Raw genomic sequence first — 54236 nt, 5'->3', positions numbered from 1 at the left:
TCAATAGAAAGCATGGTTTTAACAAAGTTATGACTTTCAATATTCTCAGCAGATTCAGTAATAATAGTTTTGAATTTCTTTTGCCCAGTAGAGGTAATAACACCTTGAACTTCCTGGTTATATGCCACTGGGTTTTCATAATAAGCAAGAGCCATTTCTAATGGTTTCCAGTAACTTTCCCACAGAATCGGAAACTTCATTTCCTTTTCATTTTGATAATAAAACTCTTTTGCATGTTGCAGCCTGTTCTCATTTTTAGGATCTGAAAGAATGTCTCTAAATTCAGCCCATAGACCAGAATTAAACAATTCATCAATGTCATCTACAAGAATCCCTTTTTCTTTGCGAACCTTCCACGTAGCTAACTTTTGAAGCCTACTGTAGAAACACTCTGGATGCTGAATTGTTCCACATCCAATCATAATGCCACCTTGTCTAACCATTTTCCCATTTTCATCAAATTGTGGTTTTTGGAACGCAAAGTTAACATCTGAAGAAAAACGATTCCATTTTTTCTCTCTATTTGCATCCGTAGCACAATCGTCATTGTTTTGATAATCGTCTAAAATGGCTAACTCAATTCGAGTGTTTCCATACTTCCTACCCCTCATATCTGTTTTACTACTGATGCTTTCAACCATCGTTCCATTTGTAAACTCAAGTTGAGATGAATTACAGATATATTTTTTGTTTGTGGGATCTAAAAGCTTGCCATAGCAAGACTCAATATAAACGTTGCCTACAAAAACTTCTTTGATTTGCTTAATAAACTTTTCAGCAAGGTCACCAGTCGATGAGCATACTAATGTGAAAATTCTAAGCTTATTTGCAACAGAAAAAGAAACAGCTGGTAAGTTTGCGAAGGCACTTTTACCTGTTCCCCTCGGCAGAATATACGATTGCTTATCATGTGTATTACGCAAAAGCATTCCTTCAATGTCTTCCCATATCTCTCTATGAATAGGAGCTATTTCAGACGTATCAGGTGCTCTAAATGTATCTTGAAGGAAAAATAAACAGAAGAATTCAAGATTTTTCTGACCTAATTCCCAAGCCAATCCATGATAAGTGAATAAATCTTCTGAACGTTTCACCATCATATGAGATGCGAAGTCTTCTGCTTCTGTTTCAGTCATATTCTCTCTGATTGCCTGTTTGACTAAATATTCATATAAAAACATCCTATTGTCAGATGTGTTTATGTTGATTGATTTGGTTATTTTTATCACCTCGAAACTTTGAAAAATACTGCAAAAAATTTGTACCCTGCTATCGTTTAAGAGGGCATTTTCTCAAACAGAAAGGTGGGGGTTAAAGCCTGTCCGCTTCCTTTCTAAGCCACGTTATCTACTTCGAGATATATTTGTATCAACAGTTCTGTCGCTTCTGTATCGAGCTTTAAACACTCTTATAATCGGCCTACAATTATGTGATTCCATAATGAATTCAAGTAATATCGGTGTCATAACTTTTAAGTATTGACACCAATTAAGACACCCAGTATAATTAAGGTATCAAAAGGTGTCATAACTAAGTGTCATAAATACATACTTAAAAAGGGGTGCTCAATATGAAATATGGTTATGCTCGTGTAAGTACACAAGGTCAAGACTTAACAGGTCAAATCGAGCAATTAAAAGAGGAAGGTTGCGAAAAGATTTATCAGGAGAAATTCACAGGGACACGCCAAAAGGAAGTTGAACGCCCCCAATTTAATGCCTTACTATCACAATTACACAAAGGAGACACCTTAGTAGTAACTAAACTTGATCGGTTTGCAAGATCAGCTAAAGATGCAATTGATGTAATTGAAGATTTGTTTGATAAAGGGATTAAGGTTCACGTTTTGAATATGGGACTCGTTGAGGATACGCCTACAGGCCGCTTAATATTTAACATCTTGAGCTCTTTTGCTCAGTTTGAAAGGGATATGATTGTAGAACGTACACAAGAAGGAAAAGCACGTGCGAAGCAAAGCGAGGACTTTAGAGAAGGAAGACCAAATAAGTTCTCAAAGAAGCAAATACGGCACGCTCTTGAGTTATTAAATGATCATTCGTATAAACAAGTTGAACAGCTGACAGGCATAAGCAAGAGCACATTAATTAGAGCTAAAAAGAAACAACAAACCCTCTCTATGGTATAATATAGATGAGGGTTTTTATTGCTCTTCCTTAGATTTCTTCCACTTCTTAATCTCATCTTCGATTGTTTCTTTATCTACTTCATTAGACTTTGTTTCAGTGATTTCAACCTTAGATGTTGGAGTACCTTCTGAATATGCCAGCAGCGTTTTGAGAGCGTCTAGCTGATCCTTAGTCTTTTGACTATCATCCATGCCTATATTCTCCAATTTTTTAAACCAATTTTTAGCTCTTGCGCTTCTTTCTTGCTGTGCTAAAAGTTTGAAGTTTTGTATCTCATTGTCCAGCTCCAGTGAGTATTCTTTATCTTTTCTCCACAAGTATAATGCATTGCGACTGACTCCAATTTCATCAGCAATAGCTTGCATTGTCATCCTTGCTTCAGCTATTAATGAGATCGATTTAATCTTTCTTTCATCTAACATTTTTTGCTTTACACTCCTTTAGCAACTGAGAGGGAATTCAACATAGTTTTAACGTACAAAACAGCATTTACCCTCGTTTCGCAAAGTAAATCATCAACGAATTTATCTACGTATTTCCTTCCTTTTTCCATAGCTTCTTCATCCATTGATCGTAACTTTTGTCGCTCCTCTTCCGAATCAACTTTAATATAATATTTTGGTGATGTGTATACTTCCAATAATTCAGCTTTATATCTTTCAAGAATCTTATCTCTATGATGTATTGTGCCAATATTGTCAATCATCTCGACGAAAATATTTTTAAACTTATCCCAGTCAGGGTATCGTATTAAAATTTCACATCCACTCAATACTTAAACACTTCCTTTGGATTTTGTACAAACGATAATCTACCTAGACATTCAACGGTATCTTTACTCACCGACAAAACTTCTTTAATCTCATCTTTATATTCCTCAACAATGTGATCAACTGTTTCTTTTACTTCTTCACTTGGTTCATAAAACGGGTCTAACCTATGATTGGCCAATTGATCATTCTCAAACTCTAGCTTGGCAATATGATCTAGCATTTCTTTGGTAACTCTTTTGAATCCATCCATATCAACCAATTGCGTGTCGTTTTCTTTACAAGAATCACACCTTTGAGGTGAAAACTCGCCGCCTAAAGTACGGCATATATTAGTTACCATATTCAGGATTCCTTCTGGTGAGTTGCAACGCTCAACTAAACATTTATCACAATCCACAGCAATAAACTCTTTTTTGATCTTTTTAAACATTTTTGCTCACCTCTGGTAGAATAATACTCCCTGGTGGTACGTCAATAATAAGTTCTTTGTGTACCTCTTCAATATATTCATCTACTGACAAACGATTTTTTTCAGCAAAAACAGAAATTTCAATGTCATAGAATCCATCTAATGATTTTAAAGCATTTAAATCTGTTGTTAATTTATCAAATTTCCACTTTCTCTCTCTGTCTAGTTGACGGATTTCCCACTTCACTTCATTTACCTTTCTAACGATACCGTCGGCAATTTCTTGAACATTAATGTCACTTTTCTTTTCCATTCTTAAATCAATCCTCTCTAATTTTGATTCCATTGTATTTAACGTGCCTTACAGCTCATCTAACGCTTTAATAACCCGCTCCGTCTTATTATCCAAATCGCTGTCAACAAGCTGATCTACAGCATCCTCAACACTCTTGATATGATCTAGCACCTTCTGAATACTTTCTTCGGGAAATGACATCATAATCTTTCCCATCAACCCACTATCGACTAAGTTGATATAAGCACTCATTTTAGATTTCAGACTATTTGGGATTTTAAGGTTTGTAAACTTCTTAATGATTAAGAAATACAACCAATCTGTCATAGCAACTTCATCAATCTTCAAACCTTTTTTATCTCCGTTGAAGTAATCGGTATTTAACTCTTTTAAGACTTCCGCAATTTTACTGGGTGCAAACTCTGGATAAATATAAAGGTGGAACTCGTCATTCAGTTGAACCTTCTTCTTCTCATCATATTTCTTAGTGAGTTCACCTAATGTCGTTAAATTAACTGCTTTTGTTGTCATTCAGATTCACCCGCTAACTTAGCCTTTTCTTCATTTACAGCATGGCGCAATGTATGTTTAAAATCCTCAACCGCCACATCAAACATCGCTTCATTCTCTAACAAAGCCTTAATTTCAAATTTAATATTGATAAATCTCATATTCTCGTTACTTTTAATTTCATTTTTCATCATTTTTCATTCTCCTTTTTGTGTGAATTATTAAGGGGTGTGCAACCTTTAATCGCACACCCAAGTAAATTAATCTCCTAAGTCTCCACCATCGTCAGGCGTTGAGTTGCCAGGTGTTGAAGGCGCTGCTCCTTTTGAGCCATCTTCATTACGTTTAACTCTTGCAAAACGTCCGATTTTCCCATCGTCATCTGCAAGCGCTCTATAACCTATCTCTGGTGTAAATGCCTGTCCAGCTTCAAGTGACATATCAAACTCGCCTGAGAAGTTAACTTTAGGCAACTGAATATAAAGGTCGCTGTAAGTTTTGTTAGTAACTGGGTCATACTCAAGCGTATGAAGTTCTAGGTAATAGTTCTCCGAGAATTTATTACCATTGATTTCAACAGTTTCAGCATCAACTTCAATTAAGTAATGAACTGTAACTTGTTCACCTTTTTTAGCAAAAGTGTCTGAAAGCGTGTAACTCATTCCAGAAACGACAGTCTGATACACTTCACCATTGGCTTTATTTGTGAATGTAACTTCTGAATCTTCTAATGGTGTTTTTGTCAAGGTAACACCATTTGAATCATTAACTGTTAGAACTTCATCTTCGTAAACGGAAATAGTTTCATTCTCAATGGAAACTCCTTGCTGCATTGCCATGAAATCAAGGTCGAAGAAAGCGTTCCTAATGTTACCTGAGACTTCTTTGCTTGAGTTGATAACATATAAATCTTTGTTTCCCCAGCCACCTTTTAAAAAGTCCTGCTGAACTTGCTGTGCGAGGGATGTTAATTGTGTTACGGCCGATCCAATCACTTTCCCTGTACTAATTTGTTTCATTGTCACCTTACCGACCTCGTGGATAACTGTCTGCTTTGCCATTTCTAAATAAACAACTCCTTAAATAATAAAAAGACTGAATTTATCAGCCTAGTAATTTTTTGATTGATTCTGAATCTTTGTGTGACAAGTGGTGTTTCTCCTCAGCGTATAAATCAATATGATCGTCCCATCTATCAATCTTCACTTCTGAACTGACAGTAGCAAAAATAACAGACGCATCATGATTTACTTTTTTTTGTATGCGGTGATATGTAAGGTAAAGCTGGTAAAGTGACCACTCATTAATAGTGGAATAATCTATGCCAGTCATTGCTACAACCGCACTAATCATGTCTGATAGATCAGCACCGTCATCACTTGATTTTAATTCCTTTGAAATCTGATTAAGCTCGTCTATCTCTGAATTTGGTGACTTCTTGTCTTCGTTAATTAGATGCATCTTCAAGACAAGACTTCTCAACTCCATGAAGTTTTCTTCCGATATTTTTGACATGATCCCTTCATCATTGAAAACCTTGATAAGTATAGATTGATAAGCATCTAAATACAGCGGATGCATCAAAATTAGTTGAAATAAATTACGACCACTAACCATCTCTTCAATGTCCTGGGCATCAAGTTTATCTTTCAAGACCTGTCGCATAGATTCAGCTATTTTATCTTTGTGATCTGCCATCAATTGAAGATCACTTGAGAAATCAACATACTCTTTAATCTTAATGAAGTGACAATCCCCTATTGGTGTTTTTACAGGCTGCCCAGTGCCGAAAAGCTGCATAAAATCATTTGATTTCATTTACTTGTACCAAAAGTGAAAATAAGCTTATAACCGATATATCCATTTGGGGAATTAGGAATTAGCATTCGCTTATAATTCACAATTTTTCCGAAGCCAGTTGCTCTGCTATCAAAAAGCAGCTGCGCAAGATTGTCTTGAATCTTTAAGTTTCTTAATTCAATTTGTTCCACTTCATCAATACTGGTATAGATGTCAATCATGATATCTTGGGATTGAATTTGTAGGTTATTTGTGGGAGTACCGTTCGCTAAATACATACACATTCTAGCAATCGGTTTTTCATGTTCCAGATCATCTGTTTTGGGTGATCTGTAGATTAACAAGGGGATTTGATCATCATTTGTTACATCTGGATGATCTGAAGATAGTGGGGATTCTTTATAGAATAAGAACCTATTATTCTTTTCATTAGATGAAATCAGTCTGTAAATATCCAAAAAGTTTTTCTCAATGTTACTCATTTAAACGTGTCACCTCCTTTATCCAATGAGGGACTAAACTTGTCATAGAAATCTCTTTCTTTATATTCTGTTCAACTCGTTCCAGTAAGGCTGGATCAATTTTGCTATAGATTTTTTGAAAATCTGTATTGGGATTTGGGTTTCCCCATTTTGGTTTAAACATGGCTTACACCATCCATTTATATGAAATATTATCGTTTGAATTTTTTTAGTTGTACGAATACAGGAGCGCATATAGCGCCCCAACACTCATACAAAAAGGAGAAATAAAAATGTTTGTAACTTTCGGGGGCAGTGGGCTGTATCTTACAAACCTCACCTAATCATTCGTTTTTCTGGAGGCGAAATGAAATGATTACAAAACTACAAAACGTGAACGCAAATTCATTTGTTTTTGGTAAGGTCGCTGAAATTGCTAGGTACAACCCTTATTCGCTGTTTCCGCAACAAACGGTATTGTAGTGACGACCAAAAAATTTGCTACTTTTTCTTCCATACGAGTTCAGGGCGAGAATAAACAAATTCGACAAGTCGATTTAATTTTTCTTTTGAAATTTCGCACTCGAAAGTGAAGTATTTACTTAAATGAGACTGAGTACAACCACAATGCTTGGCTGCTTCCACTTGGGTTATTCTTCTTTTTTGCATGGCTTGTCTTAATTCAAATCGTTCGATATTCATTTATTCTAGTCCCGACTCCTTTCGCAAGATTTATTTAATCATTGCGTTATCATTCATTTTTATGTTATGTTTTAAATGGGAAATTATTTATTCCCTAGTATACGGTTATAGAAATTCATATGAACATAAAAAACCCTTGTTGTATCAAGGGTTTTTCGTGTATCCATTAATCTGTTATCAAATTCAAGCGGACATTTTTCTGTTTTTTCTCGCAATTGCTTTTCTATCCGCATCCAACTGTTTCCGATGATCTTTATAACAATCCTCACATAAGTAATGTCTTCTGGCATTCAGATCACTCAACTTGTTTTCACAATGATGGTTTTTACATTCAGCAATCACATTTAAATTTGTCTTCAGATTCCACAGGAGATCATTTCCAAAGCATCCCCATAATGTATCCTTGAATTTTGTCTTCTTAATGAAGAATAGATATTCAACTAAGATATCGACCACTTCAGTTTTTGTCACATTTAGATTCAATAGTTCGTTAGTGAATACCTTATACACAAACCATTTTTTATCAGATCTCTTTTCTTCCTTTTTCTCTTGATTGCTTAACCTGTATTTATTCGTATCCATCATTTTGTACACTTTGATCACTTCAACCATCTTTAATAAATCTGAATCCCCATGATTTATCTTCAATTCACGCATTACACATTCGTTTAATCTTCTAATCCTTTCTAGCAATCTAGGGCTACGATCAGGTGCGCTTAAACTCTCATAATATTTCGCTTTGTATAATTCTTTATACTCTTTAAGGAGTTGATCTAATTTATAAATATTTTCTTTTGTTAATGGTTTTTTCTTATGTAATTTCGGACTCATGAACAGTCTGCAATTAAACTCTAATGGATCCAACGCCTTATCAAAACTTCTTTTCGTTTCTCTTGCAGTCGGCATAATTATATCTATCTTATCAACAGTCATAGCACCATTAGGCATTTCAACGTTTTTCTCGTCCTTGTCTTTCGCATATTTGAAGAAGTATGGCAGCTTTCGCCTTCTTGTTTTATCACCTTCTTCAACTTTCAAGAACTTTTCAATCTCATTACTAGCATGTGTAGCCCTCGTTGGCTGGTATAGCGTTTTTGCGTAGTCTATTCCAAAGTTGTTCTCCATCGTTAACCATTTGATTACATCAAGGTTTACATCTTTGCTATTCCAAACTTTTGATATGTTATTAGAAAACTCTCCGATGTTGACCTTGAAAGAACTTCTCAGATTGTCATATATTTTGCCATTTTCAATGATATCTTTCTGAGCAGATTCCATTTCATAATAAAGAGGAAGAATTTCATCATGTTGGCCAACCTTCATATTTCTTTTAGCAATACTGACAAATTCCTTATCGCTTACAACAAGAGCCTTATCACCATCAAAATCAAACTGCAGTAACCTAAATAGAGAGTCTTTGTTTGATGTATAGATTCCTTTTGTGATGAACCATTTCTTCGTTTTTTCGTTTATAACATTGGATCTGATGCCATGCTCTCTATAAAGGTGAGGAGAACGAAGCACGTCAATTTCTAAGCTGTCTTCATATAATTTACAGCTAACCTCTCCATCTTCAATTAATCCGTTTGGATTTTTCTCACCATTGAACCAAAATTCACAAGCTGCGTACAGGTCGGGTATTAAGAAAGTATGATGTGATCCTTTTAACTTTATTTTTCCTGCTTTAGCTTCCTTGATCATCCTCGCTTTAATTTCTTTGATCGTTTCTTTCACATGATTATCTTTTAATAAGCCAGGATATACAAACAGAGCTTCCTGGAGACTGCTTCTTTTCTCATTTTCTTCAACGGCTCCCATAACATCTAACATGGCATCAGTGCTCTGATAAAGTGTTTTGATCTCATTAATCGTAAGTTTTGTTAATCTTGTCATTTCGCTGTCTGTGATGTCCGTTAAGGTTTGAAGCATTTGATAGTTAAGCTTACTTGTCTTTAAGTTCTCCTCTTCCTCATTTAGTTTGGATGCTTCACAATTATATTCCTTGAAACAGCGTTTGTAGTGATCCCACTTACTTTCACTTTCGTTGCCATAATAGCTCCACATTTTAAATTGAGACTTTGTAAGGATCATGTGAATATCGTCTACCAGCACATCCCATTCACGACCATCAATGTCTTTTATAATTGATTTACCATGCTCTTTTGCAAACTGTTTGAAATCGAAAGGTACTAGCATCCCCTTCATAAATGGTGCTCTGAATTGAAATGGTTTATCTGCAACAGTTGGCAATATCATTCCGCAGCCATCAGTCTGATCGACTGGGATAGTCATCTTCTTCCGAGTTATTTCATATGTATTACGATCAATATAGTCAAAGCTTCCTTCAATTTCATTCTCAAAATCTGGAACAACTATAGCTTTATCAATATCGAAGCCTTCCCATACAGAACTAGCACTATTACTTAGGGCGAGATAAGCATTCCATTTATTGATATTCATGCCGCCTTTAGAGTTGATCAACTTTTCATCGAGTCCGCACATTAAGGTTGTTTTGTGCTTATTTAGCGATGACCTCTTGATGAATACACCTTTCTTATCACGAATCTGACCAGCAGATGAGGCATAATAGTCGTACTGCTTTTTATTGAACTTAAATCCTTTTTTGATCAGACTGCCGAAAACTTCTTCATAAAAACTTTCAACAATAATAATTTCATTTGAAGGTTGTTCGTTTTCTGTTTCAATCCCTAATGTTCTAGTTAAGGTTGATTCAAAAATTCCAATAACCTTGTTAATATTGATATCTCCAGTATTCTTGTATCTGATTGCATCAAGATTGAGTTCCCTTGTCTTTTTAAAGTCCGACATCAATTCTTTTATTTTCTTCTTATTCTGGTTTTTAATAAGATTAGCAACCCCACACAATTTTACAATTTTTCTTCTGGTAAGCCCTTCATCCTCCAACACTTCTATATTCTTCAGCTGCTTTTCTTCTGAACCTTCCAGCTCCTTTTTGGCAACTATCTTCAAAGAATTAACATAATCAGTAATTATATTTTTGGCAGGCCGATGTTTTTTCATTTCTCCTTCTTGCTTCTCTGTTAGTTCAATTCTATCCATTACGCTTAGACTAACATTGCTACTTTTGATTTCTTTCAAAAATTCAACAAAGTAAGTCAAACTAAGATTTTCATTATTGATGACCTGTTCCTCTGGTGTAAAAAATGCTGACGTGTCTAATGAGTAAATGTATACTTGCTTTGATAAGTTTGATTTCAATGAATCTCCTCCAAATTGTTATTTGAATTTAAATATGGTAATTGCAAAACTTGTTTTTGCGATTCCTAGATACTGTATCTTCTATGTATCTTCTATGTATATTTATATTAGAATACTCTTCTATATACACACCTCACAGTGCGACAATAATAGACCTACACCCCTGCGTTTTAAAATTTTACATCTGCATTTATGAACCTTAGATATGCAGGTTCAGGATGTAGGTGAAAACCCTAATATAGCGGTGCTAGAATATGGTAGTGATTATTCCATCTGTCAAACACCAAAGCGTCATCTTCGTCATAATCATAAGACGTTTCTAACTTATGTGATTTTATTTTCACGAGCTTTGCCTTTTTTAAAGAATCGTTAGCGTTAGATATGGTTGTGCTACCTATTTTCAATCTCTCTTTCAGTGTTTCAAATCCTACAAAGCAATAATCTCTTGAGGCCAATTCTTTTTCATTTATATGACTCTTGTAATAAAAAGCCAGCCTGATACCATTCGAGTCTATTTGATCATTCTTAAAATATGTAAATATGTTTGGGTTCATCTTGCAGAACATTTCATCCTTTTTGACATCTCCATTAAACATAATTTTCAAAGTCCCCTTCGTAGGAAGCTTTTCAATTTTATTTCTAATAAGGTTATGCTTGTATAGGGCATCCAAACGCTTCTTCAATGTTCTTGCATCACTGATTTTCAGAAAATTTTTAAGCTTAAGGTGATCAAGCTCTAGCTCTTCTTCGCTAAAGTTTCTGAAATATAAAAAACATAGATAAGCGTATAAATGAAACTCCTGATTCGATATGTAAAATTTCTCATTTCTTATGATATGTGTCGGAACTTCAACGTGTAACTTATTTTTACTCAATAGGCATTCTCCTAACTAGGTCAATTTTTTAATTGGCTAATAATATCTATGTAATATCTCGCTGTCTCTCTGCAGCTGCTGTCGCTATGTTCATCTGTTGCGATCTCGTTCATGTACTTTATGTATTCCTCATCTAACCCTAGCTCCGCTATAAAATCCGTAAGCATTGCTATTTGATTCTCAAAGTGTTTTAACGCTTTGTTAGTGTTGTCCAAACCAATTTCCAGCGCATATTGATTATTCTGAAGAAACTGTATCTCTACGTCCTTCTCATCCTCAAATACTTGATCAGTGTAATAGTGGTTATTATTTTGCATGTAGGACAACAACTCTCCTTTCTTCATCACAATCCAATTTGCATAAAAGAGTTGTTTTACCCACTTCTAATTCCCTTATGTATTTCAACTTGCTGCTTTCAATTAAATCAATATGTATTGTCGCTTCAGGACAGTATTCACTTGCAACGATTAATGAATCGCCTTCTTCATTCCATTTAATTATGTTCATTCTGTGATATCCATCAGAAGTGAATGAGTTCATACTTCTGATCATTACACCTATGTCTTTTCTTAGATTAGTCGTTGATTCTCTGTAGAGAATTTTTTTACATATACCTTTATTCATCCTATAAGGCATTTTGATGATCGCTGACTCGAAATAGTTTAATTTCACTAAATCAGCTACAAATCCATTAGTGATCAGCAGCGCATTCAAGTCAGGGTTATAATATGTACCGTTGTTTTTTAATTCTGTTTTAAACCCAAGATCCTCTGCCATGCTTGAGATAGCCATACTTCTGAATTTACCCAATCGCTTCCTCCTTCCTCCATTAAGATTTCTTGATAGTTAAAGACGAATTGCATCGGTTACAAGTTAAGACCAAACTTTCATCATTCACATAAAGATCACTAACTGCGAAATGCTCTCCACCTATTTCATCAGTACCGTAAATCTCAGAATCGAATGATAGATGTATCTCATGGTGGCCAAATTCATTATCAGAAATTTCACTATGTAAAAATTGTTCTTTATTAAACTCCACTTCGTTTCCACACGTACAAGTTAGACTTAAAATCATTTCAATTTCTCCTTCTTCTGTTTTATTTAAAATCTTTTGATGATGCACCTTCACCTTGCTGAGATAACATACGAAGGCTTTTATCATATTGTCTGTTTATGTATTTTGAAGCTTTCTTGATACGTTCCTTTTTGTTTAATTCAACCGATGATTTTTCATTATCGTTTGGTTTCATTGAATCCTCCCTCACCCTTATTTTATCAACTTCGACCAAAATCAGCAGTGTACGTGTCAATTAATTTTCCTTTTGTTTTAAGAACAAATGGGTCGACGTCGACCCATATATCAAAAAGGCAGGGATTCAATCTCCCCACCTTTCTAATATGTAGATCATCCACCGTTGCCCATTGCTGCAGTTTTGATGAATTCGATAGCTTGCTCTGATGTTTGGCCTGAAGCAAATCCAACACTGAAAATTGCGACAGCTACGATTAAAAATAATGCTGTTTTCTTCATTTAATCACCTCCTTTCAATTGATAAGGTTTCTAGTGAGCAATAAGTTCCACTAGACTCTTGTCTGCACCCAGCCTTTCGATATTTCTTAGGGGTAGTTGGAGCGTGTACTTGTCTCCAGTGTCCTTAAAAAGTTTCACCGATTGACAATAACAATTAAAATCATTCATCAACAACCCTCTTAAAAAGGTATTGTAAGCTAATTCGTGATTGCTTGAATCCCTTTCGTCAAGCTGATTTAAAATTGATCTAGCTTGATCATTACGCTTATTAACAATATGATGGAAAGCCACCTCTTGCATGTCTGTAGTATCTATTGAATCTAAATCTAACCACTCGTTTTCTTCTTTGTTCCATACATTTTCAAGCATCGCTAAACTTCTTTTGATTTCCCTTTTGTATTCTGAATTAGCATTTGCGTATCCTAACCCTTTGAAGAAGTTTTCTTTTGCTTTCTCGTAGCTTGTATAGATATATGAGTTACCAAGATGTAGACAGGCGAAAACAGCGAATCTATCAATCTTAGTTTCTGATAAAGCCATTCCTGCATTGAATCGTGCTCTTTTAAGCTTGTTCTGACTTACTGCTGCACTAGCACTCATAATCAACAGCCTACATCTATAGGAATCGTTAACGTAACCAGTTATATGAAGTGAATCCACATCGATTAAGTCAGCAATTTCACTCATCAATCCGAACTCACCTTTTGAACACAGTGGATATAAAAGCAAAATATTCTTAAATACATTCATTTCAGGTGTCTTCGTGTTGACCGATCCTACTTTATTCATCGCTTCAAGATACGTTAAATTACCGTCCTGAACCTCACTATGAATTGAATAGATTTTATACCATTCTTGAGATTTTCCGTTGTGAGCATCCTTCATTTTATCCAGTAATGCATTACGTTCAATGTAATATTTATTTACATCTAAATATTCAAGAGCCTGTCTTGCTGCAGACTTATTTGGATCAAGCGTCATTATGTATTCTCCCATAATAACTCTTTCATTTGCTGGATCGATTTCTTTGACAATATTTATGATACTTTGAATATCAGTTGTTTCTTTTCTACCGTCATTTAGAAATCGGTAAAATCCACTTCTGTCTGTATACCCTGCTAACTTTGCCAATTTCATAGCCAATGAAGAATCGTCTTCACACTTGCTTTTGATGAATGCTTTTAATTTGCTCAATCCAATATCCCCCTAGTTATCACTATATGAATTGCAATTCTTTATCTATCTCAACATCAGCTGCAGGATCAAATAGCTTGATCATCTTGTTGATTTCACTCTTTGGGAGCAAGTCAAATTCTTTGATATGCCTGTTGTGCTGAAGCCATAATGGAAATCGGTCTATTAGATCGTCATTCTGCGCTATGAACTCATGCATCATTATGTTTTGTGCTAGTTGCCAAGATGAGAAGTTTTGCATATCTCTCATTATAAATCACCTCGCTTCCAATTAGATGTAAATTTTTAATTGTGGGTTATTCAGTTGTCAAAGAACGTGAGTTGATCTAGGTTGAGTTGGAGTAGTGCCAGTCTATTTTTCTATTAGATATGTAGAAACTGTTCATTTGGATCACTCCGATTATGTTATAGGGTGTTGCTTATGTATGTATTCGTTTATTAAGCATAATGGCCTTCACCATACCACCATCTCTTAAAGCTTTCTGTAGGTACTTTAATTCTGTTCTTACCGACTCTCACCACATGAAACTTTCCACTTTTGCATAATGCATATGCAGTGTCTCTTCCTGCTCCTGTGATACGTCTAATATCTTGCACATCAAGTGCAACTTTCTCTAAAAGCGTGTTTAGTTCTTCTTGCGTCATACATTCACCTCCTTCAGTTTTCTGATTCATCCTATTTTGTAGGTATGAACCAATCATATAATTAAATAATTAATAAATCAATAGTTATTTAATATTTTTTATTTAATTACCTGTTATTTAATTGTGTTATAATGAGGATAAGAAATTTGGAGGTTTTATGATATGAATGAAAAAATAGCTGCATTATTTAAATCCTACAGAACATCTGAGAGCATAAGCTCTGCAGAGTTAGCTGAAAGGGCAGGTGTTTCACAAGGTACAATCTCAAATATTGAGAACGGAAAATTCGGCAAAAGAAAAAATAGTCTTGAGACTATCAGAAAAATCATTCTTGCTGTTAGAATGCCTATATCAGATGATGTTGCAGAGTATATAGAAATTAATGCAGATGGGGATAATTTCAAAGAAAGCACTGTGTATAAAGCTGGTGCACACACCCATATACCTGCTACAAAAAACACCTTTTTAAAAATAAAGGCAGAAACTTTTTTAAACAGTGAAGGATTAGATAAAGAAGATGAGGATGCTGTAGAATTACGCAAACAAAGTCATTACTTCGAAAGTGATATCATTTTATCTACTTATTTAAAATTTATAGAAGATCACCAGGGAGAAATCAATCAGATAGTGATGCGAAAATTACAGGAAAGAGGGGCAAAGCTGTACAAACAGTATTATCAGGAGGAAAAAAATAATGGCAAGCGTTAAAAAAGATAAACGCAACGGAAATTGGTATTATGTTTTCGACATGGGAAAAGATGAAAATGGAAAAAGAAAACAAAGAAAACGTGGTGGCTTTAAATTAAAGAAAGACGCAGAAGAGGCACTTAGAAATGATATTCAAATGTTTCATGCTGGTGATTTAAACAATTCAAAAAATATCGTTTTTTCTGAGGTCGTCAATCGATGGTTAAATATAAAAACTCCTGATGTGAGTAATCAAACTTTGAAAGTGTACCATTATAATTTAAAAAATCACATACTCCCTGCACTCGGGAGTATCAAGTTGGCAGATGTAACCACTCAGACTGTTCAGCTTTTCATCAATAGATTAGTTAAATCAGGCTTATCAGCTGCAACTGTTAAAAAGATATACCATATGATTAACAACATAATGAGGACGGCTGTTGAAGATGAACTAATTAATAAAAATCCTGTCGAAAAGGTTCGCAAGCCGTCTGTAAAACGAAAAGAAGTAGAGGTGTGGACACCTGAACAAATGTCTTTGTTTCTTGATCACACTAGAAATAGTCGATATTACATTGCGTTTTGGCTTGCTATTTCGTTCGGCTTAAGACAAGGCGAAATTTTGGGACTCAGATTTAAAGATATTGATTTTAATAATGGAGTATTAAGGATTGTTCAGACGTTAGAACATTCAGGCGGTCAATTGAAATATGGGGGGAAATCATCATCAAGTATAAGGTCGATTGATTTGTCAGACCACGATATCCACATCTTAACAAAACAAAAAGAAAGAGTACGAAAAGAACAGAAATTAAGCGGAAAACTTTATACAAATAGAGACTTAGTTGTATGCTCAGAAACAGGAAACCCGATTAATCCTAGAAATTTATTAAGACAATTCAAAGCATATTTAAAACAATTAGAATTACCTGATATCCCTTTCCACAATCTCAGACATTCACACGCTTCTTTGCTATTAACTAAGTTTCATCCTAAAGTTGTTCAAGAAAGACTAGGCCATAAAGATATACAGATTACACTTAACACCTACTCACATTTAATGCCAAACATGCAAAGGGACGCTTCCACGTTTATCAGCGACATGTTACAAGGCAAACAAAAAGAGGAATCACAATAAAATGTGACTCCTCTTTTTTGTGACTCCAACGTGACACAAGAATGTGCTCGGAACGCTGAAACCCTTGATGATTCCGACTGGGCTCGAACCAGCGACCTCTACCCTGTCAAGGTAGCGCTCTCCCAGCTGAGCTACGGAATCGGGTTATGTATCAGTTCTGGGGTTTCTGTTACTGACAGTCTCTATTATATAACCATCATGATCAATCGTCAATGGTTTTGTTCAAAAAAGGTCAAAAAGCCGGCAGCTGTGCCGGCTTTTTCTCACCTTCATGATTGGTTGACAAGAACGGGCTTTAATTGATCGAGTGCTTGTTTGAAGTCGCGTTTGAGGTCTTCTCCGTTTTCTACTCCTACACTTAATCGAAGCAGGCCATCCGTAATCCCTCTTTTTTTTCTTTCTTCTTTTGGCATAGCCGCATGTGACATTTTGGCTGGGTATGACAGGATCGATTCGACGGCGCCAAGGCTGACGGCGAATACAGGTAATGTGACAGCGTCCACTAATTCTTTGACTGCTGCTTCGTTTTCTAATTCAAATGAGAGAACGGCTCCAGCTCCGCTTGCTTGCTTTCGCTGAATGTCTGCTCCTGGATGGTCATCTAAGCCTGGATAGTATACTTTTTTCACCGCAGGATGTTCTTTCAGGAATGAAGCGAGTTCAAATGCCGTTTGGCTGGCTTTTTCCAATCTCACCTGAAGGGTTTTTAACCCCCTTAACACAAGCCAGCAATCCTGCACGCCAAGGACCGCACCGAAGGAGTTTTGCAGCGAATAGAGTTCCTCTCCCAGCTTCTCATCTTTCACCACCGCTAAGCCTGACAGTACATCACTGTGGCCGCTCAAAAATTTCGTTGCGCTGTGCAGGACAACGTCAACGCCAAGGTCGAGCGGACGCTGAAGAGCCGGTGTTAAAAATGTATTATCTAAAAATGTCAGACAGTCATGTTCTTTCGCAAGCTGGACGACGCCCTCTATATCCGTAATTCCTAGCGTCGGGTTTGACGGTGTTTCCATGTAAATGACCTTCGTATTCGATTGAATGCCTTTTTTGACTTCATTCAAATCCGTCATGTCCACAAAGGTATGCTCAATGCCGAATCTTGAAAGGACTTGGGTGATCATACGAAATGTACCACCATACACATCTCTTGTGACAAGGACGTGATCTCCTTTTGATAATAGAAGAAAAGCAGTGGAGATGGCTGCCATGCCAGATGCAAAAGCAAGCCCTCTCGTTCCTCCTTCTAGCGCCGCAATCGTATCCTCTAACGCTTGACGTGTGGGAGTCCCCGATCTTGAGTAGTCATATTGACCAAAATCATCAAAGCTGCTTTGATGAAAGGTGGACGCATGCTGAATCGGCACACTGACTGCACCTGTTGAACGGTCTGTTTTGAATGCGTTATGAACGAGTTGGGTTTCGAATGTCCAATCATGTGTGGTCATTTGGCATGTACCTCCTCTTTTACTTGTGATAGTGCCTGCTTTAGGTCTGCCTTCAGGTCATCTACGTGCTCAATACCAACGGAGAAACGGAGCAGTTTGTTACACACACCGTTTGCAATGCGAATTTCCTCAGGAATATCCATGTGCGTTTGCGTCGCAGGATACGTGATAAAACTTTCAATTCCGCCAAGACTTTCAGCAAAACAAATCGTTTTCAGCTGCTTTAAAAATGGATTGACCCAGTCTTCTTCGGCTACACGGAATGACAGCATTCCTCCCTTGCCTGGGTAAAGGACATCTTGAATTTCTGGCTGTTTCTTTAAAAACTCGGCTAGCTCCTGCGCATTTGCCTCGTGCTGGCGCATTCTAAGAGCCAGTGTTTTCATCCCTCTCATTAATAGCCATGAGTCAAATGGTGATAGAACCGCTCCTATCGCATTTTGATGCTGGAACATGTCTTCAGACAGCTGCTCTCCTTTTGTGACCACAAGCCCGGCAAGAACGTCATTATGTCCGCCTAAATATTTGGTTGCGCTATGAATGACAATGTCCGCTCCAAGCGTAATCGGCTTTTGCAAGACTGGTGTGTAAAAGGTGTTATCGACAATGACCAAAGCGCCATGTTCTTTTGCAATCTTCGCTATTTTTTGAATATCCGCTTCTTGCATAAGTGGATTTGTCGGCGTCTCAATAAAGACTGCTTTTGTGTTTGGCGTGATTTTAGAGCGTAAACAGTCTTCATCTGAAAAATCATCGTAAAGAAAACGTAAGCCGTACTTTTTCCATTCGTTTTCAAACAAACGGTATGTACCGCCATATAGGTCTGATGAGACGATGAGTTCATCACCGCTTTCAAATAGCGCCATGATCGTTTGGATCGCAGCCATTCCCGAACTGAAGGCAAATCCGGCCGTCCCTTCTTCGAGTGAAGCAATCGCATCCTCTACAAGCTGCCTTGTTGGATTTTTCGTTCGAATGTAATCAAATCCGGTTGATTCCCCTATGCCTCTATGTCTGTATGCTGTTGAAAGATAAACGGGGGGACTGACCGTACCAGTCGCCTCTTCGCTACGGTTTCCAATTTGCGCTAATGTCGTTTCCACATGTTCTGTCATTTGACACCATCCTAAGTAAAAATCTGATTTCAAAACAGAAAACCCCTTCTTCATAAGAAGAAGGGGTTTTAATCGCTTCCTCTTATCTTCCAAGCAAAAAAGCTGCTTGCTGGATTTAGCACCTTGGTACATCACATGAAGTGATGCATACCGGTTGCTGAGGTTTCAAAGGGCCAGTCCCTCCACCTCTCACGATAAGAATGTGTTGTCTGTCTGTTCTAATTCTTAATACTGTAACGCATTAAATCTCATTTTTCAAGAGGAATCTGAATAATTAATTGAAATTTTCTGTATTTTATAACAGATTCGGTGTTAACTGAATTGAATGCATGTTAGCATATAGGAACAACGCTATTTTTCATGTTACAATGAATGGAAACGTTTCACTTTGTGATGAAATCGGTTAGCTGGAGGAATGGATTATGGTGAAGAAAACAGGCATTATTCAAGAAGAAACCTTACATTCAAAAGAACTTGGGGCGGATATGACCCTTTTGATCTATTTGCCAGTCAATTACTCCCCCCTTTATACATATCATGTCATCATTGCCCAAGATGGTCATGATTATTTCCGTTTAGGCAAAATAGGCAGACAGGCAGAAGAATTGATGCAAAACAAAGAAATGGAACGCTCCATTATCATTGGCGTCCCTTATGAAAATGTCACAGAAAGAAGGAATATGTATCATCCAGATGGCACAAAATTTGAAGCGTATAAACGCTTTTTAGCAAATGAACTTGTCCCTTATATTGATACGCACTATCCAACCTATCAAATTGGCTCAGGACGCACATTTATTGGTGATTCTCTGGGTGCTACGATTTCTCTTATGACAGCGATTGATTATCCTTCTTTATTTGGCGGACTCATTTTGCAGTCACCTTACGTTGATGAGTCAGTCTTAGAAGCTGTTAAACAGTCGACAGCCCTTTCTCATTATGCGATTATCCATCAAATTGGACTGGAAGAAACGGCTGTGAAAACGACAGATGGTCAAGTGCTCGATTTTATTCAACCGAACGACGATTTAAAGGCACTTCTTGAACAGTCAGGTGCAGATTATTTATTTGAGACATTCGAAGGGGATCATAAATGGACGTTTTGGCAACCGCTCATTGCGCCTTCGTTAAAAAGAATGCTCCCATATTCGTTAATCAACTGAATTTTGTTATAATAAACAATAATAAATACTTTCTTAATCAGGAGGGAACAAGATGAAATACGGAGTTGTTTTATTTCCATCAAAAAAATTGCAAGATATTGCGAACTCTTACCGAAAGCGTTATGATCCGAACTATGCACTCATACCGCCTCATTTAACACTTAGAACACCTTTTGAACTAACGGATCTAGAAGCAGCTGAGGTCGTCTCAACGCTAAGAGAATATGCAAAAAATGCTTCTCCTATTACATTACGTATTAAAAAATTCAGTTCATTCGCTCCTGTAAACAATGTTATTTATATGAAAGTAGAACCGAACGAAGAAATCATGGCACTCAATGAAAGATTGTATGCAGATCCACTTGAAGGTACACCTGAATATGCCTTTGTTCCTCATGTGACAGTGGCTCAAAAACTCTCAGATGATGAGCATTCAGACGTTCTTGGTACATTAAAGCTCAGAAAGATTGACCATGAAGAAACAGTGGATCGCTTCCACCTTTTATATCAACTAGAGAACGGATCTTGGACCGTCTATGAAACATTTATTTTAGGAGAAGAGGGTTAAGGAGATTTGAAAACAGTCATCGCAACAGCACAAACACAACGAGAAGATGCATATTACGTTCGAAAAGAAGTATTCGTCAAAGAACAAGAAGTCCCATTAGAGATTGAAATAGATGAATTAGAAGACGAGGCCATTCATTTTGTCATTTATAATGATGAAATGAAGCCTCAAGCAGCCGCTAGATTGCGGATCATTGAAGGACCAAAGGCAAAGCTAGAACGAATTTGTGTGTTAAAAGAGGCACGCGCTTTCGGCCTTGGCCACAAACTATTAGAAGCGCTAGAAACAGAAGCCATTGCGAATGGAGCGAAGGAAGCGGTTATGCACGCACAAGTCCAAGCCCTTCCTTTCTACGAAAAGAAAGGTTACAAAGCCATTTCTGAACCGTTTGAAGAAGCAGGAATCACACATGTCAAAATGACAAAAACTCTGTCTGTTTGACCATTAGAAAAAGCCAGCGCATCCATGATGCCCTGGCTTTTTCTTTATCATCGTTCGTCAATGGAAGAAAGCGCAATCATTTATATATACGTATTAATATGAACGCCTTTGCCTTCCTCCATAAACATATCTCGTACAAAGCGTTCCCGCTTTTTTTGCTGTACTTTCGTTTCTGCTTCTGTCACTAAATCCTCTTTTTTCTCCAGCTCTCTGTATACCTTGTCATGAAAGGTGCGCGTAACCTTAGTTACTTTCGCGTAGTCTTCTTTATCCTGAGGAGCAGGACGATTGATATATTGAAAATACAGATCCGGCTGAATCGGGGCTATATATCCCATCAAGAACGCCTCCTTTGCTTCTCTTCTACTCTACTATTCCCTAATTATGACTGTTTGAAACACGTCTCATTTGATATGATTAGATGTGTTTCTTTTTAAGATTGATTAACTATTGGAGGACTAGCTTTGAAATGCGCACGACGACATGATCGAACGATCTCATTACATACGTATTCGAGAGAACATTATCAATTCCTCCATGACGAGGGAAAAAAAGGGCATTTATTCTGCCCATATTGCGGCCAACCCATCTTTTTCAGATTAAATATACATGAAAAACCTGCCTTTATTCATAAACATATGTCTCAGCAAGAGATATGTGAACAAGCAGAAGAACAAGAAGTTCAGAAAAAACACGCAGAACAAAAGGAAAGTGCTTCTTATAAAGAACGTGGGGGCTTCCGTTTTCCAACAGGCAAACAAATCATCTCGCAAACGAATGATTCATATGAGTGGCAGGAACCAAGGTCGATTCAATTTAGCGATGCATTACATTTAGAAGAGAATGAACAAGCACATACCATCGATCTCTTTCCACATATCACCTTTAGCACACCGCAGCTTCAAGCTGTCACACATAAAGACGGTCCAATGCTTGTACTGGCTGGCGCTGGTAGCGGGAAAACAAGAGTCCTGACAGCAAGAGCGGCTTATCTCATGTCACATCATCACATTCCTGCTCACCACATCTTACTCGTGACGTTCACCACAAAAGCCAGTAGTGAAATGAAAGAAAGACTGCGCAAGCAATATCAGCTGCACCCATCACAAGCAAGCCAAGTGGTGACAGGCACCTTCCACAGTCTTTTTTATAAAATGCTGCTTCACGATGACGCAAACAAATGGAACGGCCAGCACCTGATCAAGTTTGATTGGCAGAAAGAGCAGTACATTCGGAAAGCCATCATGAATGAAGGACTTGATGAAAAAGACTACCCTACCGATCAAGTCCTGCAATCAATCGGCTATTGGAAAAATGCTTTCTTACCAGGCGACCTTCCTGATTTGAAGGATGAAAAGGAAAAACACATGTGGACGATCTATCAATCTTATGAACAGCAAAAACGAGACAATCAGCAATTTGACTTTGATGACATGGCGATTGCCTGCTTGCACATGCTGACAGAACAGCCTGAACTGCTGAAACGGTATCAAGACCGGTTCCAATATATATTGGTGGATGAATTTCAGGATATAAATCCAGTTCAATATCAATTGATTCAGCTATTAGCTGGAGAATCTGAGCAGCTATTTTGTGTTGGTGATGATGATCAAGCCATTTATGCCTTTAGGGGCAGTAATCCTGCTTTCATTCTTGAATTCAAACGGGACTACCCTTCGGCTCAGATTGTCCATTTACATGCCAATTACCGCTCGCATCATACGATTGTCGCAAGTGCCGATGCCATTATTAAGAAAAATCAGCATCGTTATGAGAAAACATTAAAAGCCGTCCGATCGGAGACAATCCCTCCTACGCTATTTTATCCATATGACGAGGAAGAGGAAGCGACCATGATCGTGGCAGATATTCAGGAGAAAATTAAAAACGGCGCAAAGCCGAATGATATCTGCGTGCTCTTTCGCACCAATACGGGAGGCCGTGCAATTTATGAGCGTCTGCATCAATCTGCGATTCCGTATGAGACGGAGGCTGGTGTCAAAGCCTTTTACAGCAGACGAATTGTTCGAGTTCTTCTCGCCTTTCTCTCTTTAAGTCAGGATGCTGATGATGTGGCCGCTATGAAACAGCTGCTTCCGGTATTCTTTTTAAAGCAGCAGACCTTAAACACAATGAAGGCGTTGACCATTACGGAAGATTGTTCAATGGTCGACGCACTCGGAAAACTAACAGATATTCAGCCGTTTCAACAGAAAAAGTTACAATCCATTGTCCCTCTGTTCCGCACGTTACGAAATTTAAAGCCGTCTGACGCTGTGGCGTTTATTGAACAAAAGATGGGACTAGGTGATTACTTAAAAAAACGAGTGAATGATACGAATGTGCTTGAAAAAGGGACGGATGACGTACGAGATGTGAAAACTGCTGCCAAACGCTTTGAAACGATAGAAGCCTTTCTCGCACATGCCGAACATATGAAGTCTGCCGAAAAGGAAAAAACAGACGAACCAGGTGTTCAGCTCATGACGATCCACCGTGCAAAAGGACTGGAATTCCAAACGGTGTACATCACTTGTGTGGTCGACGGAGCACTTCCACATGATTTCTCACTCGATGAACTCAGAAACGGTTCTGAAGAAGCCTTGGAAGAAGAGCGCCGTTTATTATACGTGGCTATGACAAGAGCTGAACAATCTCTTTATCTATCGGTTCCATCGTTTAGACGAGAGAAAACCGCTCATCGCTCGCGTTTTTTATATCCCCTTCTAAAGAAAAATCGAGCATTATTCATAGAAAAACAACAGGCCCCCCTTTAAGCGGAGAGCCTGTTGTTTATTTTTTGTTATTCATCATTTTAGCGATGGTATTGAAATCAAGCTTTTCTTTTCCACTTGTAATCGATTGAACGATTTTGTCTTCCATTTCTTTCGGTACACGTTTGTTTGCAAGCTGTGCTACTTTTTTAATGACGCCTCGAACCGTTGCTTCGTCTTTAAAGTTCGCATTTTGCAAAGAACCTGCCAGTTTAAAGACATCGTTCATATTCACACCCGTTTTATTTTCAACGCTTTTAAAGAATTTATTATCCATTCATTTGCCTCCTCTTTATGGAGTAATCACCTTACTATATGAAAATAGGCGAGATATGTGCCTATCCTAAAGCCTTGTTTGCCCAAAGAGAAAGGAAAGCAAAAGGCTCCCCCATTGCTTCCCTCACCTTCTTACTGTTTAGTTAAAGAAAGAAGCACCAACGATAATTAGAAGGATGAAAAGCACAACGACAAGAACAAATGTTGATCCATATCCGCCGCCGTAACCTCCGCCGTAGCCGCCGCAAGAACCGCCACCGTAACCGTAACAACTCATATATAAGCACCTCCTCTTCTCCCTTACAAAATATGAAAAATACAACAAATGGTTTGGACGATCACATAAAAAAGTGCGGAATTTTTATTTCTGCTGTTTAAAGACGTAATCTGCCTCTCCATGACGCACCATGAATGCTTCTGTTTCTTTCGCAAAAGCATCCATCTTCACGCCAAATGCTTTTAAATGCTCTTCAAGATCCTGCGCTTTATCCGCTAGATCCATTTCAACCTTTTCGTGCGCTTGCTCTTTCCCATCATGGGGTTTAGTGAACAAGGAACCGATTAATTGTTCGAATGCATCCATTCTGGTCACCCCTTCTCTCTTACATATGCATCACTCAAAAAAAGGGCAACAAAAAAACCGGATAAATCCGGCTTTTGTTTTCTCTTCTATTGAGGTTTCTTTTTCTTTCCACAGCCGCAGCCTGCTTTTTTGATTTTCTTCGTATAAACAGATTGTTGATTTGACTGCGCTGGATAACCTTGAAGCATATGTGACGGCGTTTCAGTTGGTTTCATCGCAACCCTTCCTTTCCTATTCCATGATAGTATATGCATGTTTTGAAAGCGTGTCTGATCAGAATGCCTGTTTATTTCACCAGTTTTGAGACAATTGCTTCAATAATGCCTGCTGCTGCGGCAATGGCTAATAGTAAATTAAGCCACATGCTGATGACAGGAAATAGTATGTATATCAGAAGTAATGCAGCAGTGCACCACATACCAGTACACCAATAACAGCTTAACAGCTCCCCTATCCAAGACCGCAGCCCTTTCCCTTTAATGATGATATATGTCTCTACTTCACCTTGTTCATTGACCTCTTCTTGTTCTTCATGAAATAAACGGCGGAAAGGCGCAGTAATGGTATCAAACACAACGAGCCTCGTCAGTCTAAAGGATGCGAGGGCAAACACGAGAAATGACAAAGTACCGCTCAGGAGCCTCCACCTCCTTCTTTCTTCTTTTTTGCGTCCTTTCTTTATATATGCAAAAAGAAAGACCGCCATGATGAATCGAGCGGAAATAAAATTGGGTTGTACTTTTTCACACTTTCCGATTCCACCTTGAGCCTCTGCTGCATTAAATAATGTATAGATAAGAAAGGAGTGAAAGTATTGTCTATTGAAGAAAGTGCTGATTTATTATACACACAACTGTTAAACGAATTAATCAGCAATTATGATGATTTCATTGAGATCAAAGATTCCGAAAATGTCACGATTCATAAAACAGATGTAACAGCCGCACTCTCCCTTCAAGCGACCGTAACGACAATCATTACTCTTTTAATCCAACTTCTTGTACCTGACGATGAACTGGCTACAGAAATCACAGATCAGCTTTTAGCCACACAACAAGTGACCGTCCAAAAGAAGACTGTGATCCAAATCATCAATTGCTATAACGTCACGATTACATTATCAGACGCATCTATTATGAACTCTGTCCAAATCCTCACTCAAACATTGAATGTGCTATTAGTTGAAGCCGGCATTCTTTGACCCTTTCTTTTTCTAACATTATGTATGAAAGAGGTGAAATAATCGTGGCTGAAGAGAACGAAAAAAAGGAATTTCAAATCAATACTGAGGTTGATCCATTAACGAGTCTTCTTGTGAGTGATATTTTAAACAAAAACAATATCACAGATGATCAGAAAGCAAACATTTCAGATGATCAAAGAAGAATGATTTTGAAATTAGTTGAGGACTTACAAAAGAAAGCAGATGACTTCGTACAGCAGCAGCAGGAGAAAAAAAGGCAGGCTGAGGCAGCAAAACATGTCGAAGAAGTAGCGCCTGAACCGCAAGTACGTCCAAAACGAAATTCACTTCGAGATCGTATTCAGCAGCGCCGTGATGCGCAGCGAAACAACGATTAAATAAAAATGGGTTGCGTGATAGGGTAAATGCCCGAGACAAAACGACGCATGCCAGCATTTAATAAAGTAAACGGAAGGAGGAATAGAAATGGATTCTAAACCATATTCTTGGGTCGCTCTAGATCGTAACTGTACACACCACGGCGATTACAACTATGAAAGAAAAGCTGTTTGTGACGGCAACTATTATGATGATGAAGACGTCTTGCAAGATTTTGATCAAGTGAGTGTGACAAAGCAGACATCTGAGGAAGTCATTATTGTTAGAGACTCTTGTGACATTAATGTCTCTTCTGTTGATGCACAGGTTGCAGCATCTATCCAAGTAGCAGTTCAAACAGCGATCATTACCATTACAAATATCTCAATCGCAGACGGTGATTTAGCTGACCGCGTCACTCAAGATCTCTTACAAGCCGCTACTCACAAACAAACAAACCGCCAGAAACTTGTCATCGAAAACTCTAGAAACGTTACAGTATCAACTATCGATGCGGATATCTCGATCGCGATTCAAACACTTACTCAAACACTTGTTGCGACAATCGTTGCAATCGGTATCCTCTAATGTCCAAAAGCAGAGCGAAAAGCTCTGCTTTTCCTTTTATAAAAATACAACAAATATAAATGGTCATTTACCCACACCAACTAGAGGGCGCATACATATGTTGTTAAGGACTAAAGTCAAATACCTTGTTAAAGGAGCTGAAATCCATGAGCTGCGGAAAACACCATGGCCGACATGATGAAAACTGTGTATGCGATGCGGTTGATAAGATTTTAGCAGAGCAGGAAGCTGTAGAAGATAAATGTCCTACAAGCTGCTACAGTAATTTATTAAGCCCGACAGTTTCTGGAAAAGATACCATTCCGTTTTTACTTTTTGATAAAAAGGGCGGATTGTTTTCTACTTTCGGAAACATTGGAGGATTTGTTGACGATTGCCAATGCTTCGAATCCATTTTCTTCCGGGTTGAAAAATTAAACGACTGCTGTGCTACGTTATCTGTATTAAGACCTGTTGATGTACACGGACATACGCTGAGCGTTTGTCACCCTTGTGACCCTGACTTCTTTGGTTTAGAGAAAACAGACTTTTGTATCGAGGTTGATCTAAACTGCTTCTGCGCAATCCAATGTTTAAACCCAGAACTAGTAGACAGAGTCATGCCAACGAAAGATAAAAAGCATCATCACCACGGCTAAACCGATCGTCCGTTGACCTAACTTGTCATGAGTCAAAGCATCCCCTTCCTTACGAATGACAGTCAATCGTGCGGAGCAGTCAGCATAAGAGCTGCCGCTTCCGCATTGATTGAAAGTAGAAGTATCAACCGGCAAAACAAAAAGCTTGTAGATGATGACAGTGCTCAAACACTCAAACAAATTTCCTAGTATAGGAGGGTTGAATATGAGCCGCAAACATTCATGGAATTGTGTAGCAGAGGCTGTTGAAAATATTAACGACTTGCAAAATGCCGTTGAAGAAGAATGCCCGACCAGCTGTTACAGCAATCTCCTTTCTCCATCTCATTCATTAGGTGACACTGTCCCGTTTGTTCTCTTTACATCTAAATCAAAACCATTCGTCGCATTCGGTAACGTCGGAGAAGTAGATGCAGGTCCTTGCTTCAGCACTACATTTTTCAGAGTCGAACACATCTCTGACCACTGCGCAACACTCAGCTTGCTTATCGCATTTGACAAAGACCGTCATATTTTAGATTTTACAGATAAAGACTCCGTATGTGATGTGTTCCGATTAGAAAAATCGAAGTATTGCATTGAAGTAGATCTAGACTGCTTCTGCGCAATCGAGTGCTTAAATCCACGACTCATCAACCGTAACTGCTAACAAAAAAAGTCCCTCTATGGGACTTTTTTTATTTGTTAAAAACCAAGCGGATGAATCGAGGAAATGTCATCTATTGCTAATTCAACTGGATTTCCCCCGCCCGCTGTTCGAATGACCACTGTATCTTCTTTTCGATCCATAATAATCCCTCTATATGTTTTACCATCAGCTTCAATCAGGCAAAGGGCTCTTGGCATATTATGAGGCAGGCTTGTGAGAAAATCGACTTTTTCGTCAATACTCATCTGACTTAAAGGCTTTTTCACTCGTTTTCTTCTAGGTTCTTCTTTTGTTTCATGAAATACACCTTCTGGCGGCTTTTCCTCTTCTCGCTCGGGTTTTTGTTCTTGTATAAGCTCTGGTTCTTTCGTGATGTCTTCTTCTTGGGTATGATCTGTTTCTTGAATCATGTCTTGCACTTGCTGACGCGCAGGCGGCTCGACTTCTTTTTTCTTTTCGATTTCTTGAGCAACGGGGTCCTCGTGCGTACTTTCTTCCATCTTGTCTTTTTTACTCTTAGACATTTCTTGTGGTTTTTCTGATTTCTTTCGTTTTCTTACGATATTTTGCATGGCTGGCATTGATTCATCATAGCTCGGCTGAACAATATACATAAGCGGCTTCTGGTTCTCATCACCTTTATTTGACATACTAATCCCTCCCGAATGATTCATTCCTTATATATATGAGCGGACGCCTCAAATCAGAAGAAAAATAAAAAAACAGCATACCCTCATTCGGTATGCTGCAAATCATTTATTTGTTTAGCGAGCAATGATATGGAAGCCAGAATCAACATGCAGATTCTCACCTGTCATGCCGCGTGATAGATCGCTGAATAAGAATAGAGCTGTATCGCCAACTTCTTCAGGAGTCGTTGTACGGCGAAGCGGTGCACGCTCTTCAATATCCTTCAGAATGGTATTGAAGCCACTGATGCCTTTTGCAGACAGCGTACGAATGGGGCCAGCAGAAATACTATTCACACGAATACCTTCTGCGCCTAAATCAGCTGCTAAATATTTCACACTTGCTTCAAGTGCTGCTTTTGCTACGCCCATTACGTTGTAGTTAGAAACCACACGCTCTCCACCTAGGTATGTAAGCGTGACGATGCTCCCGCCTTCTGTCATCAATGGACGTGCTGCTTTTGCTACAGCCGTTAAAGAGTATGCACTAATGTTGTGCGCCAAAAGGAACCCTTCACGATTTGTATTTAAGTATTCACCGACAAGCTCTTCTTTGTTTGCAAATGCAATCGCATGCGCAACGCCATGAATGACTTGTACTTTTTCTTTAATTGTAGCGAAACATTTTTCGATTTCTTCATCACTTGTCACGTCACATGGAAGAATGATTGAATCATCGCGCTCAAGTGTGCTTGCAAGTTCTTTTACAGATTCAGCAAGACGATCTCCAACATAAGTAAAAATCAAACGAGCTCCAGCTTCGTGAAGTGAGCGTGCAATTCCCCAAGCGATGCTTCGTTTGTTGGCAACACCCATTACCACGATATTACGGCCTTCTAAAGAAAAGTTCATATGTAATAAAGCCTCCTATTTTTTCAAGACATAGTATTAGTACCTGATCATAATATTATCACAGATCATGAGAGAATGACAATTTCCGCTGAAAGAAAGTTTCTTTTTCGTCAAAAAACCGTCCTCTCAAGTGAAGACGGTTCGATTCTTTTATCGTTTGAGCCGGTTTTGCTGATATGCAAAATGGTTGGTAGGTCCGTGTCCAGCTCCAATATTCAAAGGAAATTTGATGGCTTCATGGACAAAGGTTTCTGCTGTGTCAAAAGCCTCCCTCATGGAGTATCCTTTCGCAATTTCAGCTGTTAATGCCGCTGCAAACGTGCAGCCTGTGCCATGGGTATGCGGAGTATCAATATGTTCGTTTGTGACTTCTATAAAGCCCTTTCCATCATACAACAGGTCTGTAATCTTCCCGCCAGATGGACCGTGACCGCCTTTGATCACGACATGTTTCGTACCAAGCTCATATAAACGCTCCGCTGCTAGATAGCGATCTTCTTTTGTCTGAATATGCATGCCTGTCAGTACTTCTGCTTCAGGTAGATTCGGCGTTACGGCATAGCTGACAGGCAGCAAGTGTGTTTTCAACGCTGATACCGCATCTTCATTTAATAAAGAAGCGCCTCCTTTTGCGATCATCACTGGATCGACAATGAGCTTCATGTCATATTGAACCGTTTTATCAGCAACTATCTTGATCATGTCTGCGCTCCACAGCATCCCTGTTTTGACGGCATCTGGCAGTAAATCCTCTGCCACTGCATCAATTTGACTTTCTAACGCCTCGTTTGACAGCGGATATACCCCGTGAACCCCTAATGTGTTTTGTGCAGTAATCGCTGTGATCGCAGACATTCCGAACACACCGAGCTCCTGAAAGGTTTTTAAATCAGCTTGAATGCCTGCTCCGCCGCCAGAATCAGAACCTGCGATTGTGAATGCTTTTTTGATCGTCATTTCTTCACACCTCTCATTAACCAATCCATTGATGATAAATGGTTCTTGCTTTGGCAATATCATTTGTGCCATGGACAAGTGCTCTACCGTCTTTAAACAAGACAAGCTTATATTCACCCTTTTGACAGGAAAGCAAATACGGATTTTCAAGGACATCCATCCCTGCTTTCTTTAATCGAAAAGCCACTTCTTTTAATGACGGCGGAGTTTCGGCTGCACTTCGGATTTGGACCGTATTGCGGCCGCATAGTACATCTGCCTTTGCTCTCTTGTCATAGGATAGAAAAGGATATGTTTTCATTCCGCAACTTGGACATTGTTTTTTCTTTAAGGAGCTGGCTGATCGAATGTCAGAACGCTCATTGCTCCATAAATCAAAGGATCTTAAAATCGGCGTCACTTGATGACCGGTTAAATACTTCAGGGCATCTGCCACTTGATATGATGCGACCTGCTGCACAACTGGACTAATGATACCGGCTGTATCACATGTCATGCCTTGTGCAGGTAAATGTTCAAGCAGGCAGTGTAAACACGGTGTTTCCCCAGGAATGACAGTAAATTGAATACCATAGCTGGCAACGCAAGCTCCATAAAGGAATGGAATTTGATGTTTGACAGCCGCATCATTAGCGATCATTCTCACCTCAAAATTATCCGCTGCATCGACAATAATTGAAGCGCCGCTGACTAGTTCATCAATCTGTTCAGCGGTCACATCGACGACGATTCCTTTGACCTTCACGTCACTATTTATCTGTTTGAGTCTTTTTTCAGCCGCTATGGCCTTTGGCAGCCGATCCTGCACATCTTGCTCTGTGTAAAGCTGTTGACGCTGAAGGTTACTCCATTCAATATAATCTCGATCCAAAATGGTGACAGATCCAACGCCAGCACGAACGAGCATTTCCGCACTAGCTGTTCCAAGCGCTCCTGCGCCAATAATGACGGCCTTTGAGTCATTTAACCGCTTTTGTCCCTCTGTGCCAATTGGCTGAAAGAGCTCTTGGCGTGAATAACGTGTGCTCAAAATGCCGGCATTCCTTCCTGCGGACTGCTTGCTGTCCCGTAGTTTTTCAATGGAATCCGGCCTGCCTCGAAGCCTAGCCTTCCTGATTCAATCGCCAGTTTCATGGCTTTAGCCATCTTCACAGGGTCTTTTGCACCTGAGACAGCTGTGTTCAATAATACAGCGTCAGCCCCTAGCTCCATCGCATAAGCCGCATCCTTTGGAGAGCCTACACCAGCATCAATAATCACCGGTACTTTCGCCTGCTCGATAATAAATGAGAGATTCAGAGGGTTTAGTAAGCCTTGTCCTGAACCAATCGGTGAAGCACCCGGCATAATAGAATGGACACCAAGCTCTTCTAATTTTCTTGCCAGTACCACATCATCCGATGTATAAGGTAGCACAATAAATCCTTCTTCGAGTAACATTTCAGATGCTTTTAACGTTTCGACTGGATCTGGCAGAAGAGACCTTGAGCAGCCAATGACCTCTACCTTGATCATGTCACACAGTCCAGAAGCCTTTGCTAAACGAGCAATACGAACTGCCTCTTCCGCTGTACTTGCACCAGCTGTATTCGGTAGCAGCGTATATTTAGATAAATCAAGCTGCTCCAAAAAATTTGGCTGAGATGCTTCGAAAATGTTCATTCTTCTTACAGCAAAGGTTAATATTTCTGCTTCTGATACGTTCACGGCTTCTTTTTGAACTTCAAATGATGGATACTTCCCAGTACCAAGTAATAATCTAGATGTGAATGTTTTTCCGCCAATGTGTAGCATGTTGTCATCCTCCTCCTACAAAGTGAACGATTTCGATCGTGTCATTAGGTTGAATTTTCACTTGTTGAAACGCTTCTTTATCAATAATTTCTTGGTTCTTTTCTACAATCACTACTCGATTTTCAAGCTGATAGTCCGATAGCAGGTCATAGATCGTTCCATTCTCTTGATCGAAATCAACGATTCTGCCATTCAATTGAATTTTCATACAAATAGTGCCTCCTTTCGGCCAATACGAAATGCGTGAAGCCATTCCTTTTTGACCGGTTTACCTATTATCAGGTTGCGAATGATCTCTCCAGTAATCGGGGCAAGTAAAATACCATTTCTGTAATGCCCTGCGGCAAAAAGGATGCGCTGATCTTCTGGATGTCTACCAATGTAGGGATGCCGGTCATTTGTCGCCGGACGAAGGCCAGCCCAGCACTGATCAATCGGCATCTCCTTGATTGAGGGCATCAGCTGAGAAGCTTTTTGAATGACAGCTTCAATGCCCCCAAGCGTCGGAACAGTTTGCCACTCGTTTGGCTTCATCGTTGCGCCAACGACAAGTTTGCCGCTATCTCGTTGAACGATGTAACAATGATCATGATAAATGGTGTGTTCGAGTGCTGGACCCTGATTCCATACAGACACACATTCTCCTTTTACTGGATAAAGAGAATGAGATAATCCAAGCTCTTCAAAAAAACGGCCAGACCACACACCACTCGCAACAGTCAGGTCATCACATGTGAATGTTCCCACTGTTGTTCTAATCGCTAACGCTTCTTTCTCCCGCTTCACTTCAATCACGGGTGTACACTCTTTCACTTCTGCACCGTACATGACCGCTGCCTGCCAAAATGCCCGGCATACGGCATAAGGTTCAACATGAACATCTTCTTTAATCAAACCTGCTCCTAAGATGTTCTCTGCCATTTGAGGCATGCATTTTTTTACGTTGCCTGCGTCTATCCACTCAAATGTAGACAAATGCTGCATCCGGCAAAGTGCTTGTTTCTCCTCTTCTGTAAAAGCTACTTTCATGATACCGCCCGCTGATGTTCGAATATCAATGCCAGATTCATGCCGTAGATCGACTTTTAACTTCTCGTACAATGCTTGGCTTGCTCTGCCTACTTGAAAAAAAGTATCCTCATAACCCTCTCCTTCAGCATGTGCACCAAGCATTCCAGCAGCCGCACTTGTCGTTTGCTTCCCTACTTCACTCGCTTCAAATAAGACGACCTGCTTTCCTGCTTTTGCAAGGTGATAGGCAATGGACATCCCTATGATTCCACCACCAATGATTGCCACATCATAATGCTTCTTCATAAGGATTCTCCTTTACTTGTTTAGAAAATGCTTGTGCCATTTTGCGCGGCTGATGATGAGTAAAAATTCCAGACATCACCGCTATCCCTTTCACATTCACGTGTCTCAATTCTGGAACGCGCTCAGGTGTCACTCCACCGATCGCTACAACTGGAATAGATAGTAGAGATGTCAGTTCTTTCACAAGCTGTACGCCTCTTGCCTGAAGTCCTGGTTTACAAGTGGTGTCATATACGTGCCCAAATATGACATACTCTGCTCCATTTTTCTCAGCTGCTTTCCCTTCTTCAATCGAATGAACTGAGACGCCCGCATGAAGGTGTGGGAATTTTTCCCGCAGCTCTTTTGGCGAAAAGCTATGACCTGGGAGATGTACACGGTGAATATTAGTGAGTAGCGCAACGTCTACTCTGTCGTTGATAATGAGCTTTTCTTTCGGAACACCTTCTAAAAGGAGACTTTTCACGAGATCAACAAGCTCACTTGCTGTTTTAGACCGTTCCCGGATATGAATAAAATCCACTTCAGATGCAATGGCTATTATTTGTTTGATCAGCTCTTCTGCAGGAAGCGAATCATTTGTCACCGCGTGGAGTTCCATTTGCACCAACCCCATCTAAGCATGCTGTTTGCCACATTTCTTTTTGATACGCCATCTCCCAGAAATGGTATTCGTAATAGCTAGAAATCACAAAATTTTCTTTCATATTGGCCCGCACATGTTCTGGTGCTTTTTCGGCTAGTTCATCAAAGCGGTTGACCTGTTCAAAGACGAGCTCCTTAAACCAATCCCCTCCATATGTCAAAATCCATTCTTGATAAATCGGATGGTCAGGTGTGGTTTGTTTCAGCTTTTCTCCCACCTCATAATAAAGCCAGTAGCACGGCAATAACGCAGCCAATATCTCTTCGAATCGTCCGCTTTTCACAGATCGGTACATGTGAGAGGTATACGCATAAGCAGTGGGAGAAGGCTTAAAGTTCTTGATGGCTTCATCTGATATCTTTAAAAGCTCTGTAAACTTTCTATGCAGCGATAACTCCGCTTCATACGTTCCCTGCGCATGATACGCCATTCTGCCCGTCGTATGTAAGTCCTCACTAATCGCCGCTCCATATGCTTGAACCTTTGCAAAATGAGTTAAATAATATGAATCCTGCATCACGTAATACTTGAAACGATCGAGTGACAGCGTGCCATCTCCAATTCCTTTCACAAAGGGGTGTGTGAAGCTTCCATTCCACCATGTTGCTGCTGCTTCTTTACATTCAGTTGAAAACGTCATGTTTCTCTCCTCCTGTTTTTCCATATAAAAAAGCCACTTTCCGCATGGAAAGTGGCTTGGAATTTGTCAAAAGCATAGTCAAAAACCGCACCACTTCCCTACGCAGGTATGAACCTGTTCAGGTAATGAGGGTCTAAAAGTCAATACTTTTATCTCAGCCCTTTTAAAGGACTCCCCTAGTGGATCAAATATATGATGTTGTACTTCTATCTTAATCAGGAATTGTTCATTGGTCAAGGGTTCATTGTTACTCTAATTGAGCTCTTAGTCCTGCCACATATTCACGAGAGCCCGATACAAGCACACGGTCTCCGCTTCTAAGCGTCGTATCTCCGTGTGGGACTAAACTGTCAATCCCTCTGAAAATACGGACAAAGACCAAATCGCCAGTAAACGGAAATTCCCTCAGCATGACATTGTGATAGCGATGATTGTTCATTTGAATTTGATACAAGGAAGTATCCTCATTTGTTAATAATCGAATCGCATCTGGTGCTTCAATCAAGGCTCTAAGCACCGTTTTAGATGATAGGAAATTAGAAAACGTATCAATTCCTGCTTCCTTCAATTCCAGCTCTGCCTCAGCTTTGTTCACACTCGCAATGACTTGTTTCGCTCCTTCTTCCTTTGCAAATAAAGCAATTTCCTTATTTTTCGTCTCACTGCCAGTTGCGACGACGAGGACATCCTCCTGGCCAACGCCTGCCTTTCGCAGCGTCTCATCATTGTACTCTTCAATCGATTCAACTTCAAAGATGGAGTCTGCAAGCAGCGCTTCTTTATTTTCTTGAAAGACATGCAAAATTCGAATATCATATTCATCCTGATGTAAATCGAGTGTAACAGGTAAGGTCAGCTGATTTGCACCAATAAAGGTCACACGTTTTTTATGGCTCGCAGCTTGTTCTTTTTTAAACAGCGCTTTAAACCAAACCGGCGTTAAAATACTCGTGAGTACCGCGACTAGAATCAGCGCTCCAGACATTTTATGGTCAATGACTCCGAGCCGCTCCCCGATCGTCGCAGCTGCAATGACGAGTGATAACGTCGATGTTAATAAAAAGCCAGAACCGATCACTTTTTTCATGTCATACCATTTTTTCAAATAAAGAATCGGGATGAGCTTACTAATGAGTAAGGCAATAAATAGCAGCGGGATCATGATCATAATGGTTGGGTCTTTGAATAGTGCCCATATATTCAAATCCACTCCGACCATCACAAAGAAGATAGGGATCAAAAATCCGTAGCCAAATGAATCCAGTTGCTGAACAAGCTCTTTATTCGGCGAGAGAAGAGACACGAGTACGCCCGCTAAAAACGCTCCAAGAATATTTTCAGCACCGAGTGATTCAGATAAGGCAACTAAGACTATAATGAGAGTAAAGATCGCCCTTGTCCCAATTTGCACGGTCCCTTTTGACATGGACTGAAAAATTGACTTTGTCTTAAATACGCGACCAAATAAATAAAGAAGGATGCCCGCAGCAAATAATAAGAGCAGAAGCCACATATTCCCTGTACCATCGCCATAAATGGAGGAGAATACAGCAAGTAAAATCATCGTCACCAAATCTGCAATGACAGCGACAAGCAAGATGATTTGACCGATATTTGTCTGCATCAGCTTTTCCTCTTTTAAAGTAGGAACCACAACCCCTAATGAGATCGTCGATATAATGAGCGTCATTAAAAAGGCATTTTGAATAAACCCTGCAAGGACAAACGCATAGGACAGAATAAAAGAAATACTAAATACGCCAAGAAACACAATAGTGGCTGCTTTAAACGTATTTGGTTCCTTTAGACCATTTGGTAGTTCTCGTGCTTTCTTCTTTGACTCAAAAGAAGAAAAATCTATTTCAAGTCCACTTAAAAACATCAGAAAAATAAAACCGAGCATGGATAACGTATCTAACCATGCATCATGCTCAACTACTAGTTGAAGACCGCTTTTTCCAATGATGAGCCCCATGATGATTTCAGCAACAACGACCGGAATGGTCAGCTTAAATCGGTGCAATAAAAGTGGGGTGAAAAAGGCAACAATAATGACGACAACGAGTGATGAAACAGATGTATGCTCCATTGGCTAAAGCCTCCTAACATTGATGTTTAATCTTTTAAGGTTTACGTTAAAGCATTGATTCTAACAATTGCCTAAATGAAAAGAAAGCCATTCGTTATATGTTCTAAAATTCAAACTTCTTTAGCCCCGATGAATGGATGAGAAAAATCAGGAGGAAATCTTATGAAATTTGATATCATTGGTGATATCCACGGCTGCTACGAAGAGCTGCTTACCCTCATACACAAACTAGGATACGAACTCAAACATGGATTACCCGTCCATCCTGATAAGAGAACGCTAGCACTTGTCGGTGATTTAACAGATCGAGGTCCTCAGTCAGTAGATGTCATGCGCTTTGTCATTCATGCCTACTCACATGGCGCGATCCGCTACGTACCTGGCAATCATTGCTTTAAGCTTTATCGCTATTTGAAAGGAAATCCTGTGAAATTACTTCATGGCATCGAAACCACTGTAAATGAAATAAAACAACTGCCGCTTCATGAACAAACGACATTGTCACATGAATTTAAGCAGCTATTTGAGAAGGCTCCGCTTTACGATGTACTTATTCCTAATGAACTGGTGATTGCTCACGCAGCGATGAAGGAAAAGGACATTGGTAGAAAGCCGAACAAACAGATGCGATCCTATTTATTATTTGGCGCAGTCACAGGAGAAACGTGGCCGGATGGACGACCTGTACGGAAGGATTGGGCAAAGGAATATCGCGGGAAACCATGGATTGTCTACGGACATACACCCGTGAAAGAACCGCGATTCGTTGGCAAAACCGTCAACATTGATACAGGCTGTGTATTTGGCCACCGACTATCTGCCCTCAAATATCCTGAGCTTGAAACGATTTCTGTTCCTTCCTCTATGCCTTATGACGATTCAAGGTTTCAGCATTTCACATCATAAAAAAACCCGGTCCTGCGCTTGCAGGTAGCCGGGTTTCTCTATTTAAAGCAGCAATGATTTCATGTCTTCAGGAAGCGGAGCCGAGAATGTCATTTCCTCCCCAGTCATCGGATGAGGAAAGACAAGAGTCTCACTATGCAGTGCCTGCCGGTTCATCCGCTCATTCGTTCCGCCATATAACGTATCTCCGATGAGCGGGTAACCAAGATACTGCATGTGAACACGAATTTGATGGGTTCTCCCCGTTTCAAGTGCTAGTGCTACATCTGACATGTTCAACTCAGTGTCCACTGCTCGTACTGTAAAATGCGTCACAGCTTCCTGTCCAGTATCATCGACCATTCGCTCAATGATACTATCTCCTTTTCGGGCAATTTTTGCTCGAATGGTGCCATGCTTTTCTTTGATCATGCCATGTGTAAACGCTCTGTATGTTCGTTTAACCGCTCCACTTTTCTGCGCTTTTGATAAAAGGCTGTGGGCAAAGCGATGCTTGGCCACAAGCATGACGCCAGATGTATCACGATCAAGACGATTCACCAAATGAACTGTCAGCCGAACAGACTGCTCTGCATAATGGTGCAACAACCCATTTGCAATACTGTGCTCTGGGTGCTCACGGGAAGGAATGGACGGGATATATGGCCTTTTATTCAGCACAAGGACATGCTCATCCTCGAATAAAATATCAAGCGGAATCGGAGCAGGCTTTAGCCCTTCACTCACTTTTTCCTTTGGGAATAAAATAGTGAGCCTGTCTCCATTATGCAGCTTGTATCTCACAGTCACATGCTCTCCATTAATGAGGAGATCACCGCCATCAAATTTAATATCTGTCAGCATTCTTTTCGAAATGCCAAGATCTATTAAATAATCCTTTAAAAGCAGCCCCTCTTCTTTGGCTGTCATGGTTTTGTTTAACGTAAAGTATTCCAGCGAGAACGACCTCTTTCTTATTCTCCTTTTCCGATAAAGGAATCTTGCACCCTTTTCCAAAACGGGAATGGTCTAAATCGGGCAAAACGGACATTCTCGTCTGCTACCCGGCATTGAATGGATTTGACGTCCTTATGAAGCAGCGTCAAATGATCAATGGTTACCTGAAAATCGACATCATTCCTCGGTTTAATGACACAAGTATGATGGTCCGGTAAAATCAGCGGCGAACCGACCGTTCGAAACACTCTGTTGTTGATGGAAGCCATTTCTGCCAGCTGAATGGCTCTAATGGAAGGGTGAATAATAGCGCCCCCAAGTGCTTTATTATAAGCTGTACTGCCAGACGGTGTAGACAGACAAAGACCGTCACCTCTGAATGTTTCAAACAGCTGACCCCTAATTTCAACATCTGCCACTAGTGTCCCTTCCATACTCTTAATCGTACATTCATTCATAGCCAAATATTTCTCTTCTCTGCCGCCGTCGTTGTATCTGACAATGACTTCTAAGATCGGATATTCCACAATGTGATAAGGCGTTTTCGCAATAGCTAAGACGAGTTTTTCAATTTCACTTGGCACCCAGTCAGCATAAAAACCAAGATGACCTGTATGAACACCCACAAAAGCTGTTTCATTCAGGCGGTCACTATAACGGTGAAATGCATAAAGTAGGGTGCCGTCTCCACCAACCGTAATGACAAGATCTGGTTCCTCTTCATTGAGTTCCATCCCAAAATCTAATAAGTAGGTCTGAATTTTATTTTTGAGTGTGTCAGATACAGAATTCCCTTTTGAAGAAACTGCAAATTTCATGAATTCTTCTCCTTTTCCACCTTGCTGCTATGAGAGGGCAGCTTCATATTTGATCAAGCACAGGCTCAGCTATCGTTTTTCTTTTTCCGGGAAAATGCTACTTGTGCTTCTTGAATTTCCCCTCTAATTTCAGACATCTCATCATCAAGAAGAGACGCTGCCTCAGAAGCTCTTTGAAGGCGCAGCTTGACTTTCTCCGGGATATTCCCGCTATATTTATAATTCAGAGAATGCTCAATCGTCGCCCAAAAATTCATCGCAAGTGTACGAATTTGGATTTCGACAAGGAGCTGCTTCTCTCCGTTGATCGTTTGCAGCGGATATAACACAACAAGGTGGTACGAACGGTATCCGCTTTCTTTATGCTCTGCAATATAGTCGCGTTTATCAACAACCACGAAGTCTTTTCGTGACTGGAGCATTTTTTTCACGACTTGTATGTCTTCTACAAACTGGCACATAATGCGAAGCCCAGCAATATCCTGCATCGTTTCAATTTCATGCATTGGGATTTCTTTACGCTTTGCCTTTTCTAATATGCTGGCAACGGGTTTCACTCGGCCTGTGACAAATTCTACTGGTGAATGGTCATCCTCGAATTCATACAGCTTTCGAATGCCTTTTAGTTTCACTTTTAATTCTTCGACTGCTTGTTTATACGGTGCGAGGAATTGATCCCATTGTTTTTTGTCCATGAAACTTCCCCCAATTCCATATACCTAATTATTTCAGAGGAATGTGCTCTTCACTTTCTCTTCCATATCTCCGTAATTGGCATTGTCTTTAATATTGTCGATTAAATAATGTAATTCTTGATGAAGCTGAATGAGTTCTAACGAATGTCCTTCCGCTGCCAAATAGACAGGGATGTCAAGTGTCATTGCTTCTTTTAATGGAGCCCATGTATCTTCCCCTAAGATAAGATATGAAAAGGACTCCTCATTTTCAAGTATGTAAACGAACGCAAAGTGATCAGAATCAACAAGCATTTGTCCTGATGCTTTTGCTTTTTGGATTTGCTCTTCTGACTTGGTCGTCAAAATCAGCCTGTCTTCTTTTAAAGTTGCTTCTGCGATTTCAATTCGGTTTTGCATCATGATCTCCTTTACAACAAAGTACAGCTTTATTTTATCATATCAAGTTCAATATTGATAAACCGAACTTTTGGAGAAAACCCTATTTTCTTCTTATAAATGACTCTTTCACGTCATTACCCTTTGATTTTGGCACAAACGGAAAGAGAAACAATAGATAAAAACAGTCTTTTACATGATAAACATACTTCATGTACAATAATCATATTTCCTCTAAATGAAAGGTTGATGTCAAAATGGCACAGGAAATTGAAATAGAACTAAAGCAATTATTAATGAAAGAAGAATTTGAACAGTTGAAACAACATTTTCAATTGAAGGATTCTGATTTTCATACGCAAACCAACTATTACTTTGATACACCCCAATTTGATATAAAATCTCAATTCGCTGCATTAAGAATGAGAGAAAAAAACGGTCAGTGGGTTCTCACGTTAAAGGAACCACACGAAATAGGCTTGCTCGAAACCCACCAAACGATCGCTCCTCCTTCAAACCTTGATGATTTTCAGTTGCCAAAAGGTGAAGTGGCTGACAGGCTAGACCATTTGAACATTCAAAAGGATCAAATTGTGTATTTTGGTTCACTTGAAACGTCGAGAGCTGAAAAAATGATCAAAGAAGGCTTAATTGTTTTGGATCACAGCCGATATTTAACAGTAGAGGACTACGAACTTGAATTTGAAGTGAGCGACCTAGAAATCGGACAAACCGCATTCTCCGTATTGCTCCAACAATTTCAAATCCCTGTTCGAAACACGAAAAACAAAGTCGTACGTTTTTATGATGAGAAAATGAAAACACAGAATAGATGAATTCCTTGAAGGAGGAACATGATGAACGTCAATCAACTTCAATCCTTTATGCAGCTCCAAGCGCTTAAAACGTTACAATCAGACCCTGGACAAACGCAAATGCAGGGCGGCCAAGAATCGAATGCACAGGCCTCATTTCAGTCGCTGTTGCAAGATTTTTTAGGCGGATCAGAATTATCACGCCTCCCGCTATCCATTTCTGCATTTATGGGAACGGACCCATCAACGGCTCCGAACACACAATATGCACGTACAAATCCATACTTATCTGCTATTGCTGGCGGAGAAGAGCTTCAAGCTCAACCTTCATATGCGAATGACGCTCAATTAAATACAGCGAATGGGATTGGAAATGTCTTAAACAACAGCTACACGTCGCCCCTTCAAAAGGCTGTTTCAAGCGGCTCATCTTCAAAAGAAATTAATCAAATTGTGTCACAAATGGCACAAAAACATGGTGTTCCAGAAAAACTGATTCATGCGGTGATCAAGCAAGAATCTGGCTATCGTACGAATGCAGTGAGCCATGCAGGCGCACTTGGCCTTATGCAGCTTATGCCATCTACAGCTAAGTCACTTGGCGTGAATAATGCCTTTGATGCGGCCCAAAACATTGAAGGCGGGACGAAGTATATAAAACAAATGCTTCAAAAATATAATGGAAATGTCTCACTCGCCTTAGCTGCTTACAATGCAGGCGCAGGAAATGTTGATAAATACGGCGGCATTCCACCATTTAAAGAAACACAAAATTATGTAAAGAAAATCACAGCACAATATTTCGCTTAAACCGAAGAGAATAACCTCTTCGGTTTTTTGTATGTCGCTTTTCACCCTTTTTTGACTGAATGTGTTATGATATGTTCAATTGATCACGGAACCCGCCTCTCCCCTTATTTCCAATAGACCAAAGCGGTTTGTTTGTGGAATTGAGTTGAGGTTGTTAAAATAAGTATACAAGAATAGAAACAATAAAATAGAACAAACTGATTATCACTTTTGAAATAAATGAATTTGCAATAGGGTGTGTCATCCTATTAACTACGAGTAAAAGGAGTAGTCAACATGGTACAATCGTTTAACGCACCTTACGAAGCGGTTGGAGAGGAACTTCTATCGCAACTTGTTGATACTTTTTATGAAAATGTAAAGTGTCATCCTTTGCTTCATCCTATTTTCCCGGATGACTTAAAAGAAACAGCAAGAAAACAAAAACAGTTTTTAACACAATATTTAGGCGGACCCCCGCTTTATACAGAGGAGCATGGCCACCCTATGCTACGGGCGAGACATCTCCCTTTTCCGATTACTGAGGAGCGGGCTGACGCATGGCTTGAATCCATGGAGGATGCAATGGATCAAGTAGGATTAACCGGCGATATTCGTGACTTTTTATTTGAGCGGCTTTCTTTAACGGCTCGTCATATGGTCAATCAAACACCTGAAAAGGATGGACGATCTTGAGCTGCAATACGCATGATCAATATTTCTCACACTGTCACGGACATCCTCAAAAGCCGATTGAAATCTATGTATTCATTGACCCTCTAAGTCCAGACTGCTGGTTATTAGAGCCATCTATCAAAAAATTAAAAATGAAGTACGGCCGTTTTTTCACATTACGAACAGTGACAAGTTCTAGTATTAATGCATTGAATCGAAAACGAAAAAAGCATTTACTGACCGAAGCATGGGGGAAATTTGCGACCAAAACTCAGACCAAAAAAGAACAAATGCTGTCTGAACAAATTGTAACTTCACCTTATCTCGCCTCGCTTGCATTAAAAGCGGCTGAACTTCAAGGCAGAAAATGCGGAATGAAATTTCTGCGTCTCATTCAAGAATCACTTTTTTGCCATCAGCAAGATGTCACAAGTGAACACGTACTACTAGAAAATGCGAAAAGCGCTGGACTAGACATCGAGGAATTCCAGCGCGATATTCATTCTCAAAGTGCTGTCAAAGCATTAAAATGTGATATGAAAATTGCCGCTGAAATGGACGTGTCTGAACTACCGACCTTTGCCTTTTTTAATACAGTAAACGGAGATGAAGGATTAAAAATTTCAGGTGCGTACTCTTATGATGTATACGAGGAAATCCTTTTTGAAATGATTGGTGAAAAACCAACCCCTTCAGAACGACCTCCAATTGAATGGTTTATTGCTTACTTTCAATTTGCATCTGCTAAAGAAATTGCGGTCGTTTATGACCTGACACTTGAAGAAGTTGAACGAGAAATGAAAAAGCTGGCTTTCGCTAAAAAAGTCGAACGTGTACAAGTGCATCAAGAAATGTTTTGGCGCTATAAAGAAGATGATCATCATTCAGATCTTGATGTCTATCGTTGTGAGAATGAACATGGGTGCTGACCCATGTTTTTTCTTTACCTCTAAAAAGGAACGTTTGTTCTTTTTGAAACCACGAAGAAACCGCGCCGGGATAAGCGCGGTTTCACTATGTCTTAACGACAACAAAGGGGATGGGAGAAATTTTTCACGGTCAAACAAAGGGGTAATGTTTGTATGTGATTAATTTCACATCTGTAGTATATCAAATTTTGTCGACTTATGACAACAGATATACTATATGTTCATATTTTTGTCACAAAACATAAGAGGGTTGTCACTTTCATATAGTGAAAGTAACGAAAAAATGGAGGGATCTGCATGCGTAGCACAACCATTGGACTTGTTTCCATTGGCTTCTGTTTCTTTTTAAACATATTAGGCTTAATGAAAATGCTTCCTCTTTATCTCACATCACCACTCTTATTTGCTGCAATCCTTTTTACACTTTATCGAATGAACCACAGGAAGACCTTTAAGGGATTTAAAGGTTGATGATAAGGAGCGGCCTCTACATACGAAGAGGTCTATTCTTATGATAAAAAAACTCCTGTCAAAAGATGAGTTTACACTCACACGTCTGACAGAAGTCTTTTCATTACTCACCTGTTTTAGAGATGAGCTCTTCCATTTCTTTTAATTTTTCTTCGAACAATTGACATGCTGCTTCAATTGGTTCTTTGGAAGCCATATCAACACCTGCTTTTTTCAGCACATTAATTGGGTAATCAGAGCTTCCTGCTTTAAGGAAGTCTGTGTAGCGCTCCACCGCAGGTTTTCCTTCTTCTAAGATTTGCTTGCTTAATGCCTGTGCAGCACTATAGCCTGTTGCATATTGATAGACATAATAGTTGTAGTAGAAGTGAGGGATTCTCGTCCATTCTAATCCGATTTCTTTATCCACAACCATGCCGTCTCCAAAATACTTCTTATTCAGGTCGTAATAAAGGTTCGTCATGAATTCTGGCGTTAAAGCCTCTCCTTCTTGTGCTTTCACATGAATCAGATGCTCAAACTCAGCAAACATCGTCTGTCTGAACACCGTTCCTCTAAATCCTTCTAACAAGTGATTTAGCACATACAAACGCTGCTTTTTATCATCTAGATGATTCAACAAATATTCACCTAGTAACGCCTCGTTTGTCGTGGAAGCTACTTCAGCTACAAAGATGCTGTAGTTTCCATACGGATATGGCTGGTGCTTTCTTGTATAGTAGCTGTGGACAGAATGTCCAAATTCATGAGCCAGTGTAAATAAATTATCAATATTATTTTGCCAGTTCATGAGGATATATGGATTTGTGCCATAGCTTCCAGATGAATACGCACCGCTACGTTTCCCTTTATTCTCATAAACGTCTACCCAGCGATTATTGAGCCCCTCTTTTAATACAGAGACATACTCTTCTCCTAATGGCGCTAACCCTTTTAGCATATAATCCTTTGCTTCATCGTAGGTTAGCTTCATTCCAGCATCTTTTACAAGTGGCGTATACAAGTCATAATTGTGCACTTCATCAAGCTTTAACACCTTTTTACGTAATTCAATATAACGGTGTAGTAACGGTAAATATTGATGAACGGTATCAATAAGATTGTCATATACTTCTTCTGGAATACTGTTTCGAGATAGTGCTGATTCTCTTGCCGATTTATAATTTCGAACTTTTGCATAAAAATTATCCTTTTTAATCGAGCCACTCAGTGTCGAAGCAAGCGTGTTTTTATACTGATCGTACGTTTTATACACAGCTTTAAAGGCATTCTTTCTCACTTCACGGTCATCACTATTTAAAAATGTAATAAAGTTGCCGTGGGTAATTTTCTTTTCTTCCCCATTTTCATCCTTTACAGAAGGGAACGATATATCAGCATTGTTAAACATACTAAAAGTAGTAGATGAAGTTGAGAGAGGTTCAGATGCCTCAGCTAATAAGGCCTCTTGCTCCTCACTTAGGATATGCGGACGTTCTTTATTAATTTCTTCAAGAGCATGAGAATACAGTTTTAATTCTTCTTTTTCCAAGATAAACTGCTGCAATTTATCTTCTTGAATCGATAAAATCTCTGGAACAATATAAGCAGAGGTACTAGAGAGCTGTGTAAATAAATTCGATGCTTTATCATTCAGCGCTTGAAATGATGAGTTCGTTGTATCCTCATCGTATTTCATATGCGCATATGTATAAAGCTTACCAAGCTTTTCAGAAAGCTGATCCTGAAAGGTTAGGGCTTCATACAGTACATCAGCAGAATGAGCGAGCTTGCCTTTAAATTGGGCGAGCTTAGGAATTTCTTTTTTGACCGCTTCAAATTCCTTATTCCATGCATCGACGCTTTCAAAAATATCTTCAAGTCGCCATTTGTTTTCTTCTTTTACTTCGCTTCTGTCCGGTAAATGGTTGTTATTGCTTTCTGAAGTCATATGAATCCCCCTTGCATAAGTTGTGTTGAACCAACCTTTCGGAAAGTGAAAGAAATTGGTGTTGTATTTATCTTCTTTGTTTTGAACTATATTTGTCAAATCATATGCAGAAATAAATACCAAACAGACTAAAAAAATGAGAAAAAAGCGTTTCTTTCTATTCAATCGCAGCACCACCTTTTTCTTATCATGATCAAAGTGGGCATGAAACATGCTAATGAAATAAGAAAGCATCTCGTTTGAACGCATCTACTGTTTGTATCGGCTTTTGATTTGATGCTACTTCATAATTACCCTCTTTCGTCATGCGCAAAAACCCTTGTCTGACAAGCGCATGAACATATGATGTGATGACCTCCTTTATTTCTTCTATTGAAACATCGCCATAACGAAGCTTTACTTCTTTCATCTCGATACACCGCTTGATTTCTTTCATCAGCAGTTGAATCGTCACTGGACTGCTTCCTTTTTTTCTTATCATCCAATCATATAGACACCCCTGCCACACATAAACAGGGCTTGCAAAGATGTACGCTTCGCGTAGTGGGATAAATAATTCAGCCGGCAAAAAAGGGAAAGCTGTTTGATGATGCTCATAAAAAACGTCTCTTAATCGTTTACTTTCATTTGATAAAATACGAGGTGGCCGCTGCCTAAATTGCTGTATACATCTTAGCCATTGTGTAGAGACTTGGCGCTTGCTTGAGGGCTGCGATAAGATATCTGAAAATTGGCGATATGCTGTTGGCGATCTGACAGTCATAGCGGCACATATTTTTGTTGGTTGAAATACAAGGAATTGAGCAAGATGGATGAATTGATTCTGTAGCGGACAGTAAAAAATCAGACTCCCTTTCTGTGATTCTCTCAACATTCCCCAATGAATCGAGGAGAAGGAAAAGAGCTGGGCAGATTTTCGCTTTAAACGATTTGCTCCTATGATCCATATAGGGAAGTGGCCTGCTTGACGGAGTCCTGCTGTCCTTTTACGGAGCTCTTGCCGTGAAATATTTGAGCATTGATATTCGATTGCATAGCTTGTTCCTCCAATAGAGACGGCCACGTCAGGACGTTGATGAACCTTTGACACATACTTTTCAAGCACCGGTTTATGCCCAAGCCGCTGAAGCCAATTCATAATGGATTCTTTTCCCGCTTGATGATAAGCCGTTTCGCCTGAGGCTAGTGGACATGCAGTGAGCTGTTTATGTGCAAAATGATAGACACGTTGTTCACCAAGCTTTAATTGCACTTCTTCCCTGCATTCTGGGCAGTAAAACTTGCACGTCGCCCTGACATGCTCCAGCCGGTTTTTAGATAAAAGATGTGTAATACGAATAAGCTTTCCATTATCCATAATCGCTGTATTCATTCAGCTCGCCCCTTAGTCTTTGATGACCGTATTATAGCTTTTTCGTCTAAAAGAGAGCGAATAGGCAAAATGATCTTTTGTTGTGTGAAAATATAATTTTACTGATGTTTTCTTGAGGAAAACGAAAAAACCCCCTTGATAAAAAGGGGGACAATACAATCTTTATAGTAATGGCGATAATAATCTTGCTGTTGATTCAAAGAGTCTGACCCTTAACGGTCTCTTTGCAAATTCTTCTGGGACAATCTCGTGAGACTGCTCTAAATCACCTAAGAAGTCGTTTACAAGCTTCTCAGTGCTTTTCGTTTTATAGAGGAAGGCATTTACTTCAAAATTCAAATGAAAGCTTCTCATATCCATATTGGCCGTTCCTATTGAAGCCAACTCGCTATCCACAATGATAAATTTACTATGCATAAAGCCTTGATCATATTCATACACCTTTGCACCTGCTTCTAAAAGCTCAGGGAAGTATGAACGGGACGCATGGAAGACGATCCGTTTATCTGGATTTTTCGGTGCAATAATCCGTACGTCTACTCCGCTTAATGCAGCAATTTTCAGTGCAGACAAAATATCATCATCCGGCACAAAATATGGCGAAGCGATCCAAATAGACTTTTTGGCAGAGATAATCATGGAGAAAAAGAGATTTTTAATGACTTCCCACTGTTTATCAGGACCACCAGCGATCATTTGTACACCTTCTGTTGTGCTTTCAAGATGACTGAAATCTTTAAAGTAGTCCACACCTGCACATCTTTCATTCGTCATATAGTACCAATCCTGCATGAAAATCTGCTGCAAATCACGAACAGCTTCACCTTTAATCATCAAATGGGTGTCACGCCAAAATCCATATTGTCTGCTTCTGCCCAGATATTCGTCTCCAATGTTCAGCCCACCAACAAACCCAACTTCTCCATCAATCACGACAATTTTTCGGTGATTTCGGAAATTGATTTTATTATTTAACAGAGGTAGTCTCACAGGTAAAAATGGAACGATCTGAACGCCAGCCTTTTCGAGGTCAGCAATATATTGACGAGAGAGCTTTAAACTTCCTACATCGTCATATAAAAAGCGGACAATCACGCCGTTTTTCGCTTTATCAATGAGAATATCTTTTAATTCTTGTCCAAGGTCATCGTGGCGGAGAATATAATATTCCAGATGAATATGATGTGTCGCTTTTTTGATTTCGTCAAATATGTGAGAGAATGTTTCTTCTCCATTCGTCAGGACTTTAGAGGACGTGCGGTACGTAATAGGGGTATGTCCAAGTCTGTGGGCCAGCTTAAATAAGAGCTGCTGATAATCGCCCATATGCGTCATCTTCTCAATCGCTTCTCTATGAATATGCTCATCTTCCTGGATTAACTGTTCGTCTAGAATCGCTTTCTTTTCAAACAGCCTTCGCTTTTTGATATTGCGTCCAAAGAAAATGTAGAACAAAAAACCGAATAACGGAAAGCTGCCAAGCAGGACAAGCCACGTTATCGTTTGAGATGGATTTCGGTTTTCCAAGAATATGACAAACCCGATGAAGATAATTGATAAAGTGAATAGAACACTGACAGAACTTAATACACTTACCGCCAAATCACCGGCAATTAATTGAATGACTAAATAAGCACCTATCGTAATGATAAGAAAAAATAGAACTTTGACTAAATTTCTCATTTCATTTTCTCCTTGCCGTTCTCTTTATTTACCTATTCATTCAGATAAAAAAGCCGATTCCTCTATAGAAATCGACTTTTGTTGGTTACGAGAAGTGCTGTTGAATCGTTTCAAGGGCATTTCCTTCGATAATCAGCTGACCGTATTCTTTCAGTCTGTAAATGCTGACCACTGATTCATGAGCATATTCAAGCAAAATGCTGAGCTTATTCTCCACTTGCTCATCTGACAAATCCTCGTGGAAGTCAACATATAGATAATAACGGTTTTCAAACGAATATAAACTTGTGGTAAAATCCTGCATATTTAATTGAGAAAGTGCAATCAAATCTTCAAAGTCATCCATTTTCAACACAAATTGAAGTTGAAGTTTTTTGTCCTTCTCATTATGGTCTTCTTGATCCTGCTCTTCTTTTTGAAAATCATCAAGTAGTGCGTCTAGACTTTCTTCATCTGTTTGATCTTTTTTATCTTCTGGAATCGGCAATTCGAGCTTTTGTCCATCTTTAGAAAGTTGGGCTTTCGTCACGACAATTTCAAGACCTTTGTCAAGTGCCTGCACTTGAATCCAAAGTGGTCCCTCAACTGCAAATTCTTCTTCTTCGTGCACTTCGTCCATTACTTCCCAAAACAGCTCTTCACTGCGTTCGCGATTATACCAAATCTCTTCACGGTCAAATCCGCGGTCTTCAATATCACCGTAGGAAATATAAAATTTTACTGTATGTTCATTAATTCTTTCGATTTCCATTTTGCCAACCTTCCCTTCTATATAAGATGTTGAAGGGACATACAAGCTCCCAATTAATAGTACTTTACTACACTTTACCCGTTCCGTCTACATGTTAACCTTTTAAAGAATTGAGGTATTGCTTCGTACTGTCTATTTTATGATATATATTGTTTTCGTGCAATTTTAAGACCTTTCTTTTCCTTAAGAAAGCACCAAATTGAATTATCTTTTTACGCCAAGATAGATCATGCATTTTCACATTTGAACGCAACTTTTGTTATTTTCGTGTTATTTTTTCAAAAAAGATAACAAAATAACAAAAAAGAACTGTCTTTCGCAAGACAGTCGCACTTGTGAGTAATATAAGAAGAAGTTAATCATTGAAATATACGAATTTTTATAACACCTGTTTCCGCAGGTTAAACCGTATACTTTTATTATACACCACACTTAGACACCGAACAAATATTCGTTTATAATCTCTAATGAGGTGTATGAAATGTGGAATACAGAAAAAGATCAAAACCGTTGGAAGATGAAATTCATCTTGCCAGAACATAATGAGGCTTTAAGACAGCTGCATCTTGCAAAACATAAGATTGAGCGGCCAGTTTTAAGCCCGGAACAGATTGAGGGATTTGAATACACCATTGCAACCGCAATGAGTGAGGACATGCCCCTCAATTTTGAGTTATTCGATAATGGGTTTGTCAGAGAAATTTCGGGGCGGGTTGTATACGTTGATCACATAAAGAAACTGTTTCATGTAAAAGATAACCGTTCTGATACAAACTTAATAAAATTTGCAGATATACTAAATGTAAAGACAAATTAAAAAGCCCCTCCAAACGGAAGGGCTTTTTAATTTAAAACAAGAAGAAGTTAATTGCATAGTAGACACCATCAGCAATAATTTGAGCTGATCCACCACCAATTTTTGGTTTTAAAGCTTTATAGAGCTTATTTTTAATCATATTTGCAGTAACATCAGGTAAATTAGCGATTTCTTCTATTTTTTTAGCTATGAAATTGGAATTCTCTTTAAATGCTTTAGCAGCTTTTCCATCAGCTTTTCTTAAAACAAGGTTAGCCGCTTTACCTCCGTACCTTACTCCCTCAGCTACTAATTCAGCCGCCAGCTTTACTAAGTATCCTCTAAAAGCTTGAGTTTGGATAATAGGATCTTCTATTTCTGTTTCATCCGCTAAACTCTTTAATGACTGTAATTTCACTTGAATCTGCTGTGATGCCATAGTCTCATGATCCTTATTAGGAGTTGCGGCTCTTGATACAGTCGGCAACAACGTTGATACTAATAGTAAAGTTGCTAACGAAATAATAAGTAACTTAGATATAAATTTATTCATTTTACCACCACCCTTCTCATGTGGTATTATATACCATATTTATAAATAATTGTATATTAAATTCAATGAAAAGGATGATTAGCATGAGAAAAATCTATAATTATATGAATAGAGAGCAGAAGCAACACGCAATAAAGTTGCTGCATGAAGATATAAAAGAATTGAAAAAGGAACAATCACAAGAAGAAGAAAAAGGGTATCCTGGGGTAATTAAGGCAGCTATTGAAGAAACAATTGAAAGATACAAAAAAGATATAGAATTTCTTGAAAATGATTTAAAAAATGAGCAGGCATAACGCCTGCTTTTTTATTTTAATAGCTTTTCGAGAGCGGCTTTTGTCTTCGGTCCATATATGCCGTCAGCAGCAAGACCATGCATGAGTTGGAACCGCTTGACCGCATCCGCTGTTTTCGGTCCGTAATAGCCATCAACGCCGTTATTTTTTGCGCCTTTGTCTGGGTAGTAGTAAACCGCCGCTAGGGCTTTCTGTACTGCTTTTACACCTGCCCCTCTCGTTAATGGCTTGGTTACTTTTAAAGTGCCAGAAGGCAGATTGTATGTCTTTTTAGCAGGCTTCGAAGCTGGTTTTTTGGATGGTGCTGGTGGTGCCTTCGTTGGTTTTGTAATTGTTTGCTTTACTGTACCAGCTAAAACCGCCTTATAATCAAAGACAGGACACGCTTTCCAAGAATAGCCCGGAAACTCATTATGACCTCTTGTTCTTTTGTAGTTCGGCATATCTTTCTTCAATGCCGTTACTAAAGCCCGGAAACTTGTTTCCTGTGCTGCTGTCGGCTTTTCACTTCTGAAATCGCCCACAAGACAAATGCCGATAGCAAAGCGGTTTGAGTTACCTACATGATAAGATTTGATTCCTAGATCATGATTCCATTCAATTGTACCGTCTTTGAGAATGACAAAATGATAAGCTACACCCGGCCAACCATTAGTGCCTACATGATAGTTTGCAAAAGCTGCGCTGTTTCCCGATGTTGTTAAGCTATGATGAACCGCGATGTCCGTTTTTGCATTGACACCTACATTTGAATAGCTCCCGTTTCTTTTTGTTTTTCCTCGAAGATCAACCAGCTTGCTTAATTGTCTAAAATTCATTTGTGTTCTCCCCATTCGTTTAATGGAATTTAAAAAAGCCACCCGAAGGCAGCTTCTATTTTGTTAATCCTTTTTGTTTCAAGACTTCCTTTTGTTGCTTACCTTTTGAAGTCACATAGTTGTTTTTGAACCATGTGATTAGCGTCATAATCGTTGTAAAGAGTGTTGAGAAAGCAACATATAAAACGTTCGCTAAATTGTTTACAGACTCTTCATCCAATGGTAAAGGCGTTTTACCAAACATCACTAAAAACTGATTAATCAATGCAACTAAAAGAAGCACTGATCTAACCACAGTGCCTTTGTCTAAATTCTTCATATTCAATTCCCCATTTCTATTTTTGTAAGAATGTGAATGCAAGGGCAATCACACCACCAATTATCCCTGTAGAAAAAGCGGTGATAATTGCGCCAGTGATTGTACGCTTAATCCATGTTGTATTTTCTTCAATCTTGTTGAGTTGATTGTTTAGACTTTGAATTTGCTGATCATGTTTATCGTGTTTTCTCTCAAGAGAGTTGACACGTTGTTCCAATGTCTTTTGGCTCGACTTTAAATCTAATATGTCTTGTTGCAAGATGTTCATGTTGTTTACCTCCGTCACCTCTGACATCAGTAAGCCCCCCGTCCTATTTCAAGTTTCCTCACCTCCTTTCCTTAAAGAAGGCAAAATAAAAACGCCTATTCAGCGTGGTTTGAATCGTTTTGTTTTAATTTAAGTAATTCCTCTTTCAGCTGCTTGTTTTCATTGTCGCAAACTGTAAATTGTGCTCTTACTTCTGCAAGCTCTAAATGCGCTTTTGTTAGTTGCTCCGATAAAGCCATTGATTTATAAAAAAACAACTCTTCTTTTTCTGTAAGTTGTTGTTGTTTCTGTTCCATCTCAATTCCCCATTTCTTTTATTTGATTTTCTAAGACATACACTTTATCTTTCAATTCCTTAACTATTGGAATTAATAAGGCATATAAGCGGTCATACATAACGCCTTCGATTTGTCTCTCTCCGTTCTCGTCTGGATCACTCCAGAAAAGATATTCTTTCAATCCCGCTTCGTAAAGATCCTCGGCTATTAAACCTGGTACTCTTTCAAGATAGGGTCTATCACCATCATCTGAACTGTTTGACACAAGTATTTCTGAATACGATTCCGCTGCTTTTTTATCAAACCATGTTTTCGGTTTCAATTTTAAAATATTTTCAACCTTATCATCAGGGTATTCTTCTATACTTATTTTGTACTTTTTCGATGAAACAACACGGCCCAATGTTCCATATTGAGTTATATACACATTCGCTGACCCCGTGTATGACCTATCGTATATATCAGATGACCACACCCGTTTTCCTGAATTATCTCGTCCTAGAGAAAATGATCCGTTATAAGCCCCACCATCCAATGTAATTCCGCCGTTTTTTTCTCCGTG

At 39.1% G+C, this 54236-nt stretch carries 71 protein-coding genes, 1 tRNA gene, 3 pseudogenes and 2 riboswitches (2 of these 77 cut by a window edge); of the genes and pseudogenes, 20 read left to right on the top strand and 55 right to left on the bottom strand.

From position 1 onward, the window contains the following. Positions 1-1136, bottom strand: the 5' portion of a protein-coding gene (locus NKR21_RS06460; RefSeq protein WP_253602494.1) for a hypothetical protein. The gene continues 523 nt to the left of window position 1, outside the view; only the first 1136 of its 1659 coding nucleotides appear in the window; its start codon is at positions 1134-1136; its stop codon lies beyond the left edge, outside the window. A 434-nt stretch (positions 1137-1570) separates the two neighbouring features. Here NKR21_RS06460 and NKR21_RS06455 point away from each other — a divergent pair, with 434 nt between their 5' ends. After that, positions 1571-2146 (top strand): recombinase family protein, encoded by a 576-nt coding sequence (locus NKR21_RS06455; protein ID WP_144457810.1) that lies wholly within the window; start codon positions 1571-1573, stop codon positions 2144-2146. A gap of 15 nt (positions 2147-2161) precedes the next feature. Here NKR21_RS06455 and NKR21_RS06450 read toward each other — a convergent pair whose 3' ends face one another. From NKR21_RS06450 to NKR21_RS06365, 19 genes are all read right to left on the bottom strand, one after another. Further along, positions 2162-2569: a transposase gene (locus NKR21_RS06450; RefSeq protein WP_144457812.1), complete on the bottom strand. Its 408-nt coding sequence runs from the start codon at positions 2567-2569 to the stop codon at positions 2162-2164. Between the two features lie 8 nt (positions 2570-2577). Then, positions 2578-2919, bottom strand: coding sequence for a hypothetical protein (locus NKR21_RS06445; protein ID WP_144457815.1), 342 nt, complete (start codon positions 2917-2919; stop codon positions 2578-2580). After that, positions 2916-3350: a hypothetical protein gene (locus tag NKR21_RS06440; protein ID WP_144457817.1), complete on the bottom strand. Its 435-nt coding sequence runs from the start codon at positions 3348-3350 to the stop codon at positions 2916-2918. Before NKR21_RS06440 ends, NKR21_RS06445 begins: the two co-directional genes overlap by 4 nt. Beyond that, a complete protein-coding gene (locus NKR21_RS06435; protein ID WP_144457819.1) occupies positions 3343-3642 on the bottom strand; it encodes a hypothetical protein in 300 nt (99 codons plus the stop codon). Before NKR21_RS06435 ends, NKR21_RS06440 begins: the two co-directional genes overlap by 8 nt. A 48-nt stretch (positions 3643-3690) precedes the next feature. Beyond that, positions 3691-4155: a hypothetical protein gene (locus tag NKR21_RS06430; protein WP_144457821.1), complete on the bottom strand. Its 465-nt coding sequence runs from the start codon at positions 4153-4155 to the stop codon at positions 3691-3693. Beyond that, positions 4152-4328, bottom strand: a complete 177-nt coding sequence (locus NKR21_RS06425) for a hypothetical protein (protein ID WP_186299667.1) — start codon at positions 4326-4328, stop codon at positions 4152-4154. The genes NKR21_RS06430 and NKR21_RS06425 overlap by 4 nt, the downstream gene beginning before the upstream one ends. A gap of 66 nt (positions 4329-4394) precedes the next feature. Next, positions 4395-5195, bottom strand: a complete 801-nt coding sequence (locus NKR21_RS06420; protein ID WP_144457823.1) for a hypothetical protein — start codon at positions 5193-5195, stop codon at positions 4395-4397. 43 nt (positions 5196-5238) lie between these two features. Continuing rightward, a complete protein-coding gene (locus tag NKR21_RS06415) occupies positions 5239-5952 on the bottom strand; it encodes a hypothetical protein (protein WP_144457825.1) in 714 nt (237 codons plus the stop codon). Then, complete coding sequence (locus NKR21_RS06410) at positions 5949-6416, bottom strand: hypothetical protein (RefSeq protein WP_144457827.1); 468 nt, start codon at positions 6414-6416, stop codon at positions 5949-5951. Before NKR21_RS06410 ends, NKR21_RS06415 begins: the two co-directional genes overlap by 4 nt. 480 nt (positions 6417-6896) lie before the next feature. After that, positions 6897-7097, bottom strand: coding sequence for a helix-turn-helix domain-containing protein (locus tag NKR21_RS06405; RefSeq protein ID WP_008343997.1), 201 nt, complete (start codon positions 7095-7097; stop codon positions 6897-6899). A 183-nt stretch (positions 7098-7280) separates the two neighbouring features. Then, positions 7281-10337 carry an RNA dependent RNA polymerase gene (locus NKR21_RS06400; protein ID WP_144457829.1) on the bottom strand — a complete coding sequence of 1019 codons (3057 nt, stop codon included), beginning with the start codon at positions 10335-10337 and terminating at the stop codon, positions 7281-7283. A gap of 233 nt (positions 10338-10570) precedes the next feature. Beyond that, positions 10571-11212 carry a hypothetical protein gene (locus NKR21_RS06395; protein WP_144457831.1) on the bottom strand — a complete coding sequence of 214 codons (642 nt, stop codon included), beginning with the start codon at positions 11210-11212 and terminating at the stop codon, positions 10571-10573. Positions 11213-11232: 20 nt separating this feature from the next. Further along, positions 11233-11529: a hypothetical protein gene (locus tag NKR21_RS06390; protein ID WP_144457833.1), complete on the bottom strand. Its 297-nt coding sequence runs from the start codon at positions 11527-11529 to the stop codon at positions 11233-11235. Then, positions 11519-12022 (bottom strand): hypothetical protein, encoded by a 504-nt coding sequence (locus tag NKR21_RS06385; protein WP_144457835.1) that lies wholly within the window; start codon positions 12020-12022, stop codon positions 11519-11521. Before NKR21_RS06385 ends, NKR21_RS06390 begins: the two co-directional genes overlap by 11 nt. A 290-nt stretch (positions 12023-12312) precedes the next feature. Continuing rightward, positions 12313-12465 (bottom strand): hypothetical protein, encoded by a 153-nt coding sequence (locus tag NKR21_RS06380; protein WP_186299668.1) that lies wholly within the window; start codon positions 12463-12465, stop codon positions 12313-12315. Between the two features lie 155 nt (positions 12466-12620). Then, a complete protein-coding gene (locus NKR21_RS21155) occupies positions 12621-12746 on the bottom strand; it encodes a hypothetical protein (RefSeq protein ID WP_260858192.1) in 126 nt (41 codons plus the stop codon). Between the two features lie 30 nt (positions 12747-12776). Then, positions 12777-13940, bottom strand: a complete 1164-nt coding sequence (locus tag NKR21_RS06375; protein WP_144457839.1) for an AimR family lysis-lysogeny pheromone receptor — start codon at positions 13938-13940, stop codon at positions 12777-12779. A gap of 22 nt (positions 13941-13962) precedes the next feature. After that, positions 13963-14190, bottom strand: coding sequence for a hypothetical protein (locus NKR21_RS06370; RefSeq protein WP_144457841.1), 228 nt, complete (start codon positions 14188-14190; stop codon positions 13963-13965). A 188-nt stretch (positions 14191-14378) separates the two neighbouring features. After that, a complete protein-coding gene (locus tag NKR21_RS06365; RefSeq protein WP_235562245.1) occupies positions 14379-14585 on the bottom strand; it encodes a helix-turn-helix domain-containing protein in 207 nt (68 codons plus the stop codon). 162 nt (positions 14586-14747) lie between these two features. Between NKR21_RS06365 and NKR21_RS06360 the strand changes: the two genes are divergently transcribed. Together NKR21_RS06360 and NKR21_RS06355 are read left to right on the top strand one after the other, a co-directional pair. Next, positions 14748-15293 (top strand): helix-turn-helix transcriptional regulator, encoded by a 546-nt coding sequence (locus tag NKR21_RS06360; protein WP_056705029.1) that lies wholly within the window; start codon positions 14748-14750, stop codon positions 15291-15293. Then, entirely contained in the window at positions 15280-16410 is a 1131-nt protein-coding gene (locus NKR21_RS06355) for a site-specific integrase (protein WP_144457842.1), read from the top strand. Before NKR21_RS06360 ends, NKR21_RS06355 begins: the two co-directional genes overlap by 14 nt. 68 nt (positions 16411-16478) lie before the next feature. Here the strand turns inward: NKR21_RS06355 and NKR21_RS06350 are convergent. The 3 genes from NKR21_RS06350 to NKR21_RS06340 all read right to left on the bottom strand — a co-directional run bounded on the left by NKR21_RS06350 (position 16479) and on the right by NKR21_RS06340 (position 18973). Next, positions 16479-16551: transfer RNA gene (locus NKR21_RS06350), tRNA-Val, on the bottom strand. Positions 16552-16679: 128 nt separating this feature from the next. Further along, entirely contained in the window at positions 16680-17858 is a 1179-nt protein-coding gene (gene metC, locus NKR21_RS06345; RefSeq protein ID WP_144457844.1) for a cystathionine beta-lyase, read from the bottom strand. After that, a complete protein-coding gene (locus NKR21_RS06340) occupies positions 17855-18973 on the bottom strand; it encodes a methionine biosynthesis PLP-dependent protein (protein WP_144457846.1) in 1119 nt (372 codons plus the stop codon). Before NKR21_RS06340 ends, metC begins: the two co-directional genes overlap by 4 nt. Before the next feature lie 79 nt (positions 18974-19052). Further along, positions 19053-19174: riboswitch (SAM riboswitch) on the bottom strand. A gap of 221 nt (positions 19175-19395) precedes the next feature. Between NKR21_RS06340 and NKR21_RS06335 the strand changes: the two genes are divergently transcribed. From NKR21_RS06335 to NKR21_RS06325, 3 genes are read left to right on the top strand one after another with little or no spacing between them, the layout of a single operon-like run. Continuing rightward, positions 19396-20136: an alpha/beta hydrolase gene (locus NKR21_RS06335; protein ID WP_144457848.1), complete on the top strand. Its 741-nt coding sequence runs from the start codon at positions 19396-19398 to the stop codon at positions 20134-20136. A gap of 52 nt (positions 20137-20188) precedes the next feature. After that, positions 20189-20704, top strand: a complete 516-nt coding sequence (locus NKR21_RS06330) for a YjcG family protein (RefSeq protein WP_012009608.1) — start codon at positions 20189-20191, stop codon at positions 20702-20704. A 6-nt stretch (positions 20705-20710) separates the two neighbouring features. Further along, complete coding sequence (locus tag NKR21_RS06325) at positions 20711-21145, top strand: GNAT family N-acetyltransferase (protein ID WP_012009607.1); 435 nt, start codon at positions 20711-20713, stop codon at positions 21143-21145. Positions 21146-21225: 80 nt separating this feature from the next. On the opposite strand, the gene NKR21_RS06320 is transcribed toward NKR21_RS06325, so the two are convergent. After that, positions 21226-21483: a hypothetical protein gene (locus NKR21_RS06320; protein ID WP_058014270.1), complete on the bottom strand. Its 258-nt coding sequence runs from the start codon at positions 21481-21483 to the stop codon at positions 21226-21228. A 126-nt stretch (positions 21484-21609) separates the two neighbouring features. Here NKR21_RS06320 and NKR21_RS06315 point away from each other — a divergent pair, with 126 nt between their 5' ends. Then, on the top strand, positions 21610-23922 hold the full coding sequence (locus tag NKR21_RS06315) for an ATP-dependent helicase (RefSeq protein ID WP_144457850.1): 2313 nt from the start codon (positions 21610-21612) through the stop codon (positions 23920-23922). Positions 23923-23938: 16 nt separating this feature from the next. Here NKR21_RS06315 and spoVIF read toward each other — a convergent pair whose 3' ends face one another. The 5 genes from spoVIF to NKR21_RS06295 form a co-directional block, all read right to left on the bottom strand. After that, entirely contained in the window at positions 23939-24196 is a 258-nt protein-coding gene (spoVIF, locus tag NKR21_RS06310) for a sporulation-specific transcription regulator SpoVIF (protein WP_003212292.1), read from the bottom strand. A 138-nt stretch (positions 24197-24334) separates the two neighbouring features. Beyond that, positions 24335-24472: a YjcZ family sporulation protein gene (locus NKR21_RS06305; protein ID WP_003212017.1), complete on the bottom strand. Its 138-nt coding sequence runs from the start codon at positions 24470-24472 to the stop codon at positions 24335-24337. An 84-nt stretch (positions 24473-24556) separates the two neighbouring features. Continuing rightward, the gene (locus NKR21_RS06300; RefSeq protein ID WP_088003120.1) at positions 24557-24778 is read right to left on the bottom strand and encodes a hypothetical protein; all 222 of its coding nucleotides are present in this window, start codon (positions 24776-24778) and stop codon (positions 24557-24559) included. 86 nt (positions 24779-24864) lie between these two features. Further along, entirely contained in the window at positions 24865-24993 is a 129-nt protein-coding gene (locus NKR21_RS21150) for a hypothetical protein (protein ID WP_260849903.1), read from the bottom strand. 71 nt (positions 24994-25064) lie between these two features. Next, positions 25065-25415: a DUF1360 domain-containing protein gene (locus NKR21_RS06295; RefSeq protein WP_144457879.1), complete on the bottom strand. Its 351-nt coding sequence runs from the start codon at positions 25413-25415 to the stop codon at positions 25065-25067. A 177-nt stretch (positions 25416-25592) separates the two neighbouring features. Here NKR21_RS06295 and NKR21_RS06290 point away from each other — a divergent pair, with 177 nt between their 5' ends. The 5 genes from NKR21_RS06290 (at position 25593) to NKR21_RS06270 (ending at position 28214) form a co-directional block, all read left to right on the top strand. After that, complete coding sequence (locus NKR21_RS06290; RefSeq protein ID WP_041815417.1) at positions 25593-25979, top strand: spore coat protein; 387 nt, start codon at positions 25593-25595, stop codon at positions 25977-25979. 44 nt (positions 25980-26023) lie between these two features. Then, on the top strand, positions 26024-26359 hold the full coding sequence (locus NKR21_RS06285) for a hypothetical protein (protein WP_041815414.1): 336 nt from the start codon (positions 26024-26026) through the stop codon (positions 26357-26359). An 88-nt stretch (positions 26360-26447) separates the two neighbouring features. After that, complete coding sequence (locus NKR21_RS06280) at positions 26448-26927, top strand: spore coat protein (RefSeq protein WP_012009598.1); 480 nt, start codon at positions 26448-26450, stop codon at positions 26925-26927. Between the two features lie 146 nt (positions 26928-27073). Then, positions 27074-27565 (top strand): CotY/CotZ family spore coat protein, encoded by a 492-nt coding sequence (locus NKR21_RS06275; protein ID WP_012009597.1) that lies wholly within the window; start codon positions 27074-27076, stop codon positions 27563-27565. Positions 27566-27770: 205 nt separating this feature from the next. Further along, complete coding sequence (locus NKR21_RS06270; RefSeq protein WP_012009595.1) at positions 27771-28214, top strand: CotY/CotZ family spore coat protein; 444 nt, start codon at positions 27771-27773, stop codon at positions 28212-28214. Positions 28215-28249: 35 nt separating this feature from the next. On the opposite strand, the gene NKR21_RS06265 is transcribed toward NKR21_RS06270, so the two are convergent. The 10 genes from NKR21_RS06265 to NKR21_RS06220 all read right to left on the bottom strand — a co-directional run bounded on the left by NKR21_RS06265 (position 28250) and on the right by NKR21_RS06220 (position 37198). Continuing rightward, positions 28250-28864 carry a spore coat CotO family protein gene (locus NKR21_RS06265; RefSeq protein WP_088003117.1) on the bottom strand — a complete coding sequence of 205 codons (615 nt, stop codon included), beginning with the start codon at positions 28862-28864 and terminating at the stop codon, positions 28250-28252. Positions 28865-28978: 114 nt separating this feature from the next. Beyond that, complete coding sequence (fabI, locus tag NKR21_RS06260) at positions 28979-29755, bottom strand: enoyl-ACP reductase FabI (RefSeq protein ID WP_003211867.1); 777 nt, start codon at positions 29753-29755, stop codon at positions 28979-28981. 150 nt (positions 29756-29905) lie between these two features. Beyond that, positions 29906-30712, bottom strand: a complete 807-nt coding sequence (thiD, locus tag NKR21_RS06255) for a bifunctional hydroxymethylpyrimidine kinase/phosphomethylpyrimidine kinase (protein WP_012009593.1) — start codon at positions 30710-30712, stop codon at positions 29906-29908. A gap of 16 nt (positions 30713-30728) precedes the next feature. Further along, positions 30729-31742 (bottom strand): thiazole biosynthesis adenylyltransferase ThiF, encoded by a 1014-nt coding sequence (locus NKR21_RS06250; RefSeq protein WP_144457852.1) that lies wholly within the window; start codon positions 31740-31742, stop codon positions 30729-30731. Beyond that, positions 31739-32506, bottom strand: a complete 768-nt coding sequence (locus NKR21_RS06245) for a thiazole synthase (protein WP_144457854.1) — start codon at positions 32504-32506, stop codon at positions 31739-31741. The genes NKR21_RS06250 and NKR21_RS06245 overlap by 4 nt, the downstream gene beginning before the upstream one ends. A gap of 4 nt (positions 32507-32510) precedes the next feature. Beyond that, positions 32511-32714 (bottom strand): sulfur carrier protein ThiS, encoded by a 204-nt coding sequence (thiS, locus tag NKR21_RS06240; protein ID WP_003210896.1) that lies wholly within the window; start codon positions 32712-32714, stop codon positions 32511-32513. Further along, on the bottom strand, positions 32711-33823 hold the full coding sequence (thiO, locus tag NKR21_RS06235; RefSeq protein WP_144457856.1) for a glycine oxidase ThiO: 1113 nt from the start codon (positions 33821-33823) through the stop codon (positions 32711-32713). The genes thiS and thiO overlap by 4 nt, the downstream gene beginning before the upstream one ends. Further along, complete coding sequence (gene tenI, locus NKR21_RS06230) at positions 33807-34424, bottom strand: thiazole tautomerase TenI (RefSeq protein WP_041815410.1); 618 nt, start codon at positions 34422-34424, stop codon at positions 33807-33809. Before tenI ends, thiO begins: the two co-directional genes overlap by 17 nt. Further along, on the bottom strand, positions 34399-35109 hold the full coding sequence (gene tenA / locus NKR21_RS06225; RefSeq protein ID WP_144457858.1) for a thiaminase II: 711 nt from the start codon (positions 35107-35109) through the stop codon (positions 34399-34401). Before tenA ends, tenI begins: the two co-directional genes overlap by 26 nt. A gap of 78 nt (positions 35110-35187) precedes the next feature. Continuing rightward, positions 35188-35297: riboswitch (TPP riboswitch) on the bottom strand. Between the two features lie 59 nt (positions 35298-35356). Beyond that, entirely contained in the window at positions 35357-37198 is a 1842-nt protein-coding gene (locus NKR21_RS06220; RefSeq protein WP_119124700.1) for a monovalent cation:proton antiporter family protein, read from the bottom strand. Positions 37199-37360: 162 nt separating this feature from the next. Here NKR21_RS06220 and prpE point away from each other — a divergent pair, with 162 nt between their 5' ends. Next, complete coding sequence (gene prpE / locus NKR21_RS06215; RefSeq protein WP_144457860.1) at positions 37361-38104, top strand: bis(5'-nucleosyl)-tetraphosphatase PrpE; 744 nt, start codon at positions 37361-37363, stop codon at positions 38102-38104. A 42-nt stretch (positions 38105-38146) separates the two neighbouring features. Here prpE and NKR21_RS06210 read toward each other — a convergent pair whose 3' ends face one another. The 4 genes from NKR21_RS06210 to NKR21_RS06195 form a co-directional block, all read right to left on the bottom strand. After that, entirely contained in the window at positions 38147-39013 is an 867-nt protein-coding gene (locus NKR21_RS06210; protein WP_012009584.1) for an RluA family pseudouridine synthase, read from the bottom strand. Between the two features lie 44 nt (positions 39014-39057). Beyond that, positions 39058-39858 carry an NAD kinase gene (locus NKR21_RS06205; RefSeq protein WP_058014287.1) on the bottom strand — a complete coding sequence of 267 codons (801 nt, stop codon included), beginning with the start codon at positions 39856-39858 and terminating at the stop codon, positions 39058-39060. A gap of 65 nt (positions 39859-39923) precedes the next feature. Beyond that, positions 39924-40553, bottom strand: a complete 630-nt coding sequence (yjbM, locus tag NKR21_RS06200) for a GTP diphosphokinase (RefSeq protein ID WP_144457862.1) — start codon at positions 40551-40553, stop codon at positions 39924-39926. 33 nt (positions 40554-40586) lie between these two features. Then, positions 40587-40952 carry a UPF0738 family protein gene (locus NKR21_RS06195; protein WP_041815407.1) on the bottom strand — a complete coding sequence of 122 codons (366 nt, stop codon included), beginning with the start codon at positions 40950-40952 and terminating at the stop codon, positions 40587-40589. Positions 40953-41188: 236 nt separating this feature from the next. Here NKR21_RS06195 and NKR21_RS06190 point away from each other — a divergent pair, with 236 nt between their 5' ends. From NKR21_RS06190 to NKR21_RS06170, 5 genes are all read left to right on the top strand, one after another. Continuing rightward, positions 41189-41767, top strand: coding sequence for a CYTH domain-containing protein (locus NKR21_RS06190; RefSeq protein ID WP_144457864.1), 579 nt, complete (start codon positions 41189-41191; stop codon positions 41765-41767). A 21-nt stretch (positions 41768-41788) separates the two neighbouring features. Next, positions 41789-42556: a lytic transglycosylase domain-containing protein gene (locus tag NKR21_RS06185; protein WP_144457866.1), complete on the top strand. Its 768-nt coding sequence runs from the start codon at positions 41789-41791 to the stop codon at positions 42554-42556. Between the two features lie 276 nt (positions 42557-42832). After that, the gene (locus tag NKR21_RS06180; RefSeq protein WP_144457868.1) at positions 42833-43231 is read left to right on the top strand and encodes a globin domain-containing protein; all 399 of its coding nucleotides are present in this window, start codon (positions 42833-42835) and stop codon (positions 43229-43231) included. Then, positions 43228-44139: a ClpXP adapter SpxH family protein gene (locus NKR21_RS06175; protein WP_012009578.1), complete on the top strand. Its 912-nt coding sequence runs from the start codon at positions 43228-43230 to the stop codon at positions 44137-44139. The genes NKR21_RS06180 and NKR21_RS06175 overlap by 4 nt, the downstream gene beginning before the upstream one ends. 297 nt (positions 44140-44436) lie before the next feature. Then, entirely contained in the window at positions 44437-44610 is a 174-nt protein-coding gene (locus NKR21_RS06170) for a hypothetical protein (protein ID WP_088003084.1), read from the top strand. Positions 44611-44713: 103 nt separating this feature from the next. On the opposite strand, the gene pepF is transcribed toward NKR21_RS06170, so the two are convergent. The 5 genes and pseudogenes from pepF to NKR21_RS21350 form a co-directional block, all read right to left on the bottom strand. After that, complete coding sequence (gene pepF / locus NKR21_RS06165; protein WP_285855895.1) at positions 44714-46540, bottom strand: oligoendopeptidase F; 1827 nt, start codon at positions 46538-46540, stop codon at positions 44714-44716. A gap of 214 nt (positions 46541-46754) precedes the next feature. Then, complete coding sequence (locus NKR21_RS06160; protein ID WP_144457870.1) at positions 46755-47912, bottom strand: competence protein CoiA family protein; 1158 nt, start codon at positions 47910-47912, stop codon at positions 46755-46757. 162 nt (positions 47913-48074) lie between these two features. After that, the gene (gene cls / locus NKR21_RS06155) at positions 48075-49595 is read right to left on the bottom strand and encodes a cardiolipin synthase (RefSeq protein ID WP_144457872.1); all 1521 of its coding nucleotides are present in this window, start codon (positions 49593-49595) and stop codon (positions 48075-48077) included. Between the two features lie 85 nt (positions 49596-49680). Then, positions 49681-50346 (bottom strand): adaptor protein MecA, encoded by a 666-nt coding sequence (gene mecA / locus NKR21_RS06150; protein WP_012009573.1) that lies wholly within the window; start codon positions 50344-50346, stop codon positions 49681-49683. Further along, positions 50313-50433: pseudogene (locus NKR21_RS21350) on the bottom strand (hypothetical protein); the annotation flags it as partial. The pseudogene NKR21_RS21350 and the gene mecA, both read right to left, overlap by 34 nt. Positions 50434-50827: 394 nt before the next feature. Between NKR21_RS21350 and NKR21_RS06145 the strand changes: the two are divergent. Continuing rightward, complete coding sequence (locus NKR21_RS06145) at positions 50828-51163, top strand: YolD-like family protein (protein ID WP_253602493.1); 336 nt, start codon at positions 50828-50830, stop codon at positions 51161-51163. A gap of 31 nt (positions 51164-51194) precedes the next feature. Here the strand turns inward: NKR21_RS06145 and NKR21_RS06140 are convergent, their stop codons facing one another. Next, complete coding sequence (locus NKR21_RS06140) at positions 51195-51695, bottom strand: hypothetical protein (RefSeq protein ID WP_253602492.1); 501 nt, start codon at positions 51693-51695, stop codon at positions 51195-51197. 83 nt (positions 51696-51778) lie between these two features. Between NKR21_RS06140 and NKR21_RS06135 the strand changes: the two genes are divergently transcribed. Beyond that, a complete protein-coding gene (locus NKR21_RS06135) occupies positions 51779-51991 on the top strand; it encodes a hypothetical protein (RefSeq protein WP_217012889.1) in 213 nt (70 codons plus the stop codon). Positions 51992-52002: 11 nt separating this feature from the next. Here NKR21_RS06135 and NKR21_RS21345 read toward each other — a convergent pair. The 6 genes and pseudogenes from NKR21_RS21345 to NKR21_RS06110 all read right to left on the bottom strand — a co-directional run. Next, positions 52003-52257 (bottom strand): annotated as a pseudogene (locus tag NKR21_RS21345) (peptidoglycan-binding domain-containing protein); the annotation flags it as partial. Between the two features lie 123 nt (positions 52258-52380). Further along, positions 52381-52809 (bottom strand): annotated as a pseudogene (locus NKR21_RS21340) (peptidoglycan recognition protein family protein); the annotation flags it as partial. A gap of 55 nt (positions 52810-52864) precedes the next feature. Then, a complete protein-coding gene (locus NKR21_RS06125) occupies positions 52865-53128 on the bottom strand; it encodes a phage holin (RefSeq protein ID WP_144498781.1) in 264 nt (87 codons plus the stop codon). Between the two features lie 16 nt (positions 53129-53144). Beyond that, complete coding sequence (locus NKR21_RS06120; RefSeq protein WP_144498779.1) at positions 53145-53423, bottom strand: hemolysin XhlA family protein; 279 nt, start codon at positions 53421-53423, stop codon at positions 53145-53147. A gap of 68 nt (positions 53424-53491) precedes the next feature. Continuing rightward, on the bottom strand, positions 53492-53692 hold the full coding sequence (locus tag NKR21_RS06115) for a hypothetical protein (protein ID WP_144498777.1): 201 nt from the start codon (positions 53690-53692) through the stop codon (positions 53492-53494). Between the two features lies 1 nt (position 53693). Continuing rightward, on the bottom strand, positions 53694-54236 hold the final stretch of the coding sequence (locus tag NKR21_RS06110; RefSeq protein ID WP_253602491.1) for a phage tail protein. 3393 nt of this gene lie beyond the right edge of the window; 543 of the gene's 3936 nt are visible here — the last part of the coding sequence; its start codon lies off the right edge, out of view — the gene reads right to left on this strand; the stop codon is at positions 53694-53696.

The sequence above is a fragment of the Bacillus sp. 1735sda2 genome (assembly GCF_024159245.1).
In the GTDB taxonomy this organism is placed as follows: domain Bacteria; phylum Bacillota; class Bacilli; order Bacillales; family Bacillaceae; genus Bacillus; species Bacillus pumilus_O.
Note: the sequence above shows the minus strand (reverse complement) of the source record. Positions and strands in the feature narration are given on the sequence as shown.

What these genes read in the sequence shown, in the direction of transcription:
- NKR21_RS06455 (WP_144457810.1), top strand. Translation starts at nt 1,571, where the DNA reads ATGAAATATGGTTATGCTCGTGTAAGTACACAAGGTCAAGACTTAACA.
- NKR21_RS06450 (WP_144457812.1), bottom strand. Translation starts at nt 2,569, where the DNA reads ATGTTAGATGAAAGAAAGATTAAATCGATCTCATTAATAGCTGAAGCA.
- NKR21_RS06440 (WP_144457817.1), bottom strand. Translation starts at nt 3,350, where the DNA reads ATGTTTAAAAAGATCAAAAAAGAGTTTATTGCTGTGGATTGTGATAAA.
- NKR21_RS06435 (WP_144457819.1), bottom strand. Translation starts at nt 3,642, where the DNA reads ATGGAAAAGAAAAGTGACATTAATGTTCAAGAAATTGCCGACGGTATC.
- NKR21_RS06430 (WP_144457821.1), bottom strand. Translation starts at nt 4,155, where the DNA reads ATGACAACAAAAGCAGTTAATTTAACGACATTAGGTGAACTCACTAAG.
- NKR21_RS06425 (WP_186299667.1), bottom strand. Translation starts at nt 4,328, where the DNA reads ATGATGAAAAATGAAATTAAAAGTAACGAGAATATGAGATTTATCAAT.
- NKR21_RS06420 (WP_144457823.1), bottom strand. Translation starts at nt 5,195, where the DNA reads ATGGCAAAGCAGACAGTTATCCACGAGGTCGGTAAGGTGACAATGAAA.
- NKR21_RS06415 (WP_144457825.1), bottom strand. Translation starts at nt 5,952, where the DNA reads ATGAAATCAAATGATTTTATGCAGCTTTTCGGCACTGGGCAGCCTGTA.
- NKR21_RS06410 (WP_144457827.1), bottom strand. Translation starts at nt 6,416, where the DNA reads ATGAGTAACATTGAGAAAAACTTTTTGGATATTTACAGACTGATTTCA.
- NKR21_RS06405 (WP_008343997.1), bottom strand. Translation starts at nt 7,097, where the DNA reads ATGAATATCGAACGATTTGAATTAAGACAAGCCATGCAAAAAAGAAGA.
- NKR21_RS06390 (WP_144457833.1), bottom strand. Translation starts at nt 11,529, where the DNA reads ATGCAAAATAATAACCACTATTACACTGATCAAGTATTTGAGGATGAG.
- NKR21_RS06380 (WP_186299668.1), bottom strand. Translation starts at nt 12,465, where the DNA reads ATGAAACCAAACGATAATGAAAAATCATCGGTTGAATTAAACAAAAAG.
- NKR21_RS21155 (WP_260858192.1), bottom strand. Translation starts at nt 12,746, where the DNA reads ATGAAGAAAACAGCATTATTTTTAATCGTAGCTGTCGCAATTTTCAGT.
- NKR21_RS06370 (WP_144457841.1), bottom strand. Translation starts at nt 14,190, where the DNA reads ATGAGAGATATGCAAAACTTCTCATCTTGGCAACTAGCACAAAACATA.
- NKR21_RS06365 (WP_235562245.1), bottom strand. Translation starts at nt 14,585, where the DNA reads ATGACGCAAGAAGAACTAAACACGCTTTTAGAGAAAGTTGCACTTGAT.
- NKR21_RS06360 (WP_056705029.1), top strand. Translation starts at nt 14,748, where the DNA reads ATGAATGAAAAAATAGCTGCATTATTTAAATCCTACAGAACATCTGAG.
- NKR21_RS06355 (WP_144457842.1), top strand. Translation starts at nt 15,280, where the DNA reads ATGGCAAGCGTTAAAAAAGATAAACGCAACGGAAATTGGTATTATGTT.
- metC (WP_144457844.1), bottom strand. Translation starts at nt 17,858, where the DNA reads ATGACCACACATGATTGGACATTCGAAACCCAACTCGTTCATAACGCA.
- NKR21_RS06340 (WP_144457846.1), bottom strand. Translation starts at nt 18,973, where the DNA reads ATGACAGAACATGTGGAAACGACATTAGCGCAAATTGGAAACCGTAGC.
- NKR21_RS06335 (WP_144457848.1), top strand. Translation starts at nt 19,396, where the DNA reads ATGGTGAAGAAAACAGGCATTATTCAAGAAGAAACCTTACATTCAAAA.
- NKR21_RS06330 (WP_012009608.1), top strand. Translation starts at nt 20,189, where the DNA reads ATGAAATACGGAGTTGTTTTATTTCCATCAAAAAAATTGCAAGATATT.
- NKR21_RS06320 (WP_058014270.1), bottom strand. Translation starts at nt 21,483, where the DNA reads ATGGGATATATAGCCCCGATTCAGCCGGATCTGTATTTTCAATATATC.
- spoVIF (WP_003212292.1), bottom strand. Translation starts at nt 24,196, where the DNA reads ATGGATAATAAATTCTTTAAAAGCGTTGAAAATAAAACGGGTGTGAAT.
- NKR21_RS06305 (WP_003212017.1), bottom strand. Translation starts at nt 24,472, where the DNA reads ATGAGTTGTTACGGTTACGGTGGCGGTTCTTGCGGCGGCTACGGCGGA.
- NKR21_RS06300 (WP_088003120.1), bottom strand. Translation starts at nt 24,778, where the DNA reads ATGGATGCATTCGAACAATTAATCGGTTCCTTGTTCACTAAACCCCAT.
- NKR21_RS21150 (WP_260849903.1), bottom strand. Translation starts at nt 24,993, where the DNA reads ATGAAACCAACTGAAACGCCGTCACATATGCTTCAAGGTTATCCAGCG.
- NKR21_RS06280 (WP_012009598.1), top strand. Translation starts at nt 26,448, where the DNA reads ATGGATTCTAAACCATATTCTTGGGTCGCTCTAGATCGTAACTGTACA.
- NKR21_RS06275 (WP_012009597.1), top strand. Translation starts at nt 27,074, where the DNA reads ATGAGCTGCGGAAAACACCATGGCCGACATGATGAAAACTGTGTATGC.
- NKR21_RS06270 (WP_012009595.1), top strand. Translation starts at nt 27,771, where the DNA reads ATGAGCCGCAAACATTCATGGAATTGTGTAGCAGAGGCTGTTGAAAAT.
- NKR21_RS06265 (WP_088003117.1), bottom strand. Translation starts at nt 28,864, where the DNA reads ATGTCAAATAAAGGTGATGAGAACCAGAAGCCGCTTATGTATATTGTT.
- fabI (WP_003211867.1), bottom strand. Translation starts at nt 29,755, where the DNA reads ATGAACTTTTCTTTAGAAGGCCGTAATATCGTGGTAATGGGTGTTGCC.
- thiD (WP_012009593.1), bottom strand. Translation starts at nt 30,712, where the DNA reads ATGACGATCAAAAAAGCATTCACAATCGCAGGTTCTGATTCTGGCGGC.
- NKR21_RS06245 (WP_144457854.1), bottom strand. Translation starts at nt 32,506, where the DNA reads ATGCTACACATTGGCGGAAAAACATTCACATCTAGATTATTACTTGGT.
- thiS (WP_003210896.1), bottom strand. Translation starts at nt 32,714, where the DNA reads ATGAAAATTCAATTGAATGGCAGAATCGTTGATTTCGATCAAGAGAAT.
- thiO (WP_144457856.1), bottom strand. Translation starts at nt 33,823, where the DNA reads ATGAAGAAGCATTATGATGTGGCAATCATTGGTGGTGGAATCATAGGG.
- tenI (WP_041815410.1), bottom strand. Translation starts at nt 34,424, where the DNA reads ATGGAACTCCACGCGGTGACAAATGATTCGCTTCCTGCAGAAGAGCTG.
- tenA (WP_144457858.1), bottom strand. Translation starts at nt 35,109, where the DNA reads ATGACGTTTTCAACTGAATGTAAAGAAGCAGCAGCAACATGGTGGAAT.
- NKR21_RS06220 (WP_119124700.1), bottom strand. Translation starts at nt 37,198, where the DNA reads ATGGAGCATACATCTGTTTCATCACTCGTTGTCGTCATTATTGTTGCC.
- prpE (WP_144457860.1), top strand. Translation starts at nt 37,361, where the DNA reads ATGAAATTTGATATCATTGGTGATATCCACGGCTGCTACGAAGAGCTG.
- NKR21_RS06210 (WP_012009584.1), bottom strand. Translation starts at nt 39,013, where the DNA reads ATGACAGCCAAAGAAGAGGGGCTGCTTTTAAAGGATTATTTAATAGAT.
- NKR21_RS06205 (WP_058014287.1), bottom strand. Translation starts at nt 39,858, where the DNA reads ATGAAATTTGCAGTTTCTTCAAAAGGGAATTCTGTATCTGACACACTC.
- yjbM (WP_144457862.1), bottom strand. Translation starts at nt 40,553, where the DNA reads ATGGACAAAAAACAATGGGATCAATTCCTCGCACCGTATAAACAAGCA.
- NKR21_RS06195 (WP_041815407.1), bottom strand. Translation starts at nt 40,952, where the DNA reads ATGCAAAACCGAATTGAAATCGCAGAAGCAACTTTAAAAGAAGACAGG.
- NKR21_RS06190 (WP_144457864.1), top strand. Translation starts at nt 41,189, where the DNA reads ATGGCACAGGAAATTGAAATAGAACTAAAGCAATTATTAATGAAAGAA.
- NKR21_RS06185 (WP_144457866.1), top strand. Translation starts at nt 41,789, where the DNA reads ATGAACGTCAATCAACTTCAATCCTTTATGCAGCTCCAAGCGCTTAAA.
- NKR21_RS06180 (WP_144457868.1), top strand. Translation starts at nt 42,833, where the DNA reads ATGGTACAATCGTTTAACGCACCTTACGAAGCGGTTGGAGAGGAACTT.
- NKR21_RS06170 (WP_088003084.1), top strand. Translation starts at nt 44,437, where the DNA reads ATGCGTAGCACAACCATTGGACTTGTTTCCATTGGCTTCTGTTTCTTT.
- pepF (WP_285855895.1), bottom strand. Translation starts at nt 46,540, where the DNA reads ATGACTTCAGAAAGCAATAACAACCATTTACCGGACAGAAGCGAAGTA.
- NKR21_RS06160 (WP_144457870.1), bottom strand. Translation starts at nt 47,912, where the DNA reads ATGAATACAGCGATTATGGATAATGGAAAGCTTATTCGTATTACACAT.
- cls (WP_144457872.1), bottom strand. Translation starts at nt 49,595, where the DNA reads ATGAGAAATTTAGTCAAAGTTCTATTTTTTCTTATCATTACGATAGGT.
- mecA (WP_012009573.1), bottom strand. Translation starts at nt 50,346, where the DNA reads ATGGAAATCGAAAGAATTAATGAACATACAGTAAAATTTTATATTTCC.
- NKR21_RS06145 (WP_253602493.1), top strand. Translation starts at nt 50,828, where the DNA reads ATGTGGAATACAGAAAAAGATCAAAACCGTTGGAAGATGAAATTCATC.
- NKR21_RS06140 (WP_253602492.1), bottom strand. Translation starts at nt 51,695, where the DNA reads ATGAATAAATTTATATCTAAGTTACTTATTATTTCGTTAGCAACTTTA.
- NKR21_RS06135 (WP_217012889.1), top strand. Translation starts at nt 51,779, where the DNA reads ATGAGAAAAATCTATAATTATATGAATAGAGAGCAGAAGCAACACGCA.
- NKR21_RS06125 (WP_144498781.1), bottom strand. Translation starts at nt 53,128, where the DNA reads ATGAAGAATTTAGACAAAGGCACTGTGGTTAGATCAGTGCTTCTTTTA.
- NKR21_RS06120 (WP_144498779.1), bottom strand. Translation starts at nt 53,423, where the DNA reads ATGTCAGAGGTGACGGAGGTAAACAACATGAACATCTTGCAACAAGAC.
- NKR21_RS06115 (WP_144498777.1), bottom strand. Translation starts at nt 53,692, where the DNA reads ATGGAACAGAAACAACAACAACTTACAGAAAAAGAAGAGTTGTTTTTT.